Genomic DNA, 54,184 nt, shown 5'->3' with positions numbered 1-54,184 from the left:
TTCTCCTTTCACTGGCCGCCTGCAACGGCTCTGCCGACAAGTCGGCGGCGACCGGGGCGACCGCGCTCCCCGACGTCGAGGTGCCCGACCTTTCGCTGGCGACCTTGCAGGACGTGACCAGGGAATTGTCGTCCGATGCCTATGAAGGACGCGCGCCGGGGACGCCCGGCGAGCAGAAGACGGTCGATTATCTGATCAAGAAATTCACCGAGGCCGGCCTGAAGCCCGGCAACAACGGCAGCTGGACGCAGGATGTGCCGCTGGTCGAAATTACGGCCAAGAATCCGACGCCGCTGACCTTCACCGGCGGCAAGTCGCCGGTCACGCTGCAATATGCGAAGGATTATGTCGCCTTCAGCTATCGCGTGCAGCCGAAGACCGAGATCAAGGACAGCGACGTCGTCTTCGTCGGCTATGGCATCAACGCGCCCGAAAAGGGCTGGAACGACTATGCCGGCCTCGATGTGAAGGGCAAGACGGTCATCATTCTGGTCAACGACCCCGACTGGCAGACCGCCGAAGCGAAGGGCGAGTTCAACGGCCGCGCGATGACCTATTACGGCCGCTGGACCTATAAATATGAAGAGGCGGCCCGGCAGGGCGCCGCAGCGGCGTTGATCGTCCACGACACCGAACCCGCCGCCTATGGCTGGAACGTCGTCGAATCGAGCAACACCGGCACGCAATATCTGGCCGACAGCGAAAATGGCGGCGCCGATCAGACCAAGGCGAACGGCTGGATTCAGCTCGACAAGGCGAAGCAGCTCGTCGCGAGCGCGGGCAAGGATTTCGACGCGCTGCGTGAAGCGGCGAAGAAAAAGGGCTTCAAGGCGGTGCCGCTGACCGGCGTGAAAGCCTCGCTCAGCTTCGATAACCAGATCGCCAGGAAGATGTCGCGCAACATCGTCGGCGTGCTGCCGGGCGCCAAGCGGCCCGACGAATATGTGCTTTACACCGCGCATTGGGATCACCTCGGCCGCTGCACGCCGGTCGACGGCGACGACATCTGCAACGGCGCCGTCGACAATGCGAGCGGCGTCGGCGGACTGGTGACGCTGGCGCAGGCCTATCAGCAGGCGGGCGCCCCCGATCGCAGCGTCGTATTTCTCGCCGTGACGGCCGAGGAATCGGGCCTGCTCGGTTCGGAATATTATGCGAAGAACCCCATCTTCCCGCTCGCCAGGACGGTCGGCGGCGTGAACATGGATGCGCTCAACAGCGCCGGTCCGGCCAGGGACATCGTCGTGGTCGGTCGCGGCAAGTCCGATCTCGACGCCTATCTCGAAAAGGTGGCGGCGGCGGAGAAGCGCACGCTGGTCGACGAACCCACTCCCGAAAAGGGCTTCTACTATCGTTCGGACCATTTCAGCCTCGCCAAGCGCGGCGTTCCGATGATCGACTTCGGCAGCGGCCAGGACCTCGTCGAGGGCGGCAAGGAAGCCGGCAAAAAGGCGGCAGAGGACTATGAGGCCAATCGCTATCACGCGCCCGGCGACGAATATGATGCGATCAAGAATTGGGACGGCATGCTCGCCGACCTGCGGCTCTACTATGCCGTCGGCCGGATGATGGCGATGACCGACAAATGGCCGAACTGGTCGGAGGGCGACGAGTTCCGCGCCGCCCGCGACAAGTCGCGCGCCGGACAGTAAGGGCGCGCATATGACGCTGCGCATGGCGGCGGAATGGGCGCCGCACGAGGCCGTGTGGATCGGCTTCCCGCACCTCGCCGAGGAGTGGGCGGGCCGGATCGACGCGGCGCGGCGCGACGTCGCCGCCTTCGCCAACGCCGTCCACGACGGCGGGCGCGGCGAAGAGGTGCGGCTGGTCGTCAACGATGATGCGCAGGCCGAAATCGCCGCAAAGCTCGTCGATCCGGGCGTACGCATTCTCGTCGAGCCGCTCGGCGACATCTGGCTGCGCGATACCGGGCCGATCGTCGCGGGCACCGGCGCCGCCCGGTGCGCGCGCAACTTCCGGTTCAACTGGTGGGGCGAAAAATTCGTCATGCCGGGCGATCAGGAAGTCGGCGCGGCATTGGCGTCGGGGAGCGGGCTCCCGGTCGACGAACAGGATTGGGTGCTCGAAGGCGGCGCGATCGACGTCGACGGCACCGGCCTGTGCGTCACCACCGAGGAATGCCTGCTCAACCAGAACCGCAACCCGTCGCTGACCCGCGAGGATATTGCGGTGCGGCTGCACCAGTCGCTCGGGATCGAGCGGCTGCTGTGGCTCGGCAACGGGCTGGTCGGCGACCATACCGACGGCCATGTCGACAATCTCGCGCGCTTCGTCGGCGAAGGGCGGCTGGCGATCCCCGTCGCTGCGGGCGGCGACGATCCCAACGCCGCCATCTACGCCGACGCGCGCGCGCGCGCCGAGGCGTTCGGCGATGTCGAGATCGTCGACCTCCCCTCCCCCGGCCGGGTCGAGATCGACGGTGAGATTGCCGCCGCGAGCTATATGAACTTCTATATCGGCAACAGCACGGTGGTCGTACCGACCTATGGGAGCCCCAACGACGCAGCGGCAGTCGAGGCGCTTGCGGGGCTGTTTCCGGGCCGCCGCACGGTCGGCATTCCCGCCCGCGCGATCATCGTCGGCGGCGGCAGCTTCCATTGCTCGAGCCAGCAATTGCCGTGCTGACCGCCAGTTTCATCTTTCGCGCGCTCCTGTCGGGCGTAATCATAGCGGCCATCGCCTGGATCGGTCGCCGCAACGCGGCCGCAGCAGCGCTCGTCGCATCGCTCCCCCTGGTTTCGTTACTGGGGATCGTCTGGCTTTGGCATGATACGGGCGATCGCGGCCGGCTCGCCGACCATATGCAGGCGACCTTCTGGTATGTCCTGCCCAGCCTGCCGATGTTTCTGGTCACCCCGATGATGCTTCGGAGCGGGGTCAATTTCTGGGTCGCGCTGATGGCGGGTTGCGCACTCACGGTCCTGCTCTATCTCCTTACGATACCGCTCGCCGCGAAGTTCGGCATCAAATTGTAAGAAATCGCCCATGACCCGTACCCTCACCGTCGCCGCGCTGCAGCTTCCCCTGCCCGGCCCCGTTCAGCCGAACATCGACGCGGTGTCGGCACTCGTCGAGGAAGCGGCGGCAAAAGGCGCGCAGATCATCCTGCCGCCCGAACTCTTCGAAGGGCCCTATTTCTGCCAGGTCGAGGAGGAAGAGCTGTTCGCGAACGCGCGGCCGACCGCCGAGCATCCGAGCGTCACCGCGATGCAGGCGCTCGCCGCGAAGCACGGGATCGCGATCCCGACGAGCTATTTCGAAAAGGACGGGCCGCATTATTACAACACGCTCGCGATGATCGGCCCCGACGGCGGGATCATGGGCACCTATCGCAAAAGCCACATTCCCGACGGCCCGGGTTATGAAGAGAAATATTATTTCCGCCCCGGCAACAGCGGCTTCAAGGTGTGGGATGTCTTCGGGACGCGGATCGGCGTCGGGGTGTGCTGGGACCAATGGTATCCCGAATGCGCGCGCGCGATGGCGCTGATGGGCGCCGAACTGCTCTTCTACCCCACCGCGATCGGCTCCGAGCCCTATGACGCCGACCTCGACACCAGCCGCATGTGGCGCCGCGCGATGCAGGGCCATGCCGTGTCGAACTGCATGCCGGTGATCGCCGCGAATCGCATCGGTGCCGAGGGCGATGCGACCTTCTATGGCCACAGCTTCATCACCGACGAATGGGGCGACATGACGCAGGCGTTCGGCGGGCATGAAACCGGCGTGCTCGTCGAGACGATCGACCTCGACCGCGCGGCGAAACACCGCGCGGGCATGGGCTTTTTCCGCGATCGCCGTCCGCAGCTCTATGGGCGTCTGGTCGAAGACATTTGAAGCGCGAAACAGGGGCGACGCGATGGATATACCCAACGATATTTTCACCGAACCCGACGACGTCGATCCCGAGACGCTGGGCCGGCTCGGCCCGCTCCGCCGCCTCGCCGGCATCTGGGAGGGCCAGCGCGGCATCGACATCAATCCGAAGGCCGACGGCCCCGAAACGCGCCACTATTTCGAACGCATCGAAATGCAGCCAATCGACGCGCAGGCGAACGGTCCGCAGCTCTTTTATGGGCTGCGCTATCACCTCCACATCAACACGCCCGAAGAGGAAATCACCTTCCACGATCAGGTCGGCTATTGGCTCTACGAGCCCGCGACCGGCCTGATCCTCCAGACGCTGGCGATTCCGCGTGGCCAGATCGCGATCGCGGCGGGCCACGCCGAGCCCGACGCCAAGCGGCTGGTGCTGACGGCCGAGCGCGGGCAAACCGAATATGGCATTTGCTCGACCACCTTCCTCGACCTCGCCTTTCGCACCGACAGCTACCAGATCACCGTCGATTTCCACGACGATGGGACGTGGAGCTATGTTTCCGACACCATGCTGATGGTCAAAGGCCGCAACGAACCCTTTCTCCACCGCGATCGCAACCGCCTCACGAAGATCGCCGAGCCCGACCTCAATCCCTGGGCGAAGATCGCGCGCGGGACAGCAAAGCCGCAAAGCGCCGTTTGACAGCGCCCCGCCGCTACCCTTAAACTCCTAAGCACCGACCTGCGGGACACGAGCCGGCCAACCGAGCCGGCGCCGCGACCGGGTGGTGAGGGAGAGTGATATGAGCAGCATGGAGCAGCGCGCGGCCGGCGCGCGCGAATTGCATCGCACCATTGATTTTCTGGGTCTGCGCGCGCACGCCACTACGGTTGGCCTGATCCAGCTGTGCGAAGAATTGTTGAAGGTCGGCATCCTCGACGCGCCGGCGCTCGAACGGATCAAGGATTCGATCCGCATGGAGTTGACGCTGTCGCAAGCGCGGATTTCGAACCAGACCCTGTTCGACGAGACGCTACGCCGCCGCTTGGATGCTATTTTCCCGCATTGCGGCAGCCCCAAGGAGCCGGTGGGCGAGATCCACGACCTCGAAGAAGCGCTCGATCCCGACGCGACGCACTGAACCAAGCGCGAGTCAGCGCTTCAATCCTTCGCCGCGCGATCGACCATATCCATGAAATCGCGCGCCGCGTCGCGCTCTGCCGCATCCTCGAACGCGACGCCCAAATCGGGCGCAACGCCGAGCATATACATCAGCGCCCACAGGCCGAAGCGGCGCCCGCGGTTGGTTTCGAGCCCGAAATCGACGAGCATCCGCTCGGTTCCCGCTTCGAAGGCGGCCGGCGGAATCGCGCCGATGTCGGCGGTCCCGAAATAGCGGAAGAGCTGATCGTCGAAATCCATTCCGCTTTCCTAGCGCATGATGACTTTATAGGAACCCGTTTGTCCTGAGGAGCCATTGAGCTTGCCGAAATGGCGTCTCGAAGGGCGGCAAGGCTGCGGTCCTTCGAGACGAGCCCTCGGCAAGCTCGGTCTCTCCTCAGGACGAACGGAATGCGGGTCCGCATAAGGCTATCGCTCCCTGGCCTATCTCCGACCACCTGTTCACGGCCCTGCCGGTTGTCAGCACCGCCCCGCGCCGATAGGGCGGAGGGTGTGAATCACAGCATCGAAATCGGGACCGATACGACGGGCAAGGCGGTGCGCGTCGACATTCAGGAACTGCTCGCGACCCGCCTGCTCGTGCAGGGCAATTCGGGGTCGGGCAAGTCGCACCTGCTCCGCCGCCTGCTCGAACAGAGTGCGGGCCTCGTCCAGCAGATCGTGATCGACCCCGAAGGCGATTTCGTCACCCTCGCCGAGGCATACAGTCACGTCGTGATCAACGCGGGTGACTATAACGAGCGCGAAATCGCGACGATGGCTGCGCGCATCCGCGAACATCGCGCCTCGGTGATCCTCAGCATCGACACGCTTGAGATCGAGGCGCAGATGAGCTGCGCCGCCGCCTTCCTGAACGCGCTGTTCGACGCCCCGCGCGAGCATTGGTTTCCCGCGCTCGTCGTCATCGACGAGGCCCAGATGTTCGCGCCGAGCGCCTCGGGCGACGTCACCGACGCGGTGCGCCGCGCGAGCCTGTCGGCGATGACCAATTTGATGTGCCGCGGCCGCAAGCGCGGCCTCGCCGGCGCGATCGCGACACAGCGGCTCGCCAAGCTCGCGAAGAATGTCGCGGCGGAGGCGAGCAATTTCCTGATGGGCCGCACCTTCCTCGACATCGACATGGCGCGCGCCGCCGATCTGCTCGGCATGGAGCGGCGCCAGGCCGAGCAGATCCGTGACCTCGAACGCGGCTGTTTCCTCGGCCTCGGCCCCGCGATCGCGCGGCGACCGGTCGCGATCCGTATCGGGGCGACGAGCACCAGTTCGCGCAACGGCTCGCACAGCCTGCTGCCGCTGCCCGACGCCGAACCCGAAGACATGCAATCGGTGCTGTTCGCGACGCTCGACGAGGCGCCGCCGCGCCCGACCTTCGCGCCCGAGCCCGCGCCGCTCGCCGCCGGCGAACTGATGGAGCGCATCGCGGCAAGCGATGCGGACGAAGATGACAACGCCGCTCCCGGCAATATGCCCCCTGCGGAACGCGAAGATGTCCCCGCGATCGACGCCGAGGCAGTGGTCGTCGGTGCGCTGCGTGACATGCTCGCCGATCCCGACACGGCTTTTCAGACGGAATCGGTACTCTATCAGGATTTTTCGGTGCGCTGCCGGATGCAGCGGCTTGCGCGCCCGCCGCTCGACCTCACCGCCTTCCGCCGCCGCTTCGCGCTCGCCAAGGGCGGGGTCTTCGATCCCGCCGAGCCGCGCTGGCGGGATTTGCTCGGCGCCGCCGCCGCACTCCCCGACGACATGCTCGCGCCTTTCGTGCTGATCGCGCGCGCCGCGATCGACGGCGAGCCCTGCCCCGACGACGACGCGCTCGGCCGCACCTATGGCACGCGCTCGCCCGGACGCATCCGCCGGCTGATCGACTATATGGAGCGGCAGGGCGCGATCGTCGTGCGCTCGGATTTCGGCGGCCGCCGGTCGATCGGCATCCCCGAGCTCGGCCTCAGCACCGAAGCCGAATAATAACCTTCATTTGCCGCCAGCGGTCAGGCGGCGGACGGCATCGACCAGCGCATGTTCGCGCAGAGGCTTGTCGAATATCATCGCAAAGCCCGCCGCACGGGCGCGCCGCGACAATTCGGGCGAGGCAAAGGCCGAAATCAGGATCGCCGGCCCGCCCCACCCGCCGCGGCGGAGCCTGGCGAGCAAATCGACGCCATCTTCGTCGTGCAACCGGTAATCGGCCACCAGACAATCGGGCGGACGGGCGGCCGCCGCAGCGAGCGCCTGTGGCACTGTCGAATAGGCCGCCACATCGAACCCGCGCCCGTTGAGCAGGAGGAGGAGCGAACGGCGAGCGCCGGCATCGTCTTCGACGACCAGCACATGCGGCCGGACGACCGGACTGGAATGACTGCGGCTCATCGACATCCGGTGACATTCGTTGCGACGGAGGGTTCGAACTATCGGGCGCCGCAGTCCTAGGGCAGATCGACCGGGCACAATATGCGCAATCATACGAATGAGAGCCGCGGTCACGGCCGGCACTTACCCGAAGGCGGCGGCTGATGGGCGAGTCTTACCGGCTGTTGGACCGGTCGCCTGTCCTCAAACCGCAGGCCGCTTCGCATCGAGTTCGGCGCGCACGAAGTCGACCGACCCGGCGTCGCTGGCCAGCCGCGCCGTGCCGAGCAGGCGGTTCCACCAGCTTTCGGACCCGTCGGCGAGGCGCCATTCGTGGAGGCGGCGGGTGAACAGCTGCAGGTCGTGTTCCTCGCTGATCCCGATCGCGCCGTGAACGGCGTGCGCGGTCGCGGCGATGCGCGCGGCCGCGCTGCTCGCCACCGATTTGGCCGTCGCGGCGGCGGCGAGCGGCGGCGGAAAGCCGGCTGCACAACCAAGCTGCGAAGCGATGCGCGCGGCGACGGCGTCCTCTGCCATTACCGCCATATTCTGTTGAAGCGCCTGCTGGCGGCCGATCGGCTTGCCGAACTGCACTCGCTCGTTCGCATAGCTGGCGGTCATCGTCACAACCCGGTCCGCCGCGCCCGCGATCAGCGCCGCGCGCAATATGGCGGCGAGAGGACGGAGGCCGCCCGGCGGCGCGCCGAACGCCTCGCCCAGCGGCGGGCAGGCGATCCGCGCGGCGAGGCTGGCGGCGACGCCGGTTACGGCGGTCTCGTCGAGCGCGATCTCGACGAGGCCGATCCTGTCCCCCTGCTCGACCAGCGCATGATGCGCAATGCGCCCCAGCGGCACGACCACCGGCTGCCCCGGTTCGGCGACCGTCAGGACGATCGGCCCGCCGGGCGCCGCCACGCCGGCGCCCGCGAGCAGTGCCCGCGCGATCATCGTCTCGCCGACCGGCAGCGGCACCGCATGGCGCCCGAGCGCCTGCCACAGCGGCTGCACTGCTGCTGCGGGAAGGCCGAAGCCGCCCGCCGCCTCCGGCACCAGCGCATCGAGAAAGCCCGACGCGGCGACCGCACCCCACATCGCATCGGGCGACGCACCATGCTCGATCGCGCGCACCGCTTCGGGCGCGGCGATGGCGGCGAGCATCCGGTCGAAGGGTTCGAGAAGATCGCTATGATCCATCACCGCAGCCCCATTCCGCGCGCGATGATGCCGCGCAGGATTTCGCGTGTGCCCCCGCGCAGCGAAAAACTCGGCGCGATATGCGTGACATAGAGCAAGGTCCGATAGAGTTCGGGATCGACCGGCTCGTCGGGATGGCTCGCGAGGTCGTCGCCGATGCTGGCCGGCAGCTCCTGCTCGAAACTCGTCCCCAGATCCTTGACCAGCGACGCCTCAACGACCGGGCTTTCGCCGAGCGCGAGCCGCGCGGTGCAGGCGATCGACATCGCGCGCAAGGTTCCGAGCCGCGCGGTGAAATCGCCGACGCGCGCGAGCGTCGCCGGGTCGTCGCGGCCGATGCTGCGCAGATGCGCGATCCACGCGTCGAGCAGCACGACGCTCGAATAGATGCGTTCGGGGCCGCTGCGCTCGAACGCCAGTTCGGCGGTGACCTGTTTCCACCCCTCCCCCTCTTCGCCGATCAGCGCGTCGGCGGGCAGCTCGACATCCTCGAAGAAGACTTCGGCGAAATGGGCATCGCCGGTCAGGTCGACGATCGGCCGCACGGTAACGCCGGGCGCCTTGAGGTCGACGATCAGCTGCGACAGGCCGCGGTGACGGTCCTCGCTGGTGCCCGAGGTGCGGACGAGCGCGATCATATAGTCGCCGTGCATCGCGCCCGTCGTCCATATCTTCTGCCCGTTGATGCGCCAGCCCGCCTCGGTCCGCTCGGCGCGCGTGCGCACGCTCGCGAGGTCCGATCCCGACCCCGGCTCGCTCATCCCGATGCAGAAAACGAGCTCGCCGCGGCAGATGCGCGGAATGAAGCGCTCCTTCTGCTCCTCGGTGCCATAGTTCAGGATCAGCGGCGCGCTCTGACGGTCGGCAATCCAGTGCGCCGCGACCGGCGCCCCCGCCGACAGCAGCTCCTCGACGACGACAAAGCGCGCGAAAGCCCCTTTCTCGCCGCCGCCGTAGCGCCTGGGCAACGTCAGCCCCAGGAAGCCCGCTTCGCCGAGCCGGCGCGAAAAGGCGCGGTCGAAACCCGACCAGGAGCGCGCGCGGACATCGGAGGGCGCGGCGGCTCTCGCCTCATCGGCGATCGCGCGGATCGCAGGCCGCAGCGCCTCGTCCGCAGCGGGAAGCGCCGCAAGGGTCAAGGTATCGAACAAACCGGCTCTCCCTCTCTCGGTCCCGCAATCGCAAATTCTCCATGCAATGCCGGCCTCACTTGATCAAATATTCAGGGTCAGGACCCATCAACGGCCTTGTCCGTCCCGAAATCGACCCGCGCACGCCGGTCTAGCGGGCAGAAACCCTTGCCCCCGCATGACGCTCGACGCGACCGGCGAGTTCGAGTTCGAGCAGGACGAGCTGGACGACTGCGGCGGGGCGGCCCGACTGGCGCACCACCTCATCGACGAGAACCGGGGTCGGGCCGAGCAGATCGGCGATACCGGCGCGGTCGCCGTCGGCGGCCTCGATCGGGAGCGGCGCCGGCACCGGAGCCGACGCGGGTTCGCGCAGCATCCGGCGGTCGATCGGCCCGACGGCTTCGAGCACGTCGGCGGCGGTCTGGATCAGCGTTGCGCCTTCGCGGATCAACAGGTTGCAGCCCTGCGCGCGCGGGTCGAGCGGCGACCCCGGCACCGCCATCACCTCGCGCCCATAGTCGCCCGCCCGGCGCGCGGTGATCAGCGAGCCCGACTTGGGCGCCGCCTCGATCACCACCGTGCCCGCCGCGAGCCCGGCGATGATGCGGTTGCGCGAGGGGAAATGGCGCGCGAGCGGTTCGGTGCCCGGCGGCTGTTCGGCGATCAGCAGCTGGTCGTTCGCGATCTTTTCCTGCAGCGCGGCATTTTCGGGCGGAAAGGCGATGTCGATGCCGCTCGCGATCACCGCCGCGGTCGCCCCGTCGAGCGCGCCGACATGCGCCGCGGTATCGACCCCGCGCGCGAGCCCGCTCACCACGGTGATGCCCTCGGCACTCAGGTCGATGGCGAGCTGGCGCGCGAAGCGGCACGCCGCCGCCGAGGCATTGCGCGCGCCGACGATCGCGACGCATGGCCGCCGCAGCATGGCGATGTCGCCGCGCACGATCAGCACCGGCGGCGCGCTGTCGATTTCGCGCAGGAGCGGCGAATAGTCGGCCGCGTCGCTGAAGACGTGCCGGGCGCCGAGTTCGGCGACCCGGGCGATTTCACGTTCGGCGAGGTCGGCGGGGGCGATGCGGATTTTTCCCCCGCCGCCGCGACCGGCAAGGTCGGGGAGCGCCGCGAGCGCCGCTTCGCCCGATCCGAAACGCTGCATCAGCTGGTGCCAGCTCACCGGACCGACGCGCGGCGTGCGGAGCAGCCGCAGCCGCGCCAGCCGCTCGGATTGCCTCACGCGGCGTCCTTCCTGGCGCCGATGCGCGGTTCGGTGCCGGCGCGCAGCCGCGCGATATTCTCGCGATGCCGCCACAGGGCGACGAGCGCGAGCCCGGCAAGCCCGAGCGCGTAGACGGGATAGCCGAAGGCGAAGGCTGCGATCGGCGCCGCCACGACGCCCGTCATCCCGCCGAGCGAAGAGATGCGCGTGATCGCGACCATCGCGAGCCAGACGATCGCGAACACCAGCGCGATCGGCCACGCCAGCGCGAGATAAAGGCCGAGCAGCGTCGCGACGCCCTTGCCGCCGCGGAACTTGAGCCACATGGGGTAGCAATGGCCGATCACCGCCGCGGCCCCCGCTGCGATCGCCCCGACGTCGCCTGCCTCGGGCGCGAAATGACGCGCGAGCAGCACCGCAACCGCTCCTTTCGCGCCGTCGAGCAGCACCGTCGCCGCGGCGAGGCCCTTGCGCCCGGTACGCAGCACATTGGTCGCGCCGATGCTGCCCGATCCGATCTGCCGCAGGTCGCCGGCGCCGAAGGCGCGCGTCAGGATCACCCCGAACGGGATCGAGCCGAGCAGATAGCCGGCGGCGATCAACAAAAGGACGGTCATGGCACTCCCCGGCTGGTTCGGCGGCACTGTGGCGATGTTGCGGCGGGCAATCAATGGATTCGGATCAAGTGCCTGCCGAAATGGACAGAAAGCGCGAAACGATCCCGCCCCCTCCGTCATACTGAACTCGATTCCGCTTCCATGGCCGGCGCTATGCGGCCAAGCCGGTGCCGGTTGATCTTCGCACGAAGACACGAAGCCACGAAGAAAAGGGCCTGGGCCGACAGGTCCCTTTTTCCTTTCGACGATGCGGTCGCAAAGGAAAACCGCTTCGCGGCCGGCGCGACATCTTCGTGGCTTTGTGGCTTTGTGCGAAACAAAAAGGTGCGGCGCCAAAGAGCAAGTTCAGGGTGACGCGAAAAACCCTGTTCACCCGGATTGAGCGCCGTGCAATGCCCTGCTAGGCGACGCATATGCAGCCCCCTTCGGCCGACGCTCCCATCCTCTTTTTCGACAGCGGCCTCGGCGGGCTGACGGTGCTCGGGCCGACGCGCGCGCTGCTGCCCACGGCTCGAATCGTCTATGCGGCCGACTATGCCGGCCTCCCCTATGGGCAAAAGAGCGATGCCGAACTCGCGGCGCGCGTTCCCGCACTGCTCGGGCGGCTCGTCGAGCGCTATCAGCCACGCCTGGCGGTGATCGCGTGCAATACGGCCTCGACGATCGCGCTGGCGCATGTCCGCGCCGCGCTCGACCTGCCGATCGTCGGCACCGTGCCCGCGATCAAGCCCGCTGCGGCGCTCACGAAAAGCGGCGTCATCGGCGTGCTCGGCACGGAAGCGACCGTGCGCCAGCCCTATGTCGACGATCTGAGCGCCAAGTTCGCTGCCGACAAAATCGTCCTGCGCCACGGCAGCCCCGGCCTCGTCACCGGCGCCGAGGCGAAGCTGCGCGGCGAACCGGTCGACCCAGAGGTCATCGAACGCGCCATCGCGGGCCTGCGCGATCAGCCGGGCGGCGAGGCGATGGACGTGATCGTCCTTGCCTGCACCCACTTCCCCCTGCTTCAGGCCGAACTTCAGGCCACGGCGGGCCCGGACGTGCGGTTTATCGACGGCGCCGAGGGCATCGCGCGCCGCATCGCCTACCTCACCGAGGGGCAGGACTGGCCCGCCGTGGCATCGCCCGGAACCGCGGTCTTCACGCGCAGCGACGAGCGCCCGCCACCGCCGCTCGCGGCGCTCGAACCCTTCGGCATCGGGCGCATTGAGACAATTTGACCTACCCTTGCGAATCGTTCGCACTGGATTCGGGCGGATTTCAGCGTTATGGCCCCGCCAAACATCGTCGCCGAAGGGGCGGCGCGCGCCGGAACAATCCGCGGGGCTGCATACGTGAACTACAACGATATTTTCGCCCGGGCTATCGACCGCCTCCACGAAGAAGGCCGCTACCGCGTCTTCATCGACATTTTGCGCAACAAGGGAAATTTTCCGAATGCGCGCTGCTTTGCGGGGCACAACGGGCCGAAACCGATCACCGTCTGGTGCTCGAACGACTATCTCGCGATGGGCCAGCATCCAAAGGTCATCGCCGCGATGGAAGAGGCGCTGCACGACGTCGGCGCCGGATCGGGCGGCACGCGCAACATCGGCGGCAACACGCACTACCACATCGACCTCGAGGCCGAGCTTGCCGACCTGCACGGCAAGGAAGGCGCCTTGCTCTTCACCTCGGGCTATATCTCGAACGAGGCGACGCTCGGCACGCTCGGCAAGCTGCTTCCCAATTGCATCATCTATTCGGACGAATTGAACCACGCCTCGATGATCGCGGGGATCCGCAATTCGGGCTGCGAAAAGCGGGTGTTCCGCCACAACGACCTCGATCATCTCGAAGAGCTGCTCGCCGCCGACGATCCGCAAGCGGCCAAGCTGATCGCGTTCGAGGGCGTCTATTCGATGGACGGCGACGTCGCCCCGATCCACGCGATCTGCGATCTGGCCGACAAGTATAACGCGCTCACCTATTGCGACGAAGTCCATGCGGTCGGCATGTACGGCCCGCGCGGCGGCGGCATCACCGAACGCGACGAGGCCGCGCACCGCGTGACGATCATCGAAGGCACGCTGGGCAAGGCGTTCGGCGTGATGGGCGGCTATATCGCCGCCGACAGGAATATCGTCGACGTGATCCGCTCTTACGCGCCGGGCTTCATCTTCACGACCAGCCTGTCGCCGGTGCTCGTCGCGGGGGTCCTCGCCAGCGTCCGCCACCTCAAATCGTCGAGCGAGGAACGCGACGCGCAGCAGGCGGCCGCCGCCTACCTCAAGCAATGCTTCCGCGACGCCGGCCTGCCGGTGATGGATTCGGTGACGCATATCGTCCCGCTGATGGTCGGCGACCCGGTGCGCGCCAAGAAGATCAGCGACATATTGCTCGCCGAATATGGCGTCTATGTGCAGCCGATCAACTTCCCCACCGTTCCGCGCGGCACCGAACGCCTGCGCTTCACGCCCGGCCCGGCGCACGACGAGGCGATGATGCGCGAATTGACGCAGGCGCTCGTCGAAATCTGGGACCGGCTCGACCTGCAGCTTCAGAAGGCGGCGTGATCCGGCGCATCGGGGTTCGACTGACGCTTCAACTCGCGGCCGGCTCGCGCATCATCCCCCAGAAATGCGGGCCGCCGCCGGGCACGTCCCATTCGACCTGCGCCCGAAAGCCCAGCCGTTCGTAGAGCGGCACATTCGCCGGCGTCGCGGTTTCGAGCCAGCAGGACAGCCCTTCGGCGTCGGCGGCCGCGGTCTGGGCGCGGATGATGCGCCCGCCATGGCCCTTGCCCTGTTCGGCCGGGCGAACGCCGACATAGTGGAGATACCAGAAGCGTCCCTTTGGCCGGTGCGCGTCGATGCTGCCCTGCACCTTCAGCCCGCGCGGCAGGGCGGTGCCGAAGGTCGCGACGAGCGGGAGCACGGTTCGCAGGAACTCAAGGGTTCCGCTTTCCGCCTGCCCGGGAGCACGCCACAGCGAGGCCGCTTCGCCGCCGGCCGAGCGCAGCACCCTGCCCGCGCGCGCATCGGACGGCACCAGAACGCGGAACAGTCCGCGCAGCGCCCGGGCGCGGCGCGTGGGATCGGGCAATATCCACGACAGGGCGGGGTCGGTCTGGAATGCCTGCGCGAGCGTTTCCATCACCTCGTCGAGCTGGTCGCCCCGCGCCGCCGCTATGCCGTCATTCATGCCCTCTTCCCCCATTCTTCCGGGGCAAGATAACAGCAATTCAGCCGCGCGCGAGACCCCCGCGAATGGCATAGCCGCGATAGAGGCTGCGGCAATAGCCGGCGGTGCCCGTCTCCTTTGCGAGCGCCGCGATCACGCGCCCCAGTTCGGCGCGCGGGGCGACGTGAAAACGGGCGAGCCAGCCGAAGAGCGCGCGGCGCCACAGCGACGGCAGGCCGTCCTGCTGTCCGAAATCGACGAATTCGAGCCGGCCGCCCGGCGCGACGCAGCGCGCCGCCTGGGCGAGCGCGCCCCGCCATTCGGGAATCATCGACAGCGCATAGCTGATGAAGACGCGATCGAAGGTCGCGCGCCCGAACAGCGCCGCCGCGTCGAAATCGCATGCGTCGCCCTGCGCGAGCGCCACGCGATGCGCAAGCCCGGCCTTCGCCACCGCGCCGCGCGCGGTTTCGAGCATCGCTTCGGAAATATCGACGCCATAGAGAAAGGCGTCGGGCCACGCCCTGCCGACCGCAACCAGATTGCGCCCCGTCCCGCAGCCGATTTCGAGCACCGCGCCTCCCGGCGGCGGCGCGAGATCGGCGATCAGCCCGTCGCGGCCGAGAAGATAATATTTGCGGCTGAGATCATAGATATGCCGCTGGGTGCGATAGACGCTGTCCATCAGCTCGCCGTGCCCGCCGCCGGCTGCGCCCCGAGCCATGGTCAGGCGTCTTTCAGCACATAGAGGTGAACCCCGCCATAGATCGCCGAGCGGTCGCGGCGCGTAAAGCCGCGCGACTCTTCGGCGCGATAGTCCCACCGGCCGAGCAGGTCGTCGGGCAACCGCCCCGGAAGCAGGCTCGGCTCGGCGGCGGTACGGAATAGTACCCGCGCGCCCGGCCGCGCGGTGCGGGTGACCTCGGCCCACAGCGCGGTCAGCGGCGCATCGCTCATCCAGTCCTGCGCGTCGAGGAAGACATAGCGGTCGAAGCTCGCCGCTTCGGACGCCGCGAGCATGTCGGTCATATTCGCATGGAGCATCGAAACGCGCGCGGCCCGCGCCTTCACCGCGTCGTAATTCGCCGCCTGCAGATAGGGCGGCAGCGGCGCCGCAACGCCCTTGCCATAGCCGCGCCCGAACGCCTGCCATGCGAAATAATTCTCCTCGAGCGGGAAGTCGCACGCGAGCTTTTCGAGCCGCGCGCGCAGCACGTCGGCCATCGGCTTGCCGCCCGCAAGCGCATCATATTGCGCGGGCGGTATCCCAAGCCCGAACAGCGACGAGCGCTGGTCGGTGATCCAGCGGATGAACTTGCGGTCGAAGAAGGGCGCGAATTTCGCCTCAAAGATCGCGCGCTGTTCCTCGACCGTCGTCGCGGTCAGGAACTGGCGCGGATCGACGCGGTGCAACCGGGCGATCAGATGCGCGAGCCCGATGAAATTTCCGAGCAGCCCGCGCTTGTAGAGACCCCGCGCGAAACCGTTGATACGCCGCCGCCCGACCAGGTCGCGGCCTTCCCAATAGCGGATGCTCAGCTCGTCGAGATGCGGGCGGACATGGGTGCGATAGGCGGCGACGTTGGCCTTGTCGTCGGCGTCGGCGAAGAAGCGGCGGACGCTGTCGTAATCGGGCAGGCGTTCGATCGCGACGCGCTTCAGATTATTGAGCGCGACATGCGCAGTGTTGAGGTCGACCGCGACGATCTCGGCCGGGTCGGCGGTCAGATAGGAAAAGACGTTGCAGCCGCCGCTCGCGATCGTCGCGATTCGGTTACCCGGCGCGATCGCGAGTGCCTCCATGTCGACCACCGGGTCTTCCCAGATTTGCGCATAGACCAGACCCTTGAAAGCAAGGGCGAAAGCGCGGTCGAGCAGGCGCTGCTTCTGTTCGCCGTCCTCGCGGACGACGGCGGCGGCGATCTTGTGATTTGGCTTTGTGGCCATGAAATTCGCTTCCCGGACGACGTTGATCCGGGGTCGCCCATGACAGGCTTTGATGCGTTTTCCGGGTAAGATCGGTGACAGAATGGCGACAGGGGCGAAAAAGACAATCGCCCCTCCCCCCCCCTTCGAGGATTGGATGGAACCGTGGCGTCAGTCGCGGCAATAGCCCTCGCCGGTCTTGACGATCAGGCACTCCTTTTTGCCCGCGAGATATTTGAGGCCGGTCTCGTCGCCATCGCCGCGATGCAGGCTCAGCTCCTCGCCGCCGCGCCTGAACCTGATGCCATGCTCGCTGTCCCGGCCCTCATAGCTGCCCTTGGTGTCGAGGTCCGATTGCATTTCGAGCGTATAATGCTGGGGCTCGGTCGGGGTGATCGTCACATACATGCCCTCGACCCCCGTCCATTTGCCTGCCCAGCTCGCAAAGCGGTGCGGCGCGGTTGCCGGGTTCGCCTCGGCATCGACCGGCGGCGTCATTCCGGTCGGGGCTTCCGCAGCCGGAACTTCGGTCGTCGTGTCCGCGGTGCGGTCGGGCGCCGGCGCTTCGGCCTTTTCGCAGCCGGCGAGCAGCACGAGCGCGGTCGAGGCTGCGAGGATCATGCTCATCTTCATCATGCGTCTCCTTCCTGCGCCAAACGCATCGTCGCGAATAAGTTTCCCCCTATCCCGCGAGAATTTCGGCATAGCGCGCGGCATCGACATTGCCGCCCGACAGGGTAACGAGCGTCGCCCTGCCCGGCGCCACCTTGCCCGCGAGGATCGCCGCGAGCGCCGCCGCGCCGCCGGGTTCGACGACCAGGTGCAGCTTTTCGAACGCGACGCGCATCGCGTGTCGCACCTCCTCGCGCGTCACCGCGACCCCGCGCACGCCGCGCGCCTGCAACACCGCGAAGTTGATCGGCCAGGTCTGCGGCGTCTGGAGCGCGTCGCACTCGGTCGGATAGGACAGGTCCTCTACCGACAGGATTTCGCCCGCCTCGAGGCTGCGCGTCACGTCGTCCCAACCCTCGGGCTCGACCGCGACGATTTCGGCGTCGGGGCAGGCGAGCGCGAGCCCCGCCGACAGGCCGCCGCCGCCGCAGCAGGCGACGACCTTGTCGGGGCCGTCGATCCCGCGCGCCGCGAGCTGCGCGCGCGCCTCGATCCCCGCGGTTCCCTGCCCCTCGATGATCCACGGATCGCCATAGGCATGAACGAGCGTGCCGCCGCGCTCGTCGAGCAGCTTCGCCGCCACCGCGTCGCGCGACTCGGTGACGCGGTCATAGAGCACCACTTCGGCGCCGAGCGCGCGCGTCGCGGCGAGTTTCATCGCCGGCGCATTGCCCGGCATGACGATCGTCGCCCTGATCCCCAGCCGTCTGGCCGCCCAGGCGACCCCCTGCGCATGGTTGCCGCTCGACACGCCGACAACGCCTGCCGCGGCCTGTTCGGGCGTCAGGTCGGTGAGCCGGTGCCACGCGCCGCGAATCTTGAACGCGCCGACGGGCTGGAGGCATTCGGCCTTGCACCAGAGCGTCGCGCCGTCGATTTCGAGCGGCAACAGCGGCGTCGGCGGAAGCAGGGCAGCGACTTTGGCGGCGGCGCGTTCGACTCCGGCAAGACTCGGCGCGCGGTCGGGGTTCCGAAGGGGATCGGGGCTTTGCTGTGTCATGGCTTCGTCCTATAGGGCGCGGCATAGAGAGCAAGCCGCATAGCTTCGCGGACAGGAGATTTTCATGAGCAAGGTTCTGGTGATCGGCGCAGGCGGCGTCGGTTCGGTCGCGGTGCACAAGATGGCGATGAACCCCGACATCTTCCCCGACATCACCCTCGCGAGCCGCCGCAAGTTCAAATGCGACGCGATCGCCGAATCGGTGAAGGCGCGCACCGGCGTCACGATCAGGACCGCCGAGGTCGATGCCGACCATATCGACGCGACCGCGGCGCTGATCCGCGAAGTCGGCGCGACGCACGTCGTCAACCTCGCCCTGCCCTATCAGGACCTCACGATCATGGAGGCGTGCCTGTCGACCGGCGCGCATTATCTCGACACCGCCAATTACGAACCGCGCGACGAGGCGAAGTTCGAATATCACTGGCAATGGGCCTATGACGATCGCTTCAAGGAGGCCGGGCTGATGGCGCTGCTCGGTTCGGGCTTCGACCCCGGCGTGACGAGCGTCTTCACCACCTGGCTGAAAAAGCATCATTTCGAGCGGATCGACACGCTCGACATCCTCGACTGCAACGGCGGCGACCACGGCCAGCATTTTGCGACCAATTTCAATCCCGAAATCAACATCCGCGAAGTCACCGCGGTCGCGCGGCACTGGGAAAATGGCGAATGGGTCGAAACCCCGCCGATGTCGGTGAAGCAGGCGTTCGACTTCGAGGAAGTCGGGACGAAGAATATGTACCTCATGTATCATGAGGAAATCGAAAGCCTGAAAACGCACCTGCCCGAAATCAAGCGCATCCGTTTCTGGATGACCTTCGGCGATGCCTATATCCAGCATCTGACCGTGCTCCAGAACGTCGGGATGACGCGGATCGACCCGGTGATCTACGAGGGCAAGGAGATCATTCCGCTGCAGTTCCTGAAGGCCGTGCTTCCCGAACCGTCGAGTCTCGGCGAAACGACCAAGGGCAAGACCAATATCGGCGTCATCGCGACGGGGCTTGGCAAGGACGGCACGGAAAAGACGCTCTACCTCTACAATATCTGCGACCATGAAGACGCTTATGCCGAGACGGGCAATCAGGCGGTCAGCTACACCACCGGCGTCCCCGCGATGATCGGCGCGGCGATGATGGTCACGGGCACCTGGGCCGGCAAGGGCGTGTTCAACATGGAACAGATGGACCCCGACCCCTTCATGGACATGCTGATGAAGCACGGCCTGCCGTGGCAGGTGAAGGAACTGGACGGTCCGCTGGATTTTTGACCTTTCGACGCTTCTGCAAAGGCAATCACACGCAGAAGCCGGACGATCCAGTTTGCAACCAACAACCGATGTGGCCACTTGCGGGTAGAATCCGACGCCCGCCTCTTTCGCCTTCGTCATTTCTGCGAAAGCGGAAATGACGAAGAAGGGAAACGGCGGTTGACCACCCCGGAACGGTCACGGATCTCGGGTCTGCGAATGGATTCCTAGAGCCCGATCATCTTTGAATGAAGCGCTTGAGAAAGCGCGTGTGTCCCCGCGCAGGCGGGGACCCATCTCCGGCGGGTTCAAGATGGAGCGGTCGGGAGATGGGCTCCCGCCTGCGCGGGAGCACACAGCTTATTCAGTCAAAGCTGATCTTGCTCCAGCCAGCGGATCGAGCGAATTTTGGTCGCGCCCGCCTTGCCGCGTTCCTCTTTTGTCCCTAGCGTGGCGCGATGGCGCCCGCCCCCCTCTCCCTGCCCGCCATTCACGCGAGCCATGTCGGCATCTGGCTGTGCGACGCGAACGGCCGCACGCAGCGCGTCGGACGCGGCGAGGCGATCGCCGCGGTAGCGGCAACCCCGCACCTGCTGCTAGGGGCGCCGCTGACTGGCGACCGGCTCGGCTATCCCGAGCTGTCGGGGCTCGACCTGCTCGAACTCTTTGCCTTTCTCTATCCCGCGCGCTTCGCGGTGCCGACCCCGGCGGGCCTTGCCGCCGCGCTCGGGCTCGCGCCGCCACCGACCGAGGACGCGGTCGCCGCCTTTCTGCCGCAAGCCGCCGCCGCGATGCTCGCGAGCCTCGAAGACCCCGGCTGGCCCGAGCGCGAGGGCGCGTGGCACAGCCTTCAGGCGCTCGTGCGCCAGCGCTGGCCGTGGGCGCCGCTGGTCCAGCCGCGACTCGACGCCCCCGAAAAATCGGACCGCTGGCTTTTCGCGCGGCTCCCCGAATGGGAGGAAGCGCCGCCGCGCCCGCAGCCGCGACAGGTGAGTGTCGATACGGAAGCGGTCGCCGCGCGGCTCGACCGGTTGACCGGCGACGGCGCCGAGCGGCGGCCCGGGCAGCGCGACTATGCCCGGTCGGCGGCGGCGGTCTTTGCGCCGCGCGAGCGCAAGGATGCGCCGCATCTGCTCGTCGCCGAAGCGGGAACGGGAATCGGCAAGACATTGGGCTATCTGGCGCCCGCCAAGCAATGGATCGACCAGGCGGCGGGCAGCATCTGCATCTCGACCTTCACCAAGGCGCTGCAACGCCAATTGGCGCGCGAGACCGAACGGCTCTATCCCGACCCCGAGGTGCATCGCGAAAAGGTCGTCGTGCGCAAAGGGCGCGAAAATTACCTCTGTCTGCTCAACCTCGAGGATGCGTTGCAGGGCGGATTTTCGGGGCGCGCCGCGATCCTCGCGCAGCTCGTCGCGCGCTGGGCCGCCTATAGCCGCGACGGCGACATGATCGGCGGCGACCTGCCCGGCTGGCTTCCCGCCCTCTTTCGCCGCAACGGCACGACCGCGCTCACCGATCGCCGCGGCGAGTGCATCTATGCCGGCTGCCCGCATTTCCGCAAATGCTTCATCGAGCGTTCGACGCGCGCCGCGGCGCAGGCCGACATCGTCATCGCCAACCATGCGCTGACGATGGTGCAGGCGGCGCGCCCGCGTGACGGCGGCGCGCCCGCAACGCGGCTGATCTTCGACGAGGGGCATCATCTGTGGGACGCCGCCGACTCGATGTTCGCCGCCGCGCTGACGGGGCAGGAAGCGATCGAGATCCGCCGCTGGGTGCTCGGTCCCGAGGGCAAGGCGCGCGGGCGGCGGCGCGGGCTCGCGGCGCGGCTCGCCGACGTCGCGAGCTATGACGAAGCGGGCGACAAGGCGATTCAGGCGGCGATTCAGGCGGCGGGCGAGCTACCCGGCGACGGTTGGCTCGGCCGCCTTGCCGAGAACCAGCCGTGGGGGGCGATCGAGCGGCTGCTCGCCGCGGCGCGCGCCATGGTCTATGCGCGCGGCGCCGATCCGAAGAGCGCCGACAGCGGCTATGGCCTCGAAACCGAGCTTGCCGATCCCGATCCCGAGCTGGTCGCCGCGGCGGCGGGCGCGAGCGACGCGATCGAGGCGCTGCTGCGCCCGCTGATGGCGCTCGGCAAGCGGCTCGACGCGCTGATCGAGGACCCGCCCGACTGGCTCGACGGTCAGGCGCGCGCGCGCGTCGACGGCGCGCGGCACAGCCTCGGCACGCGGATCGACACGCTCGGCGGCTGGCTGTCGCTGCTCGGGCGCGTCGGCGGCCCCGCCGATCCCGATTTCGTCGACTGGCTCGCGATCGACCGCTACGACGGGCGCGAATTCGACTGCGGGCTGCACCGCCACTGGCTCGACCCCGCGCGCCCCGTCGCCGAAGCGGTCTACCGCCCCGCGCAGGGCGTGCTCGTCACCTCGGCGACATTGCGTAACGGCGCACGCGGTGCGGATGATTGGGAGGATGCCGACATCCGCACCGGCGCGCGCCATATCGGCGCCAGCGTGCGGCATTTCGCGGTGCCGAGCCCCTTCGACTATGCGCGCCAGTCGGAGGTACTGATCGTCACCGACATCGCGCGCGGCGATTTGCCGGCGCTTGCCGGAGCCTATAGCCGGCTGATCGAGGCATCGGGGGGCGGCGCGCTCGGGCTGTTCAGCGCGATCCGGCGGCTGCGCATCGTTCACGCGCGCATCGCCGATCGGCTCGCGCGCGCCGGCTTGCCGCTCTATGCCCAGCATGTCGATCCGCTCGACACCGGCACGCTCGTCGACATCTTCCGCGCCGACCCGCACGCCTCGCTGCTCGGCACCGATGCGTTGCGCGACGGCGTCGACGTGCCCGGCGAATCGCTGCGTCTCGTGGTCATGGAGGGCGTGCCGTGGCCGCGGCCGACGATCCTCCATGCCGCGCGCCGCGCCGCGCAGGGCGGTTCGCGCTACGACGACATGGTCATCCGCGGGCGCATCGGCCAGGCTTTCGGCCGTCTGATCCGCCGCGCCGACGATTTCGGCCAGTTCGTGATGCTCTCACCCAGCGTCCCGTCGCGGCTCTTGAGCGCCTTTCCCGAAGGAACCCCGATCCGCCGCCTGCCGCTCGACGAGGCGGTGAACCACGTCGCCGCCGCCAATGTCCGCCACCGCGAAAGCGCATATGCTGCCTTTTCACCGTCATGAGATTACGGCACAAGGCGAGCAATTCAGGGGACGATGGGGAGCGGTTTTGAAGAATTTGTCGATCCTGCGCCATGCGAAATCGGGTTGGGACGCCGCCGTCGAACGCGATTTCGACCGTCCGATCAACAAAAGGGGTGAGCGCGGGGCCGAACTGATCGGCCAATATGCGCGGCGCAAGGGCTATGCGGTCGATCGCATCGTCGCCTCGCCCGCGCTGCGCGTGACCGGGACACTCGACATTTTCCAGCCGGCTGCGGGGATCGAGGCGATCGAGCCGCATTGGGACCGGCGCATCTACCTTGCCTCGGCGGCGACCCTGCTCGACGTCCTGCGCGATGCCGGCGACGACGCGCAGCATCTGCTGATCTCGGGGCATAATCCGGGGCTCGAGGATCTGATCCTGATGCTGGTTCCCGAGACGACCGACGATCGCTATCGCGCGATGGTCGAGGAGAAATTTCCGACCTCGGCGCTCGCGCGGCTCGAACTCGACATCGCCGACTGGCGCGACCTCGACGCCGGACAGGCGCGCATTGCCGACTTCATCCGCCCGCGCGACCTCGACCCCGCGCTGTCGCCCGCGATGGATTGAGCGTTCAGGCGGCGTCGAGCGCGGCCGCCAGACGGCGGCGCAAGGCCTCCAGCGCCTGAATCGACACGCCCGCCGGCGCCGCCGCCGGCGGGCTCGCGGTGTCGAGCGGCGGCACCGGGTCGCTCGCTTCCTGCCCGCCGGTCAGCGCCTTGCGCGCGCCCTCGACGGTAAAGCCCTGGACATGCAGAAGATGGTGGATGCGCTCGGCGAGCGCGACGTCGTCGGCGCGATAATAGCGGCGGCGGCCCGAGCGCTGGAGCGGCTTGAGTTGCGGAAAGCGCGTTTCCCAGTAACGCAGGACGTGCGTCGGAACGCCGATGCGATCCGCCAGTTCGCCGATAGCGAGCATCGCGCCAGCCGCCTTGCCGTCACCCTCTCGCGTGCCGGACATGGGCCGCTATCCCGTCAACTGCCGGCCACCCGCGCGCGCATCGCCTGGCTGGCGCGAAAGGTCATCACGCGGCGCGGCAGGATCGGCACTTCGATGCCGGTCTTCGGATTGCGGCCGATCCGCTGCGCCTTGTCGCGCAGCACGAAGGTTCCGAAACCCGAAATCTTCACATTCTCACCCTCGGCCAACGCATTGCACATGTGCGACAGGATCGATTCGACGATCGTTGCCGATTCGTTGCGCGATAGCCCCACCTGCTGGTTGATCCGCGCCGCTATATCGGCGCGGGTAAGCGTTCCGGCAGCCATGATAGTCTCTTCCCCTCCTGAAGCGAAAGCCAAAACCGGGCCGTGGCCGGTCCCCCACCGTCACGAGTCCCTGTTCCATTTGTAACAAAGGCGAAGAAATCCACCAAACTGAAATGGATGGACGGAAGAGTTGAAGCGACAGCCTGCCCGTTACCGCCAAATTGGTGCTATCTTGAGCGGATTCAGACGCGCAAGACCGCCGCGCCCCAGGTGAAACCGCCGCCCATCGCTTCGAGCACGACCAGGTCGCCGCGCTTGATCCGCCCGTCGCGCACTGCAAGGTCGAGCGCGAGCGGCACCGATGCTGCCGACGTATTGGCGTGCTGGTCGACGGTCAGCACGACGCGATCGGCGGGCAGGCCCAGCTTCTTTGCGGTCGCGTCGATGATCCGCTTGTTCGCTTGGTGCGGAACGACCCAGTCGATGTCGCTCGCCGACAGTCCGACGTCGCCCAGCACCTCGCCGAGCACCGCGGCGAGATTGGTGACGGCATGGCGGAACACTTCGCGTCCCTGCATCCGGACATGACCGACGGTGCCTGTGGTCGACGGACCGCCGTCGACATAGAGCATGTCCGAATATTGCCCTTCGGCGTGCAGGCGGGTCGCAAGGATGCCGCGATCGTCCTCGACGTCTTCGGCCGAGAGCACCACCGCACCGGCGCCATCGCCGAACAGCACGCAGGTCGTGCGGTCGTCCCAGTCGAGGATGCGGCTGAAGGTCTCGCTGCCGATCACCAGTGCATGATCCGCAGCGCCGGTGCGGATCATCGAGTCGGCAACCGAGACCGCATAGAGAAAGCCCGAGCACACCGCCGCGACGTCGAAGGCGATGCAATCGGGTGCGCCGATCAGCGCCTGCACCTTGGTCGCCGTCGCCGGGAACGTGTTGTCGGGGGTCGCGGTGGCGACAATGACCAGCCCGATGTCCGAGGCTTCGAGCCCCGCCGCCATCAGCGCTTCCTTCGCCGCCGCAGCGGCGAGCGTGCCGGTCGTCTCGTCGGGTTCGGCGATATGGCGAAAGCGGATGCCCGTGCGCTCGACGATCCATTCGTCGCTGGTATCGACGCGCTCGGCGAGCTCGGCGTTCGACACCCGCTTGCGCGGCAGGGCGGAACCGGTGCCCTTCAGGATCGCGCGCCGCGTCATGCCGCGTCCTCGTGGCGGAAATTGGCGAGATCCTCGGTCACCTGGCGCGTGATGTCCTTTTCGATCAGTTCGGCGCACAGATGGACGGCGTTGGCGACGCCCTTCGCATCGGCGCTGCCGTGGCTCTTGAGCACCACGCCGTTGAGGCCGAGAAACACCGCGCCATTGTGATTGTTCGGATCGAGATGATGGCGCAGCAGCTCGGTCGCGGGGCGCGAGATCAGAAAGCCGATCTTCGAGCGCGTCGACGAGGTGAAGGCGCGGCGCAGAAGGTCGGTCACGAAGCGCGCGGTGCCCTCGATCGTCTTCAAGGCGATATTGCCCGAAAAGCCGTCATGGACGATCACGTCGACATGGCCGCGCGACAGCTTGTCGCCTTCGATGAAGCCGGTGAATTCCATCGGCAGCCCTTCGGCGCCGCGGAGCATTGCCGCCGCGTCGCGGATCTGGTCGGTGCCCTTCAATTCCTCGGTGCCGATGTTGAGCAGCGCGACGCGCGGCCGCTCCAGCCCCATTGCGGTGCGCGCATAGGCGGCGCCCATCACCGCGAACTGGACGAGATTGTTGGCATCGCAGTCGGTATTGGCGCCGAGGTCGAGCATCACGACGTCATTGTCGCCGAGCGACGGCAGCAGCGCCGCGAGCGCCGGCCGGTCGATCCCCGGCATCGTGCGCAGCGCGAGCTTCGACATCGCCATCAGCGCGCCGGTGTTGCCCGCCGAGACGGCGCCGCCGGCATCGCCGCGCTTCACCGCGTCGATCGCGAGCCCCATCGAACTGCCGCGTCCGGACCGCAGCGCCTGGCTCGGCTTTGCCTCGCCCGAAACGACCTTGTCGGTGTGGATGATCTCCGACGCCGCGCGCAGGTTCGGGTGATTTTCGAGCGCGGCCTTGATCCGCGTCTCGTCGCCGACGAGCAGGAAGCGAAGGCGCTCGTGCTGGTGACGCGCCATCGCCGCGCCCGCGCACATCACGCGGACGCCGACGTCACCGCCCATCGCATCGATCGCGATTCGCGGTGTCAGGCTCATCGGTACGCCCTCCGGCTAAGGTTCAGGCGACCGACACCACTTCGCGGCCGTTGTAGTGGCCACAGGCATTGCAGAGGTTGTGCGGGCGCTTCAGTTCGCCGCAATTCGGGCATTCCTGATAGGCTTCGACCTTCAGGGCGTCGTGGCTGCGACGCATGCCGCGCTTCGAGGGCGATGTTTTTCGCTTGGGGACGGCCATGATATATCCTGTATTCTCAACTGTTTATCACAAATCGGCGAACCCGGACTTGTCATCCCCGCTTGTGGAGAACGACTGGCCCGCCCGCCGCGCCGAAGGCTGTTCCCGCTCATTTTGCAGGAAAATCTTCCGCCGGAAGGTGCCTCAACGCCTGATGGTGTCGGGTGCCGGATCGGGCGCGGCTATAGCGTTTTTGCTCGCAAAGGCAAGCCCCACCGGATCGCTTGCTCTGCCTCGATGACAATGCCACACACGCCGGAGCCCGGCGCCCGTTATAGCGCCGCAGAGCATTGGAGGGGAAGCGAAATGACGATGTTGCCGATCAGCCTGACCATCGCCGCGGGGGCGGCGCTGCTCAACATCTGGCTCGCGATGCGCGTCGGGCGCGTGCGCGGGCAAGAAAAAGTGTCGGTCGGCGACGGCGGCAACGAGCGCGTGATCCGGCGGATGCGCGCGCACAGCAATTATGTCGAAAACACCGCTTTCGTGCTGATCCTGCTCTTCCTCGTCGAACTCGGCCTCGGTTCGTCGATCTGGCTGTGGGCGACGGGCGCAATCTATCTCGTCGCGCGGATTTTCCACGCGATCGGCATGGACGGAAAGACCTGGGCGCGCGCCGCCGGCACGCTCGTGACGATGCTCGTCCAGGCGGGTCTCGCCATCACCGCGTTGCTCGCAGTCTATCTGACCCCGACGACGATCGTCGCGACCGAGGTGCAGGAAACCGAAATCGTCGCTCCGCAATAGCGGAGGCTTCGCTACGCCAGCGCTTCGTCGCTGACGAAGGGATTGGTCTTGCGCTCGGCCCCGAAATTGCTGTGCGGGCCGTGGCCGGGCAGGAAGACCGTGTCGTCGCCGAGCGGCCACAGTTTCTGCGTGATCGACGCAAGCAGCTGCCCGTGGTCACCGCGCGGAAAATCGGTGCGCCCGATCGACCCCTGAAACAGCACGTCACCGACGATCGCGAGCTTCGACGGCTTGTGATAAAAAACGACGTGCCCCGGCGTGTGGCCCGGGCAATGGATGACGTCGATGGAAAGATTGCCGACGGTGACGGTGTCGCCGTCGCTCAGCCAGCGGTCGGGCTCGAACACCTCGCCCGACAAGCCGAAGCGCGCGCCATCCTCGCCGAGCCGCTCGATCCAGAAGCGGTCGTCCTCGTGCGGCCCCTCGATCGGCACGCCCAGTTCCTTCGCGAGCACGCCCGCCTGTCCGCAATGGTCCATATGGCCGTGGGTGACGAGGATCTTCTCGACCTCGACCCCGGTCTGCCTGACCGCCTCCTTCAGCTTGTCGAGATCGCCGCCGGGATCGACGAAGGCCGCCTTGTTGGTCTCGGTACACCAGAGCAGCGTGCAATTCTGCTGAAAAGCGGTGACGGGCACGATCGCGGCGCGCAGCGGGGGGTTGGGAGCGTTCATGGCGGGTGATGTGGGGAAAAGCCGCCGGGATGGCAAGGGCGGGTTGGAGGCGGGGCGGTCCGGTGGATGCGGGCGAGCGGCGGGAGTCGACCGGTTGTTGCCATCAGGCCATCACCAGATTCGCGCAGAGACGCAGAGAACGCAGAGGGCAAGCGTGAAAATCTCTGCGTTCTCTGCGTCTCTGCGCGAAATGTTTGGAAAGGCGGCATCCGAGCGATTGCGGACCTTCTTAAGCCCCTCCTCTTCAGAGGAGGGGGGTGTCGGGTCGGTCGGTCCCCCGGACCGACCTGAACAGTCCGGGGGACTGTTCACCCGACGCCGGTGGTGGCGCGCGATAGCGCGCAAGACTTCGAGCACCACCCCGCTGCGACTAACGCGCAACGCGCGTAAGTCTCGCTGCCCCTCCTCTGAAGAGGAGGGGTTGGCGCAACGTCTCGAATCCACCTCAAGTCTGACACCCGCCACAATAAAACCGCTGTCCTACATTGTTCGGCTGTGCCAGCCTTCGTCTCGGCTCTTTCGATAGGTGGATAAAAGCGGTCACGGCCCGGCTTTACGGATACGGGCGCGAGCCGGCGCGAACGGTTCGGCGAATGCCACCCATCGGCGGCTGCACAAGACTGAACTTTGCTGAACTTTGGAACGACGACGCGGACCACCCCACGATAACCGAAGACGACGATGGCAACTGGCCACCCCCAATCCAGCCAATCACCGCAGCGTCATCGTATCGCCTTCGACGTTCACTGCATCGAGCTTCGACAAATAGCTCTGCCCTAGCAGCGAAACGCCCATGTCGGCGTCGAGCACCGCCGCCTCCACGCCGCGCACTTCGATGCCCTCGACATCGACGCTGTCGAGCGTCACCGGGCGCACCGGCACCAGCCCGCCCGCGGTGTTCGCGCTGCCCGCGATCGGCAGCGAATCGACGTCGATCCCGATCGCCTCGGCATCGCGGCGGGTGAGCGCGACGATCGAGGCGCCGCTGTCGACCATCATGCGGATCTTGGTGCCGTCGACATTGGCGTCGGCATAGAAATGCGAATCGCCCGCCCGCCCGAGCCTTACTTCGCCGGGCGAACCGCGCGCGCCGCGCGGCGAGGCCGACCAGCCGCCATGCTTGCGCTTTTCGGTCGTCCAATTGCCGTTATCGTCGCCGCCCGCATCGGCGGCCCCGACCGCATTCATGCTCGTCGTGCGGCCGGCGATCCCCGCCACGCCGACCGATACCACCGCGATCACCGCGGCAAGCCCCAGGAAACGCCCGATCATGGTTGCAGGTTTAGGCGATCAATATTGGCTTTTGGTTAAGCGGGCGCCTCGATGAAGGCGCGCCATTGCGGTGGGCTCTCGCGCACCGAATAGACGATCCGTGCGCAGGCATAGGTGCGGCCGCGCGCATTGTCCGCTTCCACCGCCGTCTGCGGCCAGCTCGCTTCGCCCGGCGGCTGCGCCGACCAGCAGACGAGCGCCTCGGCCTCGGGCCGCGCGGCGATCTCGGCGCGGTCGGCGGGCGAATAGGTGCTCGGCACCGACCAGCCGAATATCCGGCGGGCGGGCGGGCGCGTCGCCTGAACGAGCGGAATGAAGGGGCCGCATTGATCGGCGAGCAAGGCGGAGACCTTGGCGCGGTCGGCCTCGTTCAGCCACGGCCCGCCGAGCAAGGGCCGCCAGCGCGCAGCGTCGCCCGACAGCAGCGCGGGCAGCAATTCGTCGGCCGCCGCGGCGAAGCGCGCGCGCCAGAGCGAATCGGCGGCGAGTTCGACGAGCGGCGACGGCGGCGTTTCGGGGCCGGGCTCATAGCCGGGGACGATCGGCGCACCCTCGCCGCCCTTGGCAGGCGGCGGCGCGCTGTCGCAGGCCGCGTGCGCGGGCACCGCGAGCATCGCGGCGCCCAGCGCGGCAAGGGCGTGAAATCGGCGCATGACCGCACCCTATCACGGCACGCACCGCGCGTCATGACCCCGTTATGGCAAGGCCCTCGCGCAGCCAGGCTGGCGCCTTTGCAGGGTCGATCGCCTCGACGCGGCGGTGCTCGATCGACCAGCCGAGGCCGGGATAGGCGATCACCTGCCGTTTCTCGTCGGCATCGGCGATCGGCACGACGACGAGCCGGCGATTGACCTTCTGCCGCCAGTTCATCCGCGCCGTATTCTCCTGTCCGACATAGCAGCCCTTCGAAAAGCTGACGCCGTTCAGTTCGATCGCATTGCATTCGAGCCACAGCGTCGTGCCGTCGCCGAGTTCGGCGCGGCCTTCGGTCACCCCCTGCGCCAGCCGATGCGCGCGCCACGCGGCCTCGACGCCCTCGCTTTCATCGGCCGGGGCGAGCCAGCGCTGCCCGAGCGCCGCGAGTCGCGGGTCGGGTTCGCCGAGGTCGCCTTCGGGCGCCCAATGCACGGCAATTCCGTCGTCGCGTGCGATGGTGATCGCGCGGCGCAGCCGATAGAGCGTCAGCCGCTTGACCAGATCGTCGGCGGCGTCGCGCTCGCAGTCGATCAGCAGATCGTCCCGGTCCCCCCAGATCAGGAAATCGAACAGCGCCTTGCCCTGCGGCGTGAGCAGCCCCGCCCACACCGGCAGGCTGCCCGACACATCGTTGGTCACGAGTCCCTGCAGAAAGCCGCGGACGTCCTCGCCCGACAGGCGGACAAGAGCACGATCGTTGAGGGTGGTATTGGCCATGACGATAATCTAGGGACGCCCCAGCCAAAGCCAAGCCACGATCTGCCCAAAGGCCCGCCATGACCGACCGCCTGACCATCCGCCGCCCCGACGACTGGCACGTCCATCTGCGCGACGGCGCGATGCTCACGCATGTCGCACCTTATACGGCACGGCAGTTCGCGCGCGCGATCGTGATGCCGAACCTGTCGCCGCCGGTCACGAGCGTCGCCGAGGGCATCGCCTATCGCGAGCGGATCGTCGCGGCGGTGCCTGCCGAACTCGACTTCACCCCGCTGATCGTCGCCTATCTGACCGACCATAGCGACGCCGACGAGCTGGCGCGCGGGCATCGGGAAGGCGTGTTCACCGCGGCGAAGCTCTATCCCGCGCATGCGACGACGGGCAGCGCGCACGGCGTCACCGACGTCGCGAACATCATGGGCGTGCTCGAGCGCATGGCCGACATCGGCATGCCGCTTCTGATCCACGGCGAAGTTACCGACACGCACGTCGACATCTTCGACCGCGAGGCGGTGTTCATCGAGCGCACGCTCGCGCCGCTGGTCGCGCGGCTGCCCGAGCTCAAGATCGTCTTTGAGCATATCACCACCGCCGAGGCGGCGCAGTTCGTCGCCGATGCGCCCGCGACCGTCGCGGCAACGATCACGCCGCAGCATCTGCATATCAACCGCAATGCGATGCTCGTCGGCGGCATCCGCCCGCACGCCTATTGCCTGCCCGTCGCCAAGCGCGAGGAGCACCGTCTGGCGGTCCGCGCCGCCGCGACCTCAGGCTCGCCCAAATATTTCCTCGGCACCGACAGCGCTCCGCATGCGGTCCATACCAAGGAGGCTTCGTGCGGCTGCGCCGGCATCTTCAATGCGCCCTATGCGCTCGAATCCTATGTCGCGGCGTTCGACGCGGACGGCGCGCTCGACAAGTTCGAGGGCTTCGCGAGCGAGCATGGCCCGCGCTTCTATGGCCTGCCGCTCAACGAGGGCACGATCACTCTCGAACGCGGCGAGACGCAGGTTCCCGACCGCATCGGCGAGGTCGTTCCCTTCCACGCGGGCGAAACGCTGGGGTGGAAGCTGGTGATCTAAAGGCGTTCCTGCCCCTTGATACAATCGCACGTGAAATTGCCGCGCGTCGATATTTCCCCTCCCGCTTGCGGGAGGGGTAGCGAGACTTGCGAGCTTGCTCGCTAGTCGCAGCGGGGTGGGCCGTTGCGACGTCGCTGCCCACCCCCAACCCCTCCCGCAAGCGGGAGGGGAGAAGTCCCGTCGCTCGCATATGCGATTGCCCTGCCCCATGAATGGGGAAGGGATGAAGCCCCACCCTTGCGGCGCCAAGCCCCCTGCCCCATATCGCGCGGCATGAGCGAACAGACCAGCGCCGCGCCGTGGCACGGCACCACCATCTTATCCGCCCGCACCGCCGAAAAGGTCGTCGTTATCGGCGACGGACAGGTTTCGATGGGCCAGACCGTGATGAAGGCCAATGCCCGCAAGGTGCGCCGCCTGCACGACGGCAGCGTCATCGGCGGCTTTGCCGGCGCGACCGCCGATGCCTTCACCCTCTTCGAACGGCTCGAAGCGAAGCTCGAACGCCATGGCGGCCAGCTTTTGCGCGCCGCGGTCGAACTGGCGAAGGACTGGCGCACCGACAAATATCTGAGGAATCTGGAGGCGATGATGATCGTCGCCGACAAGGATGTAACGCTGGTCATCACCGGCAATGGCGACGTGCTCGAACCGCAGGGCGGTATCGCCGCGATCGGATCGGGCGGCAATTATGCGCTGTCGGCGGCGCGCGCGCTCGCCGACTATGAAAAGGACCCCGAGGTGCTGGCGAAGAAGGCGATGGCGATCGCCGCCGACATCTGCGTCTATACCAACGATCAGACCACCCTCGAAACCATCGACATTCAGGCTTGACCCCCATGAACAAGGATTTGACCCCGAAGGCGATCGTCGCCGCGCTCGACACGCATATCATCGGCCAGGACGCCGCGAAGCGCGCGGTCGCCGTCGCGCTGCGCAATCGCTGGCGCCGCCAGCAGCTTTCGCCCGATCTGCGCGACGAGGTGAGCCCCAAGAATATTCTGATGATCGGCCCCACGGGCTGCGGCAAGACCGAGATTTCGCGCCGCCTCGCCAAGCTCGCCGACGCGCCCTTCATCAAGGTCGAGGCCACCAAATTCACCGAAGTCGGCTATGTCGGCCGCGACGTCGAACAGATCGCGCGCGACCTGGTCGAAGAGGCGGTGCGCCTCGAAAAGGACCGCCGGCGCGAGGCGGTGCGCGGTGCCGCCGAGGAGGCGGCGATGGACCGTCTGCTCGACGCGCTGACCGGCAAGGGCGCGAGCGAGGCGACCCGCGAGAGCTTTCGCCAGCGCATCCGCGAGGGCCATCTCGACGACAAGGAAGTCGAGATCGAGGTCGCCGACGCGCCGAGCATGAGCTTCGAGCTGCCCGGCCAGCCGGGTCAGATGAGCATGATCAACCTGTCGGACATGCTCGGCAAGGCGATGGGCGGTCCGCCCAGGAAGCGCCGCAAGCTGACCGTTCACGAAGCCGCGACGCGGCTGATCGAGGAGGAACAGGACAAGCGCCTCGACCAGGACGATGTCGCGCGCGTCGCGCTCGCCGATGCCGAGGCGAACGGGATCGTCTTCCTCGACGAGATCGACAAGATCGCGGTCAGCGACGTGCGCGGCGGGTCGGTGAGCCGCGAGGGCGTGCAGCGCGACCTGTTGCCGCTGATCGAGGGCACGACCGTTGCGACCAAATATGGCCCGATGAAGACCGATCACGTCCTCTTCATCGCGAGCGGCGCCTTCCACGTCGCCAAACCCTCCGACCTGCTCCCCGAACTGCAGGGCCGCCTGCCGATCCGCGTCGAATTGGGGGCGCTGACCGAAGAGGATTTCGTGCGCATCCTGACCGAGACGAAGGCGGGGCTTCCCGAACAATATGCCGCGCTGCTCGGCACCGAAGGCGTCACGGTCGACTTCCGGCCCGACGCGATCGCACGCGTCGCGAAGCTCGCGGCCGAGGTCAATGAAACGGTGGAGAATATCGGCGCCCGCCGGCTGCAGACGATGATGGAGCGGCTGGTCGAGGACATCAGCTTCACCGCCGAGGATCGCAGCGGCGAAACGCTGACCGTCGATGCCGCCTATGTCGACCGCCAGCTCGCCGACGTCGTGGGCGACACCGACCTCAGCAAATATGTGCTCTGAACGCGCGTCGGACCGTCGCTGGCGATCCGGCACCTTTTCAATCCGTCATTTGCCGAACTTCATTTGACTCGGCCGCACCGTCGGTGCGAAGAATGGTCCGGCACGGTCGCACCAAGGGTTGCACGCGGCTGGTACGGAGACAGGAATGGCAGACGAAGAGGTCGCCGAGCAGGGCGAACTGGCGATTACGCGCACCGGTGACAAATTGCGGCTGGCGCGCGAGGCCGCCGGCTTGTCGCTCGCCGACGTTGCGTCGCGGACACGGATCACCCAGCGCCACCTCGAAGCGATCGAAAAGTCCGATTTCTCCGAATTGCCGGGACGCACCTATGTCACCGGCTTCGCGCGCGCTTATGCCCGCGCGGTCGACCTGCCCGAGGCCGAGATCGGCGCCGCCGTCCGCCGCGAGCTCGAAGAAGACGAATATGCAGCGCGTCCGGCCTATGAAGCCTATGAACCGACCGACCCCGCGCGTCTGCCGACCGCCCGCCTCGCCTGGACGCTGGCGATCGTCGCCGCGCTGCTCGTTTCGGCCTATGGCGTCTGGCGCTTTCTGTCGGTCGAGCCCGACGACGCGCTGATCGCGGCGCAGAACCGCGACGCCGATGCCTCCGAAGCGCCGGCGACCGTTGCGGATGATGCGGCGACCAAGCCCGCGCCCGGCCCGGTGGCGGCGGACGCGCCGGTCGTGCTGACCGGCCTGTCCGAAGTATGGATCGGCTTCGACGATGCGACGGGCAAGACCGAGAATTGGCGGACGCTCGATCCCGGCGAAACCTATGAAGTGCCGCCCGCCTATATCGAACAGTTCACGCTGCGCACCAGCATCCCGCAGGCGATCAAGGTGACGGTCGGGGGCCGCGACGTCGGTCAGATCGGCCCCGCCGACACGCTGGTCAAGAATATATCGCTGAAGCCCGCCGATCTGCTCGCGCGGGCCGAGGGCAACGACAGCGCCGGCGCCCCGGCGGCAACCCCGGCGCGCTGATCCTTCCACAATCGACCTTTTTGTCGAGGCAAGGCGCCGAAAGGGGTTTGGCTCGCGCCCTCGCCCGCGTTATGAACCGGATATGGTTAATGGGTGGGACTGACAAAGGATAAAGATGCGACAGATTTTGGTGCGGGGAGCCGCCGCGGCGGCGTTGATGGCGGTCGCTTCGCCGGCGCAGGCGCAGGATGGCGCGCTCGACAAGCGCGTCGAGCGGCTCGAAAAGGAAATGCGCGCGGTTCAGCGCAGCGTGTTCCCGGGCGGAAACCCGGCCTTTTTCGAAGGCGAGATCGCCCCCGACAACACACCCGGCGTGCGCGCGCAGGGCACCGCTCCGGTGATCGACCTGACCGCGCGCGTCGATGCGCTCGAAGCGCAGCTTCGGACGCTGACCGGCCAGACCGAGCAGAATGCCTATCAGCTGCGCGAACTCGAAAAGCAGTTCACCGCCTACAAGGCCGAAATGGACAAGAGATTTGCGCCCGCGGCAACTGGTGCGGAGCCCGCGAGTCTCGCGCCTGCGGTGAAGCCCACCGTCGCCGCCGCGACGCCGGCAAGCAAGCCGGCCGCGAAGCCCGCGGCCTCGGGGGGCGGCGCCGACCGGCTCGCGCTCGTCAAGAAGGTCGAGATCCCCTCGACCGGCAACGCGGTCGAGGACGCCTATACCTATGGCTACCGGCTGTGGGACGCGAAACTCTATCCCGAGGCCGAAGCGCAGCTCAAGCAGGTCGTCGCCAAATGGCCGAAGGATAATTGGGCGAGCTATGCGCAGAATCTGCTCGGCCGCGCCTATCTGGACGAGGGCAAGCCGAGCCTGGCGGCGGTCGCCTTCTACAATAATTACAAGGACCGGCCGAGCGGGCCGCGTGCTCCGCACAGCCTGATGTATATGGGTGTCGCGCTCGACAGGCTCGGGCGCAAGGCCGACGCGTGCAAGGCCTTCCGCGAGCTCGACGACGTCTATGGCGACAAGGCCCCGCAGGATGTCCGCAATGATGCCGCCGCGGCAAAAGCAAAAGCCGGCTGCTGAGCGCGACGCGGTCGAGCGCTTCGCCGCCGGCCTCGCCGCCGTCGCCGGCCCCGGCTGGCAGCGGGCGCATTACGGCGTTGCGGTGTCGGGCGGTCCCGACAGCATGGCTCTGCTCTGGTTGATGATCTCGCTGCTGCCCGGCCAGGTCCGGGCGGCGACGGTCGATCACGGCCTGCGCGCCGAATCGGCCGATGAAGCGCGCATGGTCGCGGGCTTCTGCGCGCGCGAGCATATTCCGCACAGCATCCTGCATCCCGCCCGGCCAATCTCGGGCTCGCTCCAGGCCGCGGCGCGAACCGAACGCTATCGGCTGCTCGACCAGTGGCGCGCGGCCCATGCGCTCGATCATATCGTCACCGCACACCACGCCGACGACCAGCTCGAAACGATGATCATGCGCCTGAACCGCAGCAGCGGGGTCGGCGGGCTCGCCGGAGTGCGTGCGCGCAACGGCGCGGTGCTCCGCCCCTTGCTCGGCTGGCGGCGCGACGAGCTGGTCGCGCTCGCGCTCGACGCCGACCTGCCGATCGTCGACGATCCGTCGAACAGCGACACCCGCTTCGATCGGGCACGGCTTCGCAAGGCTTTGAAATCGCAGGCGATCATCGACCCGCAAGCCGCCGCGCGGGCGGCCGTCAATCTCGCCGAAGCCGACGCCGCGATCGACTGGGCGGTCGAGGCCGCGATCGCCAGCTGGCCCGACGCGCGCGACCGGGCCGTGATCCGTGACCACGGCTATCCCGCCGAACTCTTCCGCCGCATCGTCGTGCGGCGGCTTCAGGCGAACGATCAGCGGCTCGCACTGCGCGGCCACACGCTCGACGGGGTGATCGCGGCGATGAAGAGCGGGCGGCGCGCGATGGTCGGGGCGCTGCTGATCGACGCGGCGCAAGGCGGCGGAAACGGGTCGATGTGGCGCATTTCGGCCGCACCTCGGCGAAAAAGGGCGCCTGGGCCATAAGGCCTCATTGTCATTTAACCCCGACCCCCTATCTTGAGACCAGGAGTCGCGACTTTGCGCGACGATTGGAAAGATTCGCATGCAGGACGACAAGGAACCGCAGGGCAACCCCTGGATGAAGAGCGTGATGATCTGGAGCGGCATTTTGCTTGCCATGCTCCTCGTCGCCTCGATGTTCGGCGGCGCCGCGCAGCCGGCGGGGAATGCGCTCGCCTATTCCGAGTTCCGGCAAAAGGTCGAGGAAGGCAGCGTCAAGCAGGTCGTGCTTTCCGATGATCGCGTCACCGGCGAGCTGTCCAACGGCGATCATTTCACCGCCAATGTCGTGCGCGATCCCGAGCTTTTGAAGCTGCTCAACGACAATGGCGTCAAATATGACGGCAAGCCCGCCGAAGTGCCCAATTTCTGGATGTATCTGCTCGTCCAATCGCTGCCCTTCCTGCTGATCCTCGGCATTGCCTTCTTCGTCTTCCGCCAGGTGCAGAAGAACAATGGTTCGGGCGCGATGGGCTTCGGCAAGTCGCGCGCGAAGATGCTCACCGAAAAGCAGGGCCGCGTGACCTTCGACGATGTCGCGGGTATCGACGAGGCACGCGAGGAATTGCAGGAAATCGTCGAATTCCTGAAGGACCCCAGCAAATTCTCGAAGCTCGGCGGCCAGATTCCGAAGGGGGCGCTGCTCGTCGGCTCGCCCGGCACCGGCAAGACGCTGCTCGCGCGCGCGATTGCGGGCGAAGCGGGCGTCCCCTTCTTCACCATTTCGGGTTCGGACTTCGTCGAAATGTTCGTCGGCGTCGGCGCCAGCCGCGTCCGCGACATGTTCGAACAGGCGAAGCGCAACGCGCCGTGCATCGTCTTCATCGACGAGATCGACGCGGTCGGCCGTCACCGCGGCGCGGGCCTCGGCAACGGCAACGACGAGCGCGAACAGACGCTCAACCAGCTGCTCGTCGAAATGGACGGGTTCGAGGCCAATGAGGGGATCATCATCGTCGCGGCGACCAACCGCCCCGACGTGCTCGACCCGGCGCTTCTGCGTCCGGGCCGCTTCGACCGCCAGGTCGTCGTGCCGCGCCCCGACATCGAGGGCCGCCAGAAGATTCTCGAGGTCCATACGCGCAAGAAGCCGCTCGCGCCCGACGTCGACCTGCGCCGTATCGCGCGCGGAACGCCCGGCTTCTCGGGCGCCGACCTCGCCAACCTGGCGAACGAGGCGGCGCTGCTCGCCGCGCGCAAGGGCAAGCGCCTGATCGCCTCGAACGAGTTCGAGGAAGCCAAGGACAAGGTGCTGATGGGCGCCGAACGCCGCTCGATGGTGATGACCGAGGACGAGAAGAAGGCGACCGCCTATCACGAAGCCGGCCATGCGCTCGTCTCGCTTCACGTCGAAGGTAACGACCCCTTGCACAAGGTCACGATCATTCCGCGCGGGCGCGCGCTGGGCGTGACGTGGAACCTGCCCGAGCGCGACCGCTATTCGATGAGCATGAAGCAGATGAAGGCGCGGCTCGCGCTCTGCTTCGGCGGCCGCATCGCCGAACAGCTCATCTATGGCCAGGACGAGCTCAACACCGGCGCGTCGAACGACATCCAGCAGGCGACCGACATGGCGCGCTCGATGGTCATGGAATATGGCATGTCGGAAAAACTGGGCTGGCTGCGCTATCGCGACAATCAGGACGAGGTGTTTCTCGGCCACAGCGTCTCGCGCGCGCAGAATATGTCCGAAGAGACGGCCAAGCTGATCGACGCCGAGGTCCGCCGCCTCGTCGAGGAAGGCGAAGCGACCGCGCGCAAGGTGCTCACCGACCATCTCGACGAACTGCACCTGCTCGCCGGCGCGCTGCTCGAATATGAGACGCTGTCGGGCGAAGAAGCGAAGCGCGCGATCGCCGGCGAGGACATCGGCCGCGACGACGATCATGGCAAGGCCGCGAACCCCGTTCAGGGCCACGCCGGCGGCCTGCCGCAGATCAAGCGCAAGCCGCGTCCCTTCGGCGGCGCCAACCCGCAGGGCGCCTGACATTTTGCATAGGGGGGCAGGTCCGGGCGGCCGCGCACGGATTGCCCCTGCCCTGCTGGCGGGGCTCCTGCTCTGCGGCATGGCGCCCGGCGACATGAGCGTCGCCACCTTTCTTGCGCGCGCGAACAATATCATGCGGCTCGGCCCGCTCGCGGCGGCGACCCCCGAAGCCTATCAGCTGAAGAATGAAGTGATCGCGACCGCGAAACGCTACAAGGCGCGGATCGACGCGCAGCGCAGCGCCGGACGCCCGACGACGAGCTGCCCGCCCGAAACGGGAAGCCTCACTCCCGAGGAATGGCTCGCACATCTCAACAGCTACCCCGCACGCATCCGCAGCAAATTGTCGCTCTATGCCGCCTTCGATGCGCTGATGAAGAAACGCTATCCCTGCCCGTCCTGATGCCCGATAAGCGCATATAATGACGATCTATTGCGACGAATCGGGCGGACTCAACGCCGGCGCGATGACCTTTGCCGCGGTGATGCTCACGCCGGAGACCGCCGCCTCGATCCACGCACGATTCCGCGCCGTGACCGGCCTTCGCGGCGAACTCAAGGGTAGCCGGATCAGCTTGACCGAACGCGCCTATCTGCTCGAACTCTTCGATCGCGCCGGCGGCCGCGCCTGGGTGGCAAGCGCCGAGACCGCGAAGCTGATGCCGCCCGCCGACGGTTCGACGATCACCGACCTCGAACTCTATGCTGCGCTGCTCGACAGCGCGGTCGGCCATTGGCTTCCCGAAACCGGAGGTGTGTGCTCGGACGTCGTGATCGACGACGGCCGTTACGATCCGGTGATCCTCGCGCGGGTGCGCGACGCGATCCAGGCCGGGCTCGCGGGCTGGGGCACCGCGTCGCTCGCCGACAGCCGGCGCAGCGAGGGTGTGCAGATCGCCGATGTCGTTGCGAACAGCCTCTACAACATCGCCGCCCATTCGCCGCGCGCGCGGCGGATCGGCATCATCCTCGAACCGATGCTCGCGTCGCGCGCGATCCGCGTCGCCGAACTCACCCGGGTCGCCTGACACAAAAAGGGCCGCGGTTTACCGCGGCCCTTTGGTGATGACTTGTGCCAGCGATCAGTCGAAATCGGGACCGGCGCTCGCCGGGCTGCGCGGCGGCGCCGCGGCGGTAAGGCGGAGCGCTTCGGCCGAGCGGCTGATCGAGCTGATTTCGTCGGGCGTATCGTCGTCGTCGACGACCACCTTTTGCAGCGAACCAACGAGCGAATCGCCCAGATCCTGCGGCTTCACCGTCTGCTCGGCGATCTCGCGCAGCGCGACGACGGGATTCTTGTCGCGGTCGCGGTCGATCGTCAGCTCCGATCCGCCCGAAATTTCGCGGGCGCGGTGCGCGGACAGCAGGACCAGATCGAAGCGGTTGGGAACTTTGTCGACACAATCTTCGACGGTAACGCGGGCCATGGTAATTCCTTGTTGCGGGAGAGGCCGGCCAAGGCGGCGGCTTGCAAGCGCTGCGCGCTAGCAGCGGAGGCCGGGATTGTCAATGTAAGTGCCACCCTTGCCCCGCGCAAGCCGCGCGGCCTATGCAGGGCGCGATGACGAACCCAGCGGCTTCGGCCTGCCCGCACGACCCGATACAGGCGAGCGTTGCCGGTCACGATCTCGAGCTGATCTTCGACGGCGCCGCCCGGCTCGACCGCCTTCGCGCGCTGATCGACGGCGCGGCACGCAGCATCGACATCGTGATGTATATTTTCGACGACGACAGCGCGGGGCGCGAGATCGTCGCGCGCCTGCTCGCCGCCGCGCAGCGTGGGGTGCGCATCCGCGCCGTGATCGACAGCTTCGGCTCGTCGGACACGCCCGACGCGCTGTTTGCGCCGCTCCGCTCCGCCGGCGGCGAAATCCTCTTCTTTTCGCGCCGCTGGCGGTCGAGCTATCTGATCCGCAATCACCAGAAGCTGATCCTGATCGACGAGCGGATAGCGATCACGGGCGGCTTCAACATTTCCGAACAATATCTCAGTCCGCCGCGCCGCGACTGCTGGTTCGACCTCGGCCTGATCGTCGAAGGGCCGAGCGTCGCGCAGGCGGTGCGCTGGTTCGCCGAACTTCACGCCTATACGACCGGCGATGACGGCAAACTGTTGATTCTGCGCCGGCTGATCCGCGAATGGCCGGTCGAGAACGGGGCGCTCACCTGGCTCGTCGGCGGCCCGACGCAGCGGCTTTCCCCCTGGGCGCGCGCGGTGCGCCGCGACCTCGACCGCGCGAGCCGGCTCGACATGGCGATGGCCTATTTCTCGCCCGGTCAGGGGATGCTGCGCCGCCTGGGCCGCGTCGCCCGCCGCGGCCGCGCCCGCTTCGTGATGGCGGCGAAGTCGGACAATGCCGCGACGATCGGCGCCTCGCGCCTCCTCTATGGCTATCTGCTCAGGAAACAGGCCGATGTGTGGGAATATCGGCCGTGCAAGCTGCATATGAAGCTGATCATCATCGACGATGTCACCTATGTCGGCTCGGCCAATTTCGATGCGCGCAGCCTGTTCGTGAACGTCGAGATCATGCTGCGGATCGCCGACGCCGAATTCGCCGCGCGTATGCGCGACTTCGTCGCCAGCCTGGAAGGCGAATGCGAGATCGTGACGAAGGAGTCGCACAAGGCGCGCGCGGGCCTGCTCACCCGGCTGCGCTGGACGCTCGCCTGGTTCGTGGTCGGCGTCGCCGATTATACGGTGTCGCGGCGGCTCAATTTCGGCCTCGCCGAACCCGATCTCGAAGCCGTCTGATCAGTCCTTCCAGCCCCAGAAGAGGAAACAGGGCGGGACGTTGACCCATTCGAACGCATTGTCGATGCGCTTGAAATGCCTGGCGAGGAAATCGCGCGCACGAGCGCGGAACTGATAGACCAGAAAGGCACCGCCGGGGCGCAGCACGCGGTGCGTCGCGGCGGCGATCGCCGGGCCGACGCCGGCGGGGAGCGTCGAAAAGGGCAGGCCCGACAGCACATAATCGGCATGTTCGAAACCATGTGCGGCGATGATCGATTCGACGTCGGTGGCCGATCCGTGGACCGCGATGAAGCGGCTGTCGCGAATATCCTTGTTCAGATAGTCGATGAAATCCGCGTTGGTGTCGATCGCGATCAGCGTCGCGTCGCCCGGCAGATGTTCGAGCACCGGGCGGCAGAAAGTACCGACGCCGGGGCCATATTCGACGAACAGCTTCGTCCTTTTCCAGTCCACCGGCCCCAGCATGTGGCGGATCAGCGTCGGCGACGAGGGGACGATCGACCCCACCATGACCGGGTGCTTGATAAAGCCGCGGACGAACATGCCCCACGGTCCGAAAAAGCGCTTCAACCGCTCGCGCATCCGGCGGGATGTCGCGATCTTCGATTCTTGGGCCTGCGCCCGCGGATTGGTCATGATGGCTTTCGCGTTGTTGCGGTTCGGGATGGCGTGGCAAAAAGCAGGCTGTCGCGCAAGAAAAGATATGGGCTTGACGCTGGACAGCGGCGCCCCCGGCTGTAGGGAGAGGCAGGTCCGCGATGGCCGGTGGCAAAAGGGGGAAGCGAATTTGTCGACGATATCGCGCTCGATTCCCGCCGACCGCATGGCCGTTCTCTTTGCGATCATGCTGGTCGCCGCGGCGGGCAACACCGCGATGCAGTCGATCCTGCCCGCGATCGGCGCCAAGCTGCACATTCCCGACGTCTGGGTCAGCCTGGCGTTCAGTTGGTCGGCGCTGCTCTGGGTGCTCACCGCGCCGCACTGGGCGCGCCAGTCGGACAAGCGCGGACGCAAGGCGCTGATGGCGCTCGGCATCGTCGGCTTCCTCGCCTCGATGGCCTTGTGCGGATTGACGCTATGGGCCGGCCTGTCGGGATGGGTCGCCGCGGGGCCGACCTTCATCCTCTTCGCGCTTTTCCGCAGCCTCTATGGCTCGCTCGGTTCGGCGGCGCCGCCCGCGGTACAGGCCTATGTCGCCGCGCGCACCGACCCCGACGAGCGCACGCAGGCGCTGTCGCTCGTCTCCTCCTCCTTCGGCCTCGGCACGGTGATCGGTCCCGCGGTCGCGCCCTTTTTCATCCTGCCGATCCTCGGCCTGTCGGGACCGCTGATCGTCTTTGCGCTGATCGGCCTCTTCGTGCTCGTGATGCTGCGCTGGCGGCTGCCCAACGACACGCCGCGCTTTGCCGCGCGCGGCTCGATCGCTCCCTACCCCACCTCGGGCACCACCGACCCGGCGCGCAGCGACGACGAGGAAGAAGCCGACGACGCGCCGCACGCGCCGCTGCGCTGGTCGGACCAGCGCGCGCGGCCGTGGCTGCTAGCCGGCCTCCTCGGCGGCCAGGCGCAGGCGATGATGCTCGGCGTGATCGGCTTTCTGATCCTCGACCGGCTGCATCTCCGATCCAATCCCGACGAGGGCGCCGCGATCACCGGCATCGTGCTGATGGCGGGCGCCTTTGCCACCCTGCTCGCGCAATGGGGCCTCATTCCGCTGCTCAAGCTGACGCCGCGCACGACGGTGCTCGTCGGCGCCGCGCTCGGCGCGATCGGCACGGTGATGACGGGGCTGTCGCAGGACCTGCACGCGATCGTCATCGGCTTTGCCACCGCGTCGCTCGGCTTCGGCCTGTTCCGCCCCGGCTTCACCGCGGGCGCATCGCTGTCGGTGCCGCGGCGCGACCAGGGCGCGGTCGCGGGGATGACCGCCTCGATCAACGGATCGGCCTATATCGTCTCGCCGGCGATCGGAGTGCTGCTCTATAACTGGCACGCGATGGTCGCCTATGGACTGATGGCGGGCTTTTGCGTCTGGCTCGTGCTGTGGGGCTGGTCGGCGCTGCGGCAGAGTCCGCTCGCAAGCTAAAAGCGGAATCAAGCCCCTCCCCTGAAGGGGAGGGATTGGATTCGCTCAGTCCTTCGCCTCATCCTCGCCATGCTTCTGGTCGCGGACGGGCTTCAGCATCCCCGGCGCGAAGAAGCCGATCGGATTGACACTCATCGCGTTCTGCTTGATCTCGCCCTGAATCTTTTCATAGTCGCGCTCCATCGCTTCGGTCACCGAGGCGCGGGTATCCTTCAGCGCGGCTTCGAAATCGGCCATCGTCACACTGTCGCTCCGCATCGAGCGCTTGAGCGCCGCGAGGCCCGCGCGGCGAACCAGATCTTCCAGATCCGCGCCGGTGAAGCGGTCGGTCCGCGTCGCGAGCGCGTCGAGATCGACATCCTCCGCCAGCGGCATCTTACCGGTGTGGATTTCCAAAATGCGCTTGCGCCCGCCCGCGTCGGGCACGGTGACATAGATCAGCTCGTCGAGCCGCCCCGGACGCAGCAGCGCGGGGTCGATCAGATTCGGCCGGTTGGTCGCGCCGATCACCACGACCGACTGCATCTCCTCGATCCCGTCCATCTCGGCGAGAATCGTGTTGACGACGCGCTCGGTCACCTGCGGCTCGCCCGCCGAGCCGCCGCGCGCCGGGACCAGGCTGTCGAGTTCGTCGATGAAGACGATCGTCGGCGCCACCGCCCGTGCCCGCGCGAACAGCCGCGCGATCTGTTGCTCGCTCTCGCCATACCATTTCGAGAGCAGGTCCGACGATTTGATCGCGATGAAATTGGCGTCGGACTCGCGCGCCGCCGCCTTCGCAAGCAGGGTCTTCCCGGTTCCCGGCGGGCCATAGAGCAAAAACCCCTTGGCCGGCCGGATGCCGAGCCGCCGGAACGCCTCGGGATGCTTCAAGGGCAGCTCGATGCCCTCGATCATCTTGTCGCGCGCCGCGTCGAGGCCGCCGATGTCGCTCCAGCGTGTCGTCGGCGCCTGCACCATCACCTCGCGCATCGCCGAAGGCTGGACGCGCTTCAGCGCGTTCAGGAAATCGTCGCGCGTGACGCTCAACTCTTCAAGCACTTCGGGCGGGATCGTTCCCTCTTCGAGGTTGAGCTTGGGCATGATCCGCCGCACCGCCTCGATCGCCGCCTCGCGCGTCAGCGCCGCGACGTCGGCCCCGACGAAGCCGAAGGTCGTCCGCGCAAGCTCGTCCAGATCGACATCGGCGCCGAGCGGCATGCCGCGCGTATGGATGCCGAGTATCTCGCGCCGCCCCTTTTCGTCGGGAACGCCGATCACGATCTCGCGGTCGAAGCGGCCCGGACGCCGCAGCGCCTCGTCAACCGCGTCGGGACGGTTGGTCGCGGCGATGACCACCAAGTTGGTGCGCGGCTCGAGCCCGTCCATCAATGTCAGAAGCTGCGCAACGAGGCGCTTTTCGGCCTCGCCCGTCACCTGTCCGCGCTTGGGCGCGATCGAATCGATCTCGTCGATGAACAGGATCGACGGCGCCGCCTTCGCCGCCTGCTCGAAGATTTCGCGCAAGCGCTTTTCGGACTCGCCATAGGCGCTGCCCATGATTTCCGGCCCGTTGATCAGGAAGAATTGCGCGTCGCTTTCGTTCGCGACCGCGCGCGCGAGCCGCGTCTTGCCGGTTCCCGGCGGGCCGTGCAGCAGCACGCCGCGCGGCGGATCGACGCCGAGGCGGCGGAACAGTTCGGGGTAGCGCAGCGGCAGCTCGACCATCTCGCGCAGCTGGTCGATCGTCTCGCCGAGCCCGCCGAGATCGTCATAGGTGACGTCGGTGCGCCGCGCGTCGTGCGGTTCCTGATATTCGGAAAGCAGCTCGACCTCGGTATTTTCGTCGATGAAGACGGCACCCTTGGGCGCCGCCGACACGACGATCAGGCGCACTTCGGCAAGCGCATAGGCCGGCGCATTGAGCATCTGGCGCAGCTGCGGCGGCATGTCGCCCGCGGGAAGCCGCTGCTGTCCCGCGGTCGCCACCGTGTCGCCGGCGAGCAGCGGACGGCCGAAAAAGCTGCGCTTCAATGCCATCGCCGAGCCCTGGAGGCGCAGATTCTGCTGCGCCGGGGCAAAGACGACGCGCGTCGCGGGGCGCGTTTCGACGCGGCTCAGCGCCACCATGTCGCCCGCGCCCGCCCCGGCATTGGCGCGCAGCAACCCGTCGAGGCGAACGACGTTCAGCCCCTCATCCTCGGCATAGGGCGCCATCACGCGCGACACGGTCTCGCGCTTGCCGGTGATCTGGATCGCGTCGCCCTCGGTCACGCCGAGTTCGGCCATCGCCGCGCGCGGGATGCGCGCAATGCCGCCGCCGCTTTCCTCGGCCCTGGCATTCGCAACCTGCAGCTTGACTTGCTTTTCTTTCACCGGTGCATCGGCCAAGGCGTGTCTCCCGCAAAATAGTCAGAATGCCGAAGATAGGGAACGCGTTCCCTCTTTTCGAGCCCCCGGCGTAAGCGCAATCCATGCCGCACTGCACAAAAGTATCTGGCGCGGCGCGCGGTGTCATGTCATCATTGGCGCAACGATCATGGCACGCCTCCCTCCCCTCAGCAGCATGGAAACCTTTCTGGAAGTCGCGCGCCACGGTACGGTGAAGGCGGCGGCGAGCGAGCTCGGCCTGTCGATGCCCGCGCTGTCGCGGCGCATCCAGACGCTCGAACATGCCGTCGGGCGCCCGCTGTTCAACCGCCACCACCACGGACTGCGGCTGACCGAAGCGGGACGCGCGCTGCAGGATCAGCTCGCGCCGATCCTCGACGAACTGCGCAGCGTGATCGCCAATGTCGGCAGCCCCGACGCCTCGCTGCGCCTGCATTTGAACGTATTGCCGCTGTTCGCACAGCAGCGGCTCTTCCCGCGTCTGCCTGCGCTGCGGCGCCAGCATCCCGAACTGCATATCGACATCGACACTTTGTCGCACGGCGAGGCGCGGCTCGGCGAAGGGATCGACGCCGCGATCGCGCTCGCGCGCGCGATCGACCCCGCACTCTATGCGGCGCGGCTCGACCAGGACAAGGTCTTCCCGATCGCGTCGAAGGACCTCACCGACGGCGACCGGCCGATTACCGTGCCCGAACAGCTCCAGCGGATGACGATCCTGCTCCACCGCGAGATGCCCGAAACCTTCGCCGAATGGAAAAATGCCGTCGGTATGCCCTATCTCGAGCCCGCGGGAATCGACTTCTTCGATTCGGGGCCGCTGATGCTCGAAGCCGCAGCGCAGGGGATCGGCGTCGCCTTCATGCACGGCCATCATTTCGACGACGCGCAGGACGGCCGCCTCGTCCGCCTGTTCGATTTCGACGTCGACAGCCCGTACAGCTATTGGTTCGTCTGCCGCCCGCGCGCGCTGCGCCAGCCGGCGGTGAAGCTGTTCCACGACTGGCTGCTCGACGCGCGCATCTGACCGGTTTCAGACGGGCGGCGGCGCCCCCAGCGCCTCGCTGCGCATATCGGTCGCAATATCCCACACCGCGATGAACATCGCCGCGACCACCGGGCCGATAACGATGCCGTGAAAGCCGAACAGCTGCAGCCCGCCCAGCGTCGTGATCAGCACCACATAGTCGGGAATACGCGTCTCGCGGCCGACGAGGACCGGGCGCAGCACATTGTCGACCATGCCGATCACGAACAGCCCGCAGAACACGAGCACCGCCCCCTGCCAGAAGCTGCCGGTAAAGAAGAGATAGAGCGCCATCGGCACCCAGACGAGCCCGGTGCCCACCGCCGGGATCAGCGACGCCGCGCCCATCAGCACGCCCCACAGCAGCGGCGCTTCGATGCCGAGCGCCCACAGGATGAGGCCTCCGAGCAGGCCCTGCAGGATCGCGACCACGATCGTTCCCTTGATCGTCGCGCGCACGACGACAATGAAGCGCTCGACGAGGCGGTGGAGATGGTCGCTGCGCAGCGGCACCGCGGCCGCAACGCGCCGTTTCAGGCCTTCTCCGTCGCGGATCAGGAAAAAGGCGAGATAGAGCATCACGCTGAGCTTGAGGAGCAGGCCGAACAGGCTCTGCCCGATTTGCAGCGCCTGGCCCAGAACTGCGCGGACGCCGTCCGCGGCGCCCGCGCCAAAGCTCGTGCGCACCTCCGCCAGATTGTCGATACCCAGATTGTGCAGGAAGCCGGTCACCCACGAAGGCATGGCCGCGCGAAAGGTCGCGACGATCTGCGCCGGGTCGATGTCGCCCGACTGGATACGGTCATAGATGGCGGTGGCTTCGCCGACGAGCGCCATGGTCAGGATCGCGGCGGGCACGATCACCAGCGCGACGATCAGCAACAGCGTCAGCAGCGCCGCCGAACTCGGGCGCCGCGGCATTTTTCCGAGCAGCCGCGTATAGATGGGCGTGAAAAGGATCGCGGCGATGACCGCCCACAGGATCGCGGCGAGAAACGGCAGCAAAATCCAGGCGAAGGCTGCCGATACCGCGATCAATATCGCCATGAAGGCCCAGCGATCGTTGGTGACCGGCGGATAGCCGCTGTCCTTCATGCCCCTGCTTTCCCTGCCCGGCGCATGAGGCGCCCGCCCCCGTCCTTAACCCGGCGCGCGGCGCGCCGTAAAGCGCGCAAATCACCGCCGCGAAACGCGCGCCATGCCGGCGTTTTCGAAGGAGGGGTGTGCGAAATGGTGCTGCTGGAGAGGATTGAACTCTCGACCTCACCCTTACCAAGGGTGCGCTCTACCACTGAGCTACAGCAGCGTTCCGGCCGGCCGCGGGCGGATCGCCGCGGGGCAGGCGCGGCCTATGGCGGCGCGCCTTGCCGCTGTCAAGGTGCGAGGCTTGACGAAGCCGAGATTTCGCGAGAATGACGGCGGCGTGAGCAAGCCGCCCTCCCCCGCCGACCTCGAACGCGAACGCCGCCTCGCGGAAGCGCTGCGCGCCAATCTGCGCAAGCGCAAGGCACAGGCGCGCGAAGCCAGGGCCGAGGCGCCGCCTAAAGACTGACCGTCACGGTCACCGGCTCGTCCTCCACCAACCCCTCGGCCTTGCGCACCGCCGCCTTGACCGGCAGCAGCCAGCCGCCGCTCTCGCGATGCGGAAACACCGAGGTCTTCCAAACGGTATCGCCGATCCGCGCCTCGACCCGCGCCGATCCGAAGCCGCGCCGCCCGTCGAGCCATTGCCCGGAGATCGCCGCAAGCCGAATCGCGTCGGCCGCTTCGCCCGCAATGGTCAGGAAATACCACGCCGCCGGGCCAGCGCTGGACGTCCAGCGCCACAGCGGGGTGGTGACGGCGACGCTCTCCACTATTTCGCCCCCACCGCGCGCACCGGCACCGGGATATTGCAGATGTCGGCGCCGCCGGCGGGGCGGATGAAGAAGGGGTCGCGGCGGTTGGCGCGCGCGTCGGCATAGCGCGCGAAGCTGTCGCTCTCGGTCGACAGATATTCGAACGCCGGCCGCCCGACTTCGGGGAGGTCGCTCGCGAGCCGGACCGAGGCGATCGGCACGCGCTGCGCGGGGTCGGCATAGAAGCCGAGCGGACCGGTGCCGCGCGGCAGGCTCGACAGATGTTCGATCCCGCTCACGACGCGCCCGATCAGCGCGATATTGCGGTCGAGATGGCGCGGCGCGTGACCGATGACCGCATAGAGCTCCGCCCCCGAGCCGGTGTCGGGCGACAGGTTGCGGCCGACGCCGACCATGCCGTAGCAGTGGACAGGCCATTCATAGTCTTCATCAGTCGCCAGCGGCCAGCCACGGTCGAACAAATATGCAGCAGCATAATTATCGGGGCCAACATCGGCCGATCGCGGCCCGGTCTCGGCCGATCCGCCTTCACTCCACTTTTCAAGCAACGGCTTCATGGACTTGTCGTATTTCAACTCGATCCATTGTGTCCGATACTCGCTCTCCGGCACCATCGCCAAGCCGTCCGGCAGCGGCTTCGCTTTCGCTGCGTCCTCGCCATCGGGATCGCCCCATTGCGCGACATAATTGTCCTGCACCCGCGTCACCGCGGTGCCGTCCCACCAGTGCGCCGCGGCGAGCTTGCGGATATTGCCGATCCAGCCCTGGCTGAACGGCGGCGGCATCAGCTGGATGATGACGCGCCGCGGCTTGCCCGCCGCATCGGGGGCGAGATCCATCACCAGCAGGTCCGAAGGCGCGATGCGCACCCACTCCCCCGCCGCTGCGGCTTCGACAATTTCCCCCGGTGACGGCGCGGGCGCCGCCTCTTCGGCATGGACGGGAAGCAAAAGCGCGGCGGCTGCGGTCGCGGCGAGAAGCAGTTGTCTCATCGCGCCTGTCTGCCACGCCCAACCGGCTTGCGAAACCCCCGCCAAGCGATTAGGGCGCCCCTTCCAGAGCAGATGCGGAGCGGTGGCCGAGTGGTCGAAGGCGCTCGCCTGGAAAGTGAGTATACGGCAAAACCGTATCGAGGGTTCGAATCCCTCCCGCTCCGCCATTTTACGCTATGATGCGCGGGAACGCGCGAACGCGCGCCGCGGCTATCGCTCAAAGGGAGGGCATAGCGTGGATGGTACGCCAGACAACGCTAAGGCCGAACAATATGAGAACGGCGGTGTGGGGACGGTCTACGCCGGAGTTCGATGGGGCCCAGACCTGTCTACGCTGTCGGGACATACCCTAACGAGCGGCATTCTCTCGCGCGGCAATTCTCTCGACCAGCGTATTTATCGCTGTCTCCATGGCGCGTGCAGTTTGGTCGCCGCTTTGGTTGGTGATGACGAATATGCCAAGATCGTACTTCGGCATGATGTAGATGTAGGACTGGGAACGGGGCACGCCACCATGATGCGCATAGTAAACGCCCTTCAAGTGGTCGCCGCTGACGATGTTCCAGAAATAGCCGATGCTGAACTCGGAATCGAATTCGACGAGGGCATGATGCGATTCCGTCACGACAGGCCCACCGGCCAACTGGAATTTGAGGTACTTCACCATTTCCGGGGCAGTCGCCTTTACGTTTCCAGATGCGCCCCAGGGCAACTGCGGCATTGGCGTTGTCGGTACCGCGTTGTCGCTGTGATAGCCGACCGCAAGCCGCGTCGCCTCCGCCTCGTTCAGCCGGATTCTGAGGCCGCTTATAGCCGCAGAATCTTGAAAGAACCCGCGTAACAGCGACTCGTAGTCGCGCTTGTAAACCGCTTCCAGAATATGTGCCGCCAGCTCGGTTCCGGTACTGGAGTACGCGTAATTCTTTCCAGGCGCCTGGCGAATCTTGACAGCGTGCAGATCCCTGAAGAAATCCGCCTTGGTATAGCGCGCGTAAATGGCATTGAGTTCGTGGGGTGTACGCTGATCCGTGAAGTCCTCCAGCACCGTGTTCGCGCGGTCCGGCAACATGTTCGGCAGGCCGCTCGTATGCGACAGCAAGTGACGGATGCGGATGGGATCGCCCTTGTACTGCAGGTTCGGATAGTCCCCGGGCAGATATATCCGGACATCGTCGTCCAAATCCAGCCTGTGCTCCAAGACAGCTTTTGCCATCAGGGTTCCCGCCAGGGTCTTGCTCAGCGAACCGATTTCGTAAAGGGTTGCATCGGTCGGAGGGCTTGGCTTCCCGGCTTCCATGTCGCCGCGATGACGGATGAATTCCTTGCCCCGATATACGACTCCGATCGAGGTCGAGTGGAGCAACGGCTGTTCGATCAGAGTTGCGGCGACCTCATCAATGTCCGCGCCAAGATCCTTCGCCGCTACGTGCTCGCCCGCGCAGCCAGTGGCCAAGAGCGCGGCGGACAATACGAGGTAGTTGAACCACCGCCTGTTTTGAACAATCATCGAAATCGTTTGCATGCGTCAGCCCTTGATTGTGGTTTCCCGTTCTTCGTCGCCATCGACCAGATTGTGACCGTCAGGCTCCAGTTCCTGCGTCAGCAAATCTTCGAAGGCGCAGCCCCGCAGCGGCCCTTGCCAGTGATCGCCGATTATCTCAAATATGGCGTCAGGTTCTTGAGAGTGAACGCGGCCAATCATAGTGCTACAGCGCAGACATAGTGCTCATCACTATCAGTCGCGGCCCGCCACGCTCCAATGCCGCATGGCCCCATCGGTTTTCCGTGACCCGGCGCGCAGCGTGCTTTCTGCACATGAGCACCGGAAGCGCGGAAAGACGCCATTTGCAGGCCGCCAGAGCTGAATGTCGATCCGCCCTAGCCTTCGGGGTGGCTGGTGACGTAATCCATGACCGTCGAAAACGGCGCAACCCAGATGGTGTCGGAATGGTCCTTTAGATAAGCGAGGAGCTGCGCGTGCGCCTCGGCGGATACCTTCAAATAATCGCCGCCGACTCCGTGAAAGCCGAGAACCAACAGGTCGCCGGCCTCTTCGGCACTTTTGACCGCGGCGATCATATCGGCGCCTGTCGCCTTTTCGTCGAACCAGCGGCACGGCACATCCATGGGATCCTCGCCGCCCGGCCAGCCCGCGCTGCGGGTATAGCGCACCAGTCCGCTGGCGCGCAGTTCGGGGAGATAGTCCACACCGCCGGCCAGATGCTGACCGCAAGGCGTGGCGAAGCTGTGTTGCAACTTCCCGTCGATCGCCGTCAGCATGGTGTTCATCGTCCGGATTTCGGCAAGCATCATCGGGACGTCATAGGCTTCGCTGGTGTCGAGCTTCCTCGCCGGCGGATAATTGGTCTGCGGGCAGGCGTGGCGAATAGTGTGGTTTCCAAGCTCGTGGCCTTCGGCCGCAGCGGCCCGCCAGCGCGCGATCTGTTCCGGTAGCAGTGCATTGCCGATCAGGAAAAACGTCCCTTTCAGGCCGGCCGCATCCAGCGCGGGAATGGCAATATCGAGATCGGAGGGCAAGGCATCGTCATAGGTCAGCACCACGGCCGCCTGTTTGCCGCCGGGCCATTGCCGCGCCTCTGCCGGGGCCGCCGTCAGCGCCATCCCGATCAGAATTGAAGCGACCCGCGATAGAAGTGTTGCCGACCGCACCGATGCCTCCCCCGATGTCCTGCTTTGAGAGCCCCTCTAGCGGATGGGAAAAACTAAGACAATATACGCGATCGGTGGCTGCGTTCGGCGCGATTCACGGCTCAGCAAACCCTTGCCGCCGGCCACCGACGCCGATCTATTGACGACCGGCGGGCTCAAGATATACTCATACAAATCATTCGGCCATTGACGGAGCCGACAAAGTCAATGTTTGCAGCGGGAGAATTGGGGGGAATGTCGAACGTCAGCCGTCGTGCGGTCCTGGGGGCCGGAATCGCCATCGCCGCGGCGCCGCGTCCAGCGCTGTCGACTCCCGGCGATGAAGTCGTCGAACTGTGGCCCGGTACGCCGCCCGGCGCAACCGGCGTGCCCATCGTCCGCAAGATCGACGATCAGTCGCACGACCCGAGCAATCCCGACCGCTGGATCAGGGGGATCGACCGGCCGACGCTGGTGGTCCGGCGGCCCGCGAAGCCCAACGGTGCCGCGGTTCTGCTGATTCCCGGCGGAAGCTATTGGTTCGAAGCCTATGACAATGAGGGAACCAGTCAGGCCGACTGGCTCAACGCGCGCGGCATCACCGCGTTCATTCTCCTCTATCGCCTGCCGCACGAAGGATGGCAGCATCGCGAGGACGTGCCGCTGCAGGACGCCCAGCGCGCGATGCGGCTGATCCGGTCCCGGGCACGCCAGTTCGGGATCCTGCCGGATCGCGTCGCGGTGCTCGGCTTTTCGGCCGGCGGCCATCTGGCCGGGTCGCTGGCGGCGCGTCATGCCGAATCCGTCTATGCGCGGGTTGACGAAGCCGACCGCCTTTCGGCGCGGCCCGATATTGCCGGACTAATCTATCCGGTGGTCAGCCTCGACGCGTCGTTCACCCACGCGGGTTCGCGCGACGCGCTGCTCGGCCCCGACGCGACGGAGGCGGCACGGCGGGCACGATCGGTAGAGCTTCGGGTCACGGAGGATATGCCGCCCACATTCCTGGTACATGCGGCCGACGACCAGGTGGTGCCGCCCGCCAACAGCATCGCCTTGTTCGGGGCAATGCAGGCCAAGGCGCGCCCTGTCGCACTCCACATCTTCGACCGGGGCGGCCACGGCTTCGGTGTACACCCGCCTGCGAGCGAACCCGTATCTGCCTGGCCCGGGCTCTTCGCCGCTTTCGGCGCCCGTCACGGAGTTTTTCCGCAATCGCTGGGCTGACCGCCTGACGCGGCGGCAGGTTGGAGCTCGGCGGGATCGTCGGCCGCGCGGAGATGTGGCTCGAATGGCAGGCAGGTCGTGGACGGGCATGGCTGCGGCGAAGCCGCGCGGGACGTTCTCTGCCTGCGGGCAATGCCGAACGGATCATGGCCCTTGGGATGGAAAATGAGCCCGGAAGCCCGGCGGATTGACAGGGTCGGTCGTGGTGGCGGATCAACGTGTCGGCTGGTGCAGTCCGCATGGATCGGACACAATCCGAATATTGACCGATCGACACGGGGTATATACTCATACAAATGAGATTCGAGAGAGGATGAGCCGCTTGCCCCCAGTTTCCCACGCAACCCCTGTCGCCGCTCCGCCGCACCGTAAATCCGGCGGCTACGGAAGGCCGCTTGCTCTGCTTGCGAGCCTCTTTTTCATGTGGGGGTTCATCACGGTCATCAACAACACGCTGCTTCCTCATCTGCGCAGC

57 protein-coding genes, 2 tRNA genes and 1 pseudogene (1 of these 60 cut by a window edge) are annotated in these 54,184 nt (G+C 66.8%); 29 read left to right on the top strand and 31 right to left on the bottom strand.

Going from position 1 to position 54,184, the window contains the following annotated elements; genetic code table 11:
• The 6 genes from CHB69_RS17150 to CHB69_RS17125 all read left to right on the top strand — a co-directional run.
• Nucleotides 1-1,652 carry the 3' portion of a M28 family metallopeptidase gene (locus CHB69_RS17150; protein WP_089217163.1) on the top strand. The gene continues 37 nt to the left of window position 1, outside the view, so only the last 1,652 of its 1,689 coding nucleotides appear in the window; its start codon lies beyond the left edge, outside the window; its stop codon occupies nt 1,650-1,652.
• Nucleotides 1,653-1,662: 10 nt separating this feature from the next.
• Nucleotides 1,663-2,646 carry an agmatine deiminase family protein gene (locus CHB69_RS17145; RefSeq protein WP_089217162.1) on the top strand — a complete coding sequence of 328 codons (984 nt, stop codon included), beginning with the start codon at nt 1,663-1,665 and terminating at the stop codon, nt 2,644-2,646.
• Nucleotides 2,640-2,996 (top strand): DUF3147 family protein, encoded by a 357-nt coding sequence (locus CHB69_RS17140; RefSeq protein ID WP_245836919.1) that lies wholly within the window; start codon nt 2,640-2,642, stop codon nt 2,994-2,996. The genes CHB69_RS17145 and CHB69_RS17140 overlap by 7 nt, the downstream gene beginning before the upstream one ends.
• A gap of 10 nt (nt 2,997-3,006) precedes the next feature.
• On the top strand, nt 3,007-3,858 hold the full coding sequence (gene aguB / locus CHB69_RS17135; protein WP_089217161.1) for an N-carbamoylputrescine amidase: 852 nt from the start codon (nt 3,007-3,009) through the stop codon (nt 3,856-3,858).
• Between the two features lie 22 nt (nt 3,859-3,880).
• The gene (locus CHB69_RS17130; RefSeq protein ID WP_089217160.1) at nt 3,881-4,543 is read left to right on the top strand and encodes an FABP family protein; all 663 of its coding nucleotides are present in this window, start codon (nt 3,881-3,883) and stop codon (nt 4,541-4,543) included.
• A gap of 100 nt (nt 4,544-4,643) precedes the next feature.
• A complete protein-coding gene (locus tag CHB69_RS17125) occupies nt 4,644-4,982 on the top strand; it encodes a hypothetical protein (RefSeq protein ID WP_089217159.1) in 339 nt (112 codons plus the stop codon).
• A gap of 20 nt (nt 4,983-5,002) precedes the next feature.
• Here the strand turns inward: CHB69_RS17125 and CHB69_RS17120 are convergent, their stop codons facing one another.
• Nucleotides 5,003-5,263: a hypothetical protein gene (locus tag CHB69_RS17120; RefSeq protein WP_089217158.1), complete on the bottom strand. Its 261-nt coding sequence runs from the start codon at nt 5,261-5,263 to the stop codon at nt 5,003-5,005.
• A 252-nt stretch (nt 5,264-5,515) separates the two neighbouring features.
• Between CHB69_RS17120 and CHB69_RS17115 the strand changes: the two genes are divergently transcribed.
• Entirely contained in the window at nt 5,516-6,991 is a 1,476-nt protein-coding gene (locus tag CHB69_RS17115; protein ID WP_170935623.1) for a helicase HerA domain-containing protein, read from the top strand.
• A gap of 6 nt (nt 6,992-6,997) precedes the next feature.
• Here CHB69_RS17115 and CHB69_RS17110 read toward each other — a convergent pair whose 3' ends face one another.
• From CHB69_RS17110 to CHB69_RS19880, 6 genes are all read right to left on the bottom strand, one after another.
• Nucleotides 6,998-7,393, bottom strand: a complete 396-nt coding sequence (locus tag CHB69_RS17110; RefSeq protein WP_089217181.1) for a response regulator — start codon at nt 7,391-7,393, stop codon at nt 6,998-7,000.
• A gap of 183 nt (nt 7,394-7,576) precedes the next feature.
• A complete protein-coding gene (locus CHB69_RS17105; RefSeq protein ID WP_089217156.1) occupies nt 7,577-8,566 on the bottom strand; it encodes an acyl-CoA dehydrogenase family protein in 990 nt (329 codons plus the stop codon).
• Nucleotides 8,566-9,717, bottom strand: coding sequence for an acyl-CoA dehydrogenase family protein (locus CHB69_RS17100; protein ID WP_089217155.1), 1,152 nt, complete (start codon nt 9,715-9,717; stop codon nt 8,566-8,568). The genes CHB69_RS17105 and CHB69_RS17100 overlap by 1 nt, the downstream gene beginning before the upstream one ends.
• Before the next feature lie 130 nt (nt 9,718-9,847).
• Complete coding sequence (gene dprA / locus CHB69_RS17095; RefSeq protein ID WP_170935622.1) at nt 9,848-10,933, bottom strand: DNA-processing protein DprA; 1,086 nt, start codon at nt 10,931-10,933, stop codon at nt 9,848-9,850.
• Nucleotides 10,930-11,532, bottom strand: a complete 603-nt coding sequence (gene plsY, locus CHB69_RS17090; RefSeq protein ID WP_089217154.1) for a glycerol-3-phosphate 1-O-acyltransferase PlsY — start codon at nt 11,530-11,532, stop codon at nt 10,930-10,932. The genes dprA and plsY overlap by 4 nt, the downstream gene beginning before the upstream one ends.
• A gap of 116 nt (nt 11,533-11,648) precedes the next feature.
• The gene (locus tag CHB69_RS19880) at nt 11,649-11,945 is read right to left on the bottom strand and encodes a hypothetical protein (protein ID WP_141134043.1); all 297 of its coding nucleotides are present in this window, start codon (nt 11,943-11,945) and stop codon (nt 11,649-11,651) included.
• Between CHB69_RS19880 and murI the strand changes: the two genes are divergently transcribed.
• Nucleotides 11,946-12,752, top strand: coding sequence for a glutamate racemase (murI, locus tag CHB69_RS17085; protein ID WP_089217153.1), 807 nt, complete (start codon nt 11,946-11,948; stop codon nt 12,750-12,752).
• A 114-nt stretch (nt 12,753-12,866) separates the two neighbouring features.
• Nucleotides 12,867-14,087, top strand: coding sequence for a 5-aminolevulinate synthase (hemA, locus tag CHB69_RS17080; RefSeq protein WP_089217179.1), 1,221 nt, complete (start codon nt 12,867-12,869; stop codon nt 14,085-14,087).
• Nucleotides 14,088-14,115: 28 nt separating this feature from the next.
• On the opposite strand, the gene CHB69_RS17075 is transcribed toward hemA, so the two are convergent.
• The 5 genes from CHB69_RS17075 to CHB69_RS17055 form a co-directional block, all read right to left on the bottom strand.
• Entirely contained in the window at nt 14,116-14,715 is a 600-nt protein-coding gene (locus tag CHB69_RS17075; RefSeq protein WP_170935621.1) for a GNAT family N-acetyltransferase, read from the bottom strand.
• 40 nt (nt 14,716-14,755) lie between these two features.
• On the bottom strand, nt 14,756-15,418 hold the full coding sequence (locus CHB69_RS17070) for a class I SAM-dependent methyltransferase (protein ID WP_245836917.1): 663 nt from the start codon (nt 15,416-15,418) through the stop codon (nt 14,756-14,758).
• Between the two features lie 2 nt (nt 15,419-15,420).
• Complete coding sequence (locus tag CHB69_RS17065) at nt 15,421-16,641, bottom strand: BtaA family protein (protein ID WP_089217151.1); 1,221 nt, start codon at nt 16,639-16,641, stop codon at nt 15,421-15,423.
• A 150-nt stretch (nt 16,642-16,791) separates the two neighbouring features.
• On the bottom strand, nt 16,792-17,256 hold the full coding sequence (locus CHB69_RS17060; protein ID WP_245836915.1) for a YajG family lipoprotein: 465 nt from the start codon (nt 17,254-17,256) through the stop codon (nt 16,792-16,794).
• Between the two features lie 46 nt (nt 17,257-17,302).
• Nucleotides 17,303-18,292, bottom strand: a complete 990-nt coding sequence (locus tag CHB69_RS17055; protein ID WP_089217150.1) for a threonine ammonia-lyase — start codon at nt 18,290-18,292, stop codon at nt 17,303-17,305.
• Nucleotides 18,293-18,356: 64 nt separating this feature from the next.
• Here CHB69_RS17055 and CHB69_RS17050 point away from each other — a divergent pair, with 64 nt between their 5' ends.
• The 3 genes from CHB69_RS17050 (at nt 18,357) to CHB69_RS17040 (ending at nt 23,330) form a co-directional block, all read left to right on the top strand.
• Nucleotides 18,357-19,565 carry a saccharopine dehydrogenase family protein gene (locus tag CHB69_RS17050; protein ID WP_089217149.1) on the top strand — a complete coding sequence of 403 codons (1,209 nt, stop codon included), beginning with the start codon at nt 18,357-18,359 and terminating at the stop codon, nt 19,563-19,565.
• Nucleotides 19,566-20,002: 437 nt separating this feature from the next.
• Nucleotides 20,003-22,738 (top strand): ATP-dependent DNA helicase, encoded by a 2,736-nt coding sequence (locus CHB69_RS17045; protein WP_089217148.1) that lies wholly within the window; start codon nt 20,003-20,005, stop codon nt 22,736-22,738.
• A gap of 46 nt (nt 22,739-22,784) precedes the next feature.
• Nucleotides 22,785-23,330, top strand: a complete 546-nt coding sequence (locus CHB69_RS17040; protein WP_089217147.1) for a SixA phosphatase family protein — start codon at nt 22,785-22,787, stop codon at nt 23,328-23,330.
• Between the two features lie 4 nt (nt 23,331-23,334).
• On the opposite strand, the gene CHB69_RS17035 is transcribed toward CHB69_RS17040, so the two are convergent.
• From CHB69_RS17035 to rpmF, 5 genes are all read right to left on the bottom strand, one after another.
• The gene (locus tag CHB69_RS17035) at nt 23,335-23,721 is read right to left on the bottom strand and encodes a MerR family transcriptional regulator (RefSeq protein WP_089217146.1); all 387 of its coding nucleotides are present in this window, start codon (nt 23,719-23,721) and stop codon (nt 23,335-23,337) included.
• Between the two features lie 14 nt (nt 23,722-23,735).
• A complete protein-coding gene (locus tag CHB69_RS17030; RefSeq protein WP_089217145.1) occupies nt 23,736-24,029 on the bottom strand; it encodes an integration host factor subunit alpha in 294 nt (97 codons plus the stop codon).
• 182 nt (nt 24,030-24,211) lie between these two features.
• Nucleotides 24,212-25,177 (bottom strand): beta-ketoacyl-ACP synthase III, encoded by a 966-nt coding sequence (locus tag CHB69_RS17025; RefSeq protein ID WP_089217144.1) that lies wholly within the window; start codon nt 25,175-25,177, stop codon nt 24,212-24,214.
• Complete coding sequence (plsX, locus tag CHB69_RS17020; protein ID WP_089217143.1) at nt 25,174-26,208, bottom strand: phosphate acyltransferase PlsX; 1,035 nt, start codon at nt 26,206-26,208, stop codon at nt 25,174-25,176. The genes CHB69_RS17025 and plsX overlap by 4 nt, the downstream gene beginning before the upstream one ends.
• A 22-nt stretch (nt 26,209-26,230) precedes the next feature.
• Nucleotides 26,231-26,407, bottom strand: coding sequence for a 50S ribosomal protein L32 (gene rpmF, locus CHB69_RS17015; protein WP_089217142.1), 177 nt, complete (start codon nt 26,405-26,407; stop codon nt 26,231-26,233).
• Between the two features lie 306 nt (nt 26,408-26,713).
• Here rpmF and CHB69_RS17010 point away from each other — a divergent pair, with 306 nt between their 5' ends.
• Nucleotides 26,714-27,154: an MAPEG family protein gene (locus CHB69_RS17010; RefSeq protein ID WP_089217141.1), complete on the top strand. Its 441-nt coding sequence runs from the start codon at nt 26,714-26,716 to the stop codon at nt 27,152-27,154.
• 11 nt (nt 27,155-27,165) lie between these two features.
• Here the strand turns inward: CHB69_RS17010 and CHB69_RS17005 are convergent, their stop codons facing one another.
• From CHB69_RS17005 to ygfZ, 4 genes are all read right to left on the bottom strand, one after another.
• Nucleotides 27,166-27,828 carry an MBL fold metallo-hydrolase gene (locus CHB69_RS17005; protein ID WP_089217140.1) on the bottom strand — a complete coding sequence of 221 codons (663 nt, stop codon included), beginning with the start codon at nt 27,826-27,828 and terminating at the stop codon, nt 27,166-27,168.
• Between the two features lie 711 nt (nt 27,829-28,539).
• Nucleotides 28,540-29,100: a retropepsin-like aspartic protease family protein gene (locus CHB69_RS17000; RefSeq protein ID WP_089217139.1), complete on the bottom strand. Its 561-nt coding sequence runs from the start codon at nt 29,098-29,100 to the stop codon at nt 28,540-28,542.
• A gap of 35 nt (nt 29,101-29,135) precedes the next feature.
• Nucleotides 29,136-29,753 carry a hypothetical protein gene (locus CHB69_RS16995; protein ID WP_141134042.1) on the bottom strand — a complete coding sequence of 206 codons (618 nt, stop codon included), beginning with the start codon at nt 29,751-29,753 and terminating at the stop codon, nt 29,136-29,138.
• 31 nt (nt 29,754-29,784) lie between these two features.
• Nucleotides 29,785-30,513, bottom strand: coding sequence for a CAF17-like 4Fe-4S cluster assembly/insertion protein YgfZ (ygfZ, locus tag CHB69_RS16990; RefSeq protein WP_089217137.1), 729 nt, complete (start codon nt 30,511-30,513; stop codon nt 29,785-29,787).
• Between the two features lie 59 nt (nt 30,514-30,572).
• Here ygfZ and pyrC point away from each other — a divergent pair, with 59 nt between their 5' ends.
• From pyrC to CHB69_RS16945, 9 genes are all read left to right on the top strand, one after another.
• A complete protein-coding gene (pyrC, locus tag CHB69_RS16985) occupies nt 30,573-31,598 on the top strand; it encodes a dihydroorotase (RefSeq protein ID WP_089217136.1) in 1,026 nt (341 codons plus the stop codon).
• Between the two features lie 273 nt (nt 31,599-31,871).
• On the top strand, nt 31,872-32,432 hold the full coding sequence (hslV, locus tag CHB69_RS16980) for an ATP-dependent protease subunit HslV (RefSeq protein ID WP_089217135.1): 561 nt from the start codon (nt 31,872-31,874) through the stop codon (nt 32,430-32,432).
• Between the two features lie 5 nt (nt 32,433-32,437).
• Complete coding sequence (hslU, locus tag CHB69_RS16975; protein ID WP_089217134.1) at nt 32,438-33,739, top strand: ATP-dependent protease ATPase subunit HslU; 1,302 nt, start codon at nt 32,438-32,440, stop codon at nt 33,737-33,739.
• Nucleotides 33,740-33,884: 145 nt separating this feature from the next.
• Nucleotides 33,885-34,727, top strand: coding sequence for a helix-turn-helix domain-containing protein (locus CHB69_RS16970; RefSeq protein ID WP_089217133.1), 843 nt, complete (start codon nt 33,885-33,887; stop codon nt 34,725-34,727).
• A 115-nt stretch (nt 34,728-34,842) separates the two neighbouring features.
• A complete protein-coding gene (locus CHB69_RS16965) occupies nt 34,843-35,757 on the top strand; it encodes a tol-pal system YbgF family protein (protein ID WP_089217132.1) in 915 nt (304 codons plus the stop codon).
• Nucleotides 35,720-36,718 carry a tRNA lysidine(34) synthetase TilS gene (gene tilS / locus CHB69_RS16960; RefSeq protein ID WP_245836910.1) on the top strand — a complete coding sequence of 333 codons (999 nt, stop codon included), beginning with the start codon at nt 35,720-35,722 and terminating at the stop codon, nt 36,716-36,718. The genes CHB69_RS16965 and tilS overlap by 38 nt, the downstream gene beginning before the upstream one ends.
• Before the next feature lie 79 nt (nt 36,719-36,797).
• Nucleotides 36,798-38,741, top strand: coding sequence for an ATP-dependent zinc metalloprotease FtsH (gene ftsH / locus CHB69_RS16955; RefSeq protein WP_089217130.1), 1,944 nt, complete (start codon nt 36,798-36,800; stop codon nt 38,739-38,741).
• 79 nt (nt 38,742-38,820) lie between these two features.
• The gene (locus tag CHB69_RS16950; RefSeq protein WP_245836908.1) at nt 38,821-39,144 is read left to right on the top strand and encodes a hypothetical protein; all 324 of its coding nucleotides are present in this window, start codon (nt 38,821-38,823) and stop codon (nt 39,142-39,144) included.
• Between the two features lie 19 nt (nt 39,145-39,163).
• Complete coding sequence (locus CHB69_RS16945) at nt 39,164-39,769, top strand: DUF3800 domain-containing protein (protein WP_089217128.1); 606 nt, start codon at nt 39,164-39,166, stop codon at nt 39,767-39,769.
• Between the two features lie 54 nt (nt 39,770-39,823).
• Here CHB69_RS16945 and rpoZ read toward each other — a convergent pair whose 3' ends face one another.
• Nucleotides 39,824-40,168, bottom strand: coding sequence for a DNA-directed RNA polymerase subunit omega (rpoZ, locus tag CHB69_RS16940; protein WP_089217127.1), 345 nt, complete (start codon nt 40,166-40,168; stop codon nt 39,824-39,826).
• Between the two features lie 134 nt (nt 40,169-40,302).
• Here rpoZ and CHB69_RS16935 point away from each other — a divergent pair, with 134 nt between their 5' ends.
• On the top strand, nt 40,303-41,496 hold the full coding sequence (locus tag CHB69_RS16935) for a phospholipase D-like domain-containing protein (protein WP_089217176.1): 1,194 nt from the start codon (nt 40,303-40,305) through the stop codon (nt 41,494-41,496).
• On the opposite strand, the gene CHB69_RS16930 is transcribed toward CHB69_RS16935, so the two are convergent.
• Complete coding sequence (locus CHB69_RS16930) at nt 41,497-42,135, bottom strand: class I SAM-dependent methyltransferase (protein ID WP_170935620.1); 639 nt, start codon at nt 42,133-42,135, stop codon at nt 41,497-41,499.
• Nucleotides 42,136-42,322: 187 nt separating this feature from the next.
• Here CHB69_RS16930 and CHB69_RS16925 point away from each other — a divergent pair, with 187 nt between their 5' ends.
• A complete protein-coding gene (locus CHB69_RS16925) occupies nt 42,323-43,585 on the top strand; it encodes an MFS transporter (RefSeq protein ID WP_089217174.1) in 1,263 nt (420 codons plus the stop codon).
• Nucleotides 43,586-43,630: 45 nt separating this feature from the next.
• Here CHB69_RS16925 and CHB69_RS16920 read toward each other — a convergent pair whose 3' ends face one another.
• Complete coding sequence (locus CHB69_RS16920) at nt 43,631-45,955, bottom strand: CDC48 family AAA ATPase (protein ID WP_089217126.1); 2,325 nt, start codon at nt 45,953-45,955, stop codon at nt 43,631-43,633.
• Between the two features lie 148 nt (nt 45,956-46,103).
• Here CHB69_RS16920 and CHB69_RS16915 point away from each other — a divergent pair, with 148 nt between their 5' ends.
• Entirely contained in the window at nt 46,104-46,982 is an 879-nt protein-coding gene (locus CHB69_RS16915; RefSeq protein ID WP_089217125.1) for a LysR substrate-binding domain-containing protein, read from the top strand.
• A 6-nt stretch (nt 46,983-46,988) separates the two neighbouring features.
• On the opposite strand, the gene CHB69_RS16910 is transcribed toward CHB69_RS16915, so the two are convergent.
• Both CHB69_RS16910 and CHB69_RS16905 read right to left on the bottom strand, forming a co-directional pair.
• Nucleotides 46,989-48,077 (bottom strand): AI-2E family transporter, encoded by a 1,089-nt coding sequence (locus CHB69_RS16910; protein WP_089217124.1) that lies wholly within the window; start codon nt 48,075-48,077, stop codon nt 46,989-46,991.
• Nucleotides 48,078-48,213: 136 nt separating this feature from the next.
• A tRNA-Thr gene (locus CHB69_RS16905) sits at nt 48,214-48,288 on the bottom strand.
• An 81-nt stretch (nt 48,289-48,369) separates the two neighbouring features.
• On the opposite strand from CHB69_RS16905, the gene CHB69_RS20290 reads away from it, so the two are divergent.
• Nucleotides 48,370-48,534 (top strand): hypothetical protein, encoded by a 165-nt coding sequence (locus CHB69_RS20290; RefSeq protein WP_170935619.1) that lies wholly within the window; start codon nt 48,370-48,372, stop codon nt 48,532-48,534.
• On the opposite strand, the gene CHB69_RS16895 is transcribed toward CHB69_RS20290, so the two are convergent.
• A complete protein-coding gene (locus CHB69_RS16895; RefSeq protein WP_089217122.1) occupies nt 48,524-48,838 on the bottom strand; it encodes a DUF1905 domain-containing protein in 315 nt (104 codons plus the stop codon). The two genes, CHB69_RS20290 and CHB69_RS16895, sit on opposite strands and share 11 nt — an antisense overlap.
• Entirely contained in the window at nt 48,838-49,833 is a 996-nt protein-coding gene (locus CHB69_RS16890) for a peptidylprolyl isomerase (protein WP_089217121.1), read from the bottom strand. The genes CHB69_RS16895 and CHB69_RS16890 overlap by 1 nt, the downstream gene beginning before the upstream one ends.
• Nucleotides 49,834-49,909: 76 nt before the next feature.
• Here CHB69_RS16890 and CHB69_RS16885 point away from each other — a divergent pair.
• Nucleotides 49,910-50,000: transfer RNA gene (locus CHB69_RS16885), tRNA-Ser, on the top strand.
• A 182-nt stretch (nt 50,001-50,182) separates the two neighbouring features.
• Here the strand turns inward: CHB69_RS16885 and CHB69_RS16880 are convergent.
• The 3 genes from CHB69_RS16880 to CHB69_RS16875 all read right to left on the bottom strand — a co-directional run bounded on the left by CHB69_RS16880 (nt 50,183) and on the right by CHB69_RS16875 (nt 52,455).
• On the bottom strand, nt 50,183-51,355 hold the full coding sequence (locus CHB69_RS16880; RefSeq protein WP_089217120.1) for a serine hydrolase domain-containing protein: 1,173 nt from the start codon (nt 51,353-51,355) through the stop codon (nt 50,183-50,185).
• A 3-nt stretch (nt 51,356-51,358) separates the two neighbouring features.
• Nucleotides 51,359-51,535: a hypothetical protein gene (locus CHB69_RS20285; protein ID WP_170935618.1), complete on the bottom strand. Its 177-nt coding sequence runs from the start codon at nt 51,533-51,535 to the stop codon at nt 51,359-51,361.
• 176 nt (nt 51,536-51,711) lie between these two features.
• Nucleotides 51,712-52,455 (bottom strand): polysaccharide deacetylase family protein, encoded by a 744-nt coding sequence (locus CHB69_RS16875; RefSeq protein WP_212541947.1) that lies wholly within the window; start codon nt 52,453-52,455, stop codon nt 51,712-51,714.
• A gap of 282 nt (nt 52,456-52,737) precedes the next feature.
• On the opposite strand from CHB69_RS16875, the gene CHB69_RS16870 reads away from it, so the two are divergent.
• Nucleotides 52,738-53,709, top strand: coding sequence for an alpha/beta hydrolase (locus tag CHB69_RS16870; protein WP_089217119.1), 972 nt, complete (start codon nt 52,738-52,740; stop codon nt 53,707-53,709).
• 313 nt (nt 53,710-54,022) lie between these two features.
• Nucleotides 54,023-54,184 (top strand): annotated as a pseudogene (locus tag CHB69_RS20595) (glucose/galactose MFS transporter); the annotation flags it as partial.

It is taken from the genome of Sphingopyxis indica (genome assembly GCF_900188185.1).
Lineage (GTDB): Bacteria > Pseudomonadota > Alphaproteobacteria > Sphingomonadales > Sphingomonadaceae > Sphingopyxis > Sphingopyxis indica.
The sequence above is the reverse complement of the archived record's forward strand: the minus strand, read 5'-3'. Positions and strand labels throughout refer to the sequence as shown.

What these genes read in the sequence shown, in the direction of transcription:
- aguB (WP_089217161.1), top strand. Translation starts at nt 3,007, where the DNA reads ATGACCCGTACCCTCACCGTCGCCGCGCTGCAGCTTCCCCTGCCCGGC.
- rpmF (WP_089217142.1), bottom strand. Translation starts at nt 26,407, where the DNA reads ATGGCCGTCCCCAAGCGAAAAACATCGCCCTCGAAGCGCGGCATGCGT.
- CHB69_RS17035 (WP_089217146.1), bottom strand. Translation starts at nt 23,721, where the DNA reads ATGTCCGGCACGCGAGAGGGTGACGGCAAGGCGGCTGGCGCGATGCTC.
- CHB69_RS16880 (WP_089217120.1), bottom strand. Translation starts at nt 51,355, where the DNA reads ATGCAAACGATTTCGATGATTGTTCAAAACAGGCGGTGGTTCAACTAC.
- CHB69_RS16935 (WP_089217176.1), top strand. Translation starts at nt 40,303, where the DNA reads ATGACGAACCCAGCGGCTTCGGCCTGCCCGCACGACCCGATACAGGCG.
- CHB69_RS17030 (WP_089217145.1), bottom strand. Translation starts at nt 24,029, where the DNA reads ATGGCTGCCGGAACGCTTACCCGCGCCGATATAGCGGCGCGGATCAAC.
- CHB69_RS16965 (WP_089217132.1), top strand. Translation starts at nt 34,843, where the DNA reads ATGCGACAGATTTTGGTGCGGGGAGCCGCCGCGGCGGCGTTGATGGCG.
- CHB69_RS17025 (WP_089217144.1), bottom strand. Translation starts at nt 25,177, where the DNA reads ATGACGCGGCGCGCGATCCTGAAGGGCACCGGTTCCGCCCTGCCGCGC.
- hslV (WP_089217135.1), top strand. Translation starts at nt 31,872, where the DNA reads ATGAGCGAACAGACCAGCGCCGCGCCGTGGCACGGCACCACCATCTTA.
- CHB69_RS17060 (WP_245836915.1), bottom strand. Translation starts at nt 17,256, where the DNA reads ATGATGAAGATGAGCATGATCCTCGCAGCCTCGACCGCGCTCGTGCTG.
- CHB69_RS16925 (WP_089217174.1), top strand. Translation starts at nt 42,323, where the DNA reads ATGGCCGTTCTCTTTGCGATCATGCTGGTCGCCGCGGCGGGCAACACC.
- CHB69_RS17005 (WP_089217140.1), bottom strand. Translation starts at nt 27,828, where the DNA reads ATGAACGCTCCCAACCCCCCGCTGCGCGCCGCGATCGTGCCCGTCACC.
- pyrC (WP_089217136.1), top strand. Translation starts at nt 30,573, where the DNA reads ATGACCGACCGCCTGACCATCCGCCGCCCCGACGACTGGCACGTCCAT.
- CHB69_RS17125 (WP_089217159.1), top strand. Translation starts at nt 4,644, where the DNA reads ATGAGCAGCATGGAGCAGCGCGCGGCCGGCGCGCGCGAATTGCATCGC.
- plsY (WP_089217154.1), bottom strand. Translation starts at nt 11,532, where the DNA reads ATGACCGTCCTTTTGTTGATCGCCGCCGGCTATCTGCTCGGCTCGATC.
- plsX (WP_089217143.1), bottom strand. Translation starts at nt 26,208, where the DNA reads ATGAGCCTGACACCGCGAATCGCGATCGATGCGATGGGCGGTGACGTC.
- rpoZ (WP_089217127.1), bottom strand. Translation starts at nt 40,168, where the DNA reads ATGGCCCGCGTTACCGTCGAAGATTGTGTCGACAAAGTTCCCAACCGC.
- CHB69_RS19880 (WP_141134043.1), bottom strand. Translation starts at nt 11,945, where the DNA reads ATGCGTCGCCTAGCAGGGCATTGCACGGCGCTCAATCCGGGTGAACAG.
- ftsH (WP_089217130.1), top strand. Translation starts at nt 36,798, where the DNA reads ATGCAGGACGACAAGGAACCGCAGGGCAACCCCTGGATGAAGAGCGTG.
- CHB69_RS16995 (WP_141134042.1), bottom strand. Translation starts at nt 29,753, where the DNA reads ATGCGCCGATTTCACGCCCTTGCCGCGCTGGGCGCCGCGATGCTCGCG.
- CHB69_RS16870 (WP_089217119.1), top strand. Translation starts at nt 52,738, where the DNA reads ATGTCGAACGTCAGCCGTCGTGCGGTCCTGGGGGCCGGAATCGCCATC.
- murI (WP_089217153.1), top strand. Translation starts at nt 11,946, where the DNA reads ATGCAGCCCCCTTCGGCCGACGCTCCCATCCTCTTTTTCGACAGCGGC.
- CHB69_RS17050 (WP_089217149.1), top strand. Translation starts at nt 18,357, where the DNA reads ATGAGCAAGGTTCTGGTGATCGGCGCAGGCGGCGTCGGTTCGGTCGCG.
- CHB69_RS16910 (WP_089217124.1), bottom strand. Translation starts at nt 48,077, where the DNA reads ATGAAGGACAGCGGCTATCCGCCGGTCACCAACGATCGCTGGGCCTTC.
- CHB69_RS20285 (WP_170935618.1), bottom strand. Translation starts at nt 51,535, where the DNA reads ATGATTGGCCGCGTTCACTCTCAAGAACCTGACGCCATATTTGAGATA.
- CHB69_RS17000 (WP_089217139.1), bottom strand. Translation starts at nt 29,100, where the DNA reads ATGATCGGGCGTTTCCTGGGGCTTGCCGCGGTGATCGCGGTGGTATCG.
- CHB69_RS16890 (WP_089217121.1), bottom strand. Translation starts at nt 49,833, where the DNA reads ATGAGACAACTGCTTCTCGCCGCGACCGCAGCCGCCGCGCTTTTGCTT.
- CHB69_RS17070 (WP_245836917.1), bottom strand. Translation starts at nt 15,418, where the DNA reads ATGGCTCGGGGCGCAGCCGGCGGCGGGCACGGCGAGCTGATGGACAGC.
- CHB69_RS17130 (WP_089217160.1), top strand. Translation starts at nt 3,881, where the DNA reads ATGGATATACCCAACGATATTTTCACCGAACCCGACGACGTCGATCCC.
- ygfZ (WP_089217137.1), bottom strand. Translation starts at nt 30,513, where the DNA reads ATGGCCAATACCACCCTCAACGATCGTGCTCTTGTCCGCCTGTCGGGC.
- CHB69_RS17110 (WP_089217181.1), bottom strand. Translation starts at nt 7,393, where the DNA reads ATGAGCCGCAGTCATTCCAGTCCGGTCGTCCGGCCGCATGTGCTGGTC.
- CHB69_RS16875 (WP_212541947.1), bottom strand. Translation starts at nt 52,455, where the DNA reads ATGGCGCTGACGGCGGCCCCGGCAGAGGCGCGGCAATGGCCCGGCGGC.
- CHB69_RS17105 (WP_089217156.1), bottom strand. Translation starts at nt 8,566, where the DNA reads ATGGATCATAGCGATCTTCTCGAACCCTTCGACCGGATGCTCGCCGCC.
- tilS (WP_245836910.1), top strand. Translation starts at nt 35,720, where the DNA reads ATGATGCCGCCGCGGCAAAAGCAAAAGCCGGCTGCTGAGCGCGACGCG.
- CHB69_RS16930 (WP_170935620.1), bottom strand. Translation starts at nt 42,135, where the DNA reads ATGACCAATCCGCGGGCGCAGGCCCAAGAATCGAAGATCGCGACATCC.
- CHB69_RS16970 (WP_089217133.1), top strand. Translation starts at nt 33,885, where the DNA reads ATGGCAGACGAAGAGGTCGCCGAGCAGGGCGAACTGGCGATTACGCGC.
- CHB69_RS17045 (WP_089217148.1), top strand. Translation starts at nt 20,003, where the DNA reads ATGGCGCCCGCCCCCCTCTCCCTGCCCGCCATTCACGCGAGCCATGTC.
- CHB69_RS17065 (WP_089217151.1), bottom strand. Translation starts at nt 16,641, where the DNA reads ATGGCCACAAAGCCAAATCACAAGATCGCCGCCGCCGTCGTCCGCGAG.
- CHB69_RS16915 (WP_089217125.1), top strand. Translation starts at nt 46,104, where the DNA reads ATGGCACGCCTCCCTCCCCTCAGCAGCATGGAAACCTTTCTGGAAGTC.
- CHB69_RS16945 (WP_089217128.1), top strand. Translation starts at nt 39,164, where the DNA reads ATGACGATCTATTGCGACGAATCGGGCGGACTCAACGCCGGCGCGATG.
- CHB69_RS17010 (WP_089217141.1), top strand. Translation starts at nt 26,714, where the DNA reads ATGACGATGTTGCCGATCAGCCTGACCATCGCCGCGGGGGCGGCGCTG.
- CHB69_RS17145 (WP_089217162.1), top strand. Translation starts at nt 1,663, where the DNA reads ATGACGCTGCGCATGGCGGCGGAATGGGCGCCGCACGAGGCCGTGTGG.
- CHB69_RS17075 (WP_170935621.1), bottom strand. Translation starts at nt 14,715, where the DNA reads ATGAATGACGGCATAGCGGCGGCGCGGGGCGACCAGCTCGACGAGGTG.
- hslU (WP_089217134.1), top strand. Translation starts at nt 32,438, where the DNA reads ATGAACAAGGATTTGACCCCGAAGGCGATCGTCGCCGCGCTCGACACG.
- CHB69_RS16950 (WP_245836908.1), top strand. Translation starts at nt 38,821, where the DNA reads ATGGCGCCCGGCGACATGAGCGTCGCCACCTTTCTTGCGCGCGCGAAC.
- CHB69_RS17055 (WP_089217150.1), bottom strand. Translation starts at nt 18,292, where the DNA reads ATGACACAGCAAAGCCCCGATCCCCTTCGGAACCCCGACCGCGCGCCG.
- CHB69_RS17120 (WP_089217158.1), bottom strand. Translation starts at nt 5,263, where the DNA reads ATGGATTTCGACGATCAGCTCTTCCGCTATTTCGGGACCGCCGACATC.